This window comes from Micromonospora sp. NPDC005257, assembly GCF_042872445.1.
Lineage (GTDB): Bacteria > Actinomycetota > Actinomycetes > Mycobacteriales > Micromonosporaceae > Micromonospora.
In genome coordinates this window covers 1-56,560 of sequence record NZ_JBIAKL010000017.1, presented here as the reverse complement: position 1 = coordinate 56,560, position 56,560 = coordinate 1, and the positions used below count along the sequence as shown (strand labels likewise).

Sequence of the window (56,560 nt, the reverse complement as noted above, 5' to 3'; positions counted from 1 at the left end):
CATGAGCGATCTTGGGGCCCGCCGGTCGGCCGAGGCCCGCGCCGGCGGAGGGGACGTACGCTTGTCGGACTGTCGGGACAGGGGGTGCGGGTGCGGACGCGAGGGGCGATCGTGGCGGCCGGTGTGGCGGTGTGCGTGCTGGCACTGCTCGCGGTCTATGTCGTGACCAAGCAGTTCGGTGAGCACCTGCGGCTGCCGCTGGCCAGCCGGACCTGCACCGTGAGGGCGGACGGCGAGGTGGTGCTCGGCGCCGACCAGATGGCGAACGCGGCGACGATCGCGGCCATCGGGATGCAGCGCCGGATGCCCGAGCGGGCGGTGGTGGTGGCGCTGGCGACGGCGTACCAGGAGTCGCACCTGCGCAACATCGCGCACGGCGACCGCGACTCGCTCGGCCTGTTCCAGCAGCGCCCGAGCCAGGGCTGGGGCACCCCGGAGGAGATCCAGGACCCGCGGTACGCGGCGAACAAGTTCTACGCCGCGCTGAAGAAGGTCAAGGGCTGGGAGCGGATGCGGGTCACCGACGCCGCCCAGCGGGTGCAGCGGTCGGCGTTCCCCGAGGCGTACGAGAAGTGGTCGGACGAGTCGGAGGTCCTCACCCGGGCGCTGCTCGGCCACGCGACCGGCGCGGTGGCCTGCACCGTCTCCTCACCGCCGACGATGCGCGGCCCGGCCGCCGCCAGCGCCGTGCTGGAGAGCCTGTCACTGGACTGGGGGCTGCCACAGCTGCCCACGGCGACGGACCTGACCGCGCTCACCGTGCCGGCCGGTGACGATCGCAACGGCTGGCGGTACGCGCACTGGCTGGTCTCGCACGCCGACGACCACGGCGTGAAGAAGGTCCGCTTCGGCAACCTGGAATGGACCGCCGAGCAGGGCTCCTGGGCCCGGGTGAAGGGCGACCCCGCCACCGAGGTGCGCGCCGAGGTGTTCGCCGCCTGACCGGCGCCGGATCGCCCGGCGCTCAGCCCTTTACCGCTCCGGCGACCAGGCCGGAGACCATCCGGCGCTGCACCAGCAGGAAGAACACGATCACCGGCAGGGTGAACAGCGTGGACGCGGCCATCACCGAGCCCCAGGCGGTGTCGTCGCGGCCGAAGAAGAACGTCATGGCCACCGGCAGCGTGTACTTCTGCTGGTCGTTGATGAAGGTCAACGCGAAGATCAGCTCGTTCCAGGCGGTGATGAACGAGAAGATGCTGGTGGCGACCAGGCCGGGCGCGACGAGCGGGAACAGCACCTTGCGGAACGTCTGGGCCCGGCTGGCCCCGTCGATGGCGGCGGCCTCCTCCAGTTCCTTCGGCACCGCCGCGACGAAGCCGCGCAGCATCCAGACCGCGAACGGCAGCGAGAAGCCGAGGTACGTGAGGATCAGGCTGGGCAGCGTGTTGTAGAGGCCGAGCCGCTGGATCATCAGGAACAGCGGGATGACAAGCGCCTCCAGCGGGATCATCTGCACCACCAGCAGCATGATCAGGAACGTGGTGCGCAGCTTGAACCGGAACCGGGCCACGGCGGTCGCGGCGAGCAGCGCGACCAGCCCGCTCAGCAGCACCGTCGCCAGCGCGACGAGCGCGCTGTTGAGGAAGAAGTCGGCGAACGTCACGCCCGGGATCAGGTTGCCGGTGAGGATCTCCCGGTAGTGCTCCAGCGTCGGCTCCGCCGGCACCGGGCGGGGGGTGGACGAGAAGATCTCCCGGTTGGGCTTCAGCGAGGTCGCCACCATCCAGTAGACCGGGAACGCGGCGAAGAGCGCGACCAGCAGGCCGGCGCCGTTGAGGGCGATCTTCTTCATCATTCGTCCTCCTGCCGCAGCACCATGCGGACGTACAGGGCGGTCACCACGAGCAGGATCACGGTGAGGATGACCGCGATGGCCGAGCCGAGGCCGTACTTGGGCGGTGGCGAGAACGCCTCCGCGTACGAGTAGATCGACAGCATGAACGTCGACCGGTCCTGGGTGCCGCCGGCCAGCACGAACTGCTGGGTGAAGACCTTGAAGTCCCAGATCGTGGAGAGCACCACGAGGATGCCGAAGACCGGCCGCAGGACCGGGAACGTCACCGACCAGAACACCTTCCACGGCCCGGCGCCGTCGACCCGGGCCGCCTCCTGCAACTCCGTCGGCACGCTCTTGAGCCCGGCCAGCACGCTCACCGAGATGAACGGGAACGAGTGCCAGACCACCACGAGCGTCAGGATGGCGAAGAACAGCAGCGGGTCGTTGAACCAGCCGTACCCGGTCCAGTCACTGCGCCCGAACAGGGCGGTGGAGAGCCCGTCGGGGAGCTTGTTGAACAGCCAGGTGACCAGCCCGCTGGTGTCGTCGAAGATCCACTTCCAGACGATCGTGCCGGTCAGCGCCGGGGTGGCCCAGGCGAGCATCACGCAGCTCGCCACGAACGTGGCCATCTTCTTGCCCAGGCGGTTGAGCAGCAGCCCGACCAGGGTGCCGAGGATCATCGTGAGCGCCACGTTGGCGAGCGCGAACAGCACTGTGTTGCGCAGCACCGTACGGAAGAACGGGTCGCCGAGGATCTGCGCGTAGTTGGCCAGGCCGACCCACGGCCACTCGCGGTCGCCGCGCAACTGCCGGACGCTGTCCAGCTTGTGGAAGGACATCCACACGACCTGGCCGAGCGGCCAGAGCAGCAGCACGGCGATGATCGCCAGGCAGGGCAGGAGCAGCAGGTACGGAAGGTGGTCCACCCGGCGGCGGCGCCGCCGCGCGGGGGTCTCCCGCGCGGCGGCCTCACCGGTGACCTCGGTCAGCGTGGTCACTTGGCGTTGAGGATGCTTTCCATCTCGGTGGCCGCGTCGGCGGTGGCCTTCTCGACCGTCTTCTGCCCCTTGATGACCGAGCTGTTCATCGCCTGGGTCACCGTCTTGGTCCGGCTGACCTCGACCCACTTCGGGGTGAGCGGGGTCAGCTTGGTGTTCTGGATGGCGGTGGCGAACGCGGCCATCACCTTGTCGTTGGCGTAGTCGCCGCTGCTGACCAGGTCCTGGTAGACCGGGAAGAAGCCGAGGCTGCTCGCGAACTCCTTGTCCTTCTGCTTGCTCAGCAGCACGGTCATGTAGTCCCAGGCCAGCGCCGCCCGCTTGCTGTCCTTCCAGATGGCGATGTCGGAGCCGCCGGCGAACGCCGGGGCGGCCTTGCCGTCCGGGCCGGGGATCGGGAACGTGCCCCACACCTTCTCGATGTCGGGGTTGTCCTTCTTCATCGCGCCGCCCTGCCAGCTACCGGCGAACGCCATGGCGGCCTTGCCGGTGGCGAACTGGGTACGGGCGTCGACCTCGTTCCACCCGGCGGCGGCCGGCGGGGCGACCTTGTGCACGGTCACCAGGTCGGTCCAGAACTTGACCGCCTTCTGCGCCTCGGGGGTGTTGTAGCCGGACTTCCAGGTGTCGCCCTCCTTGGTGGCGATCTCCCCGCCGGCACCCCAGAGGAAGGAGTAGAACGGCAGCTCGGAGTTGCCGGGCAGGGCGATGCCGTAGGTGCCGGGCTTCTTGGCCTGGACCGCCTTCGCGGCCGCGACCATCTCCTCCCAGTTCGTCGGCGGCTTGACGCCGGCCTCGGCGAACCAGTCGGTGCGGTAGTAGACGGCACGTACGCCGGCGTACCACGGCACGCCGTACTGCTTGCCGTCGAGCTGGGCGTTCTTGACCAGGTCGGGCAGGATGTCCTTGCCCTCGGACCAATCGCCGAACTTGTCCGAGACGTCGGCCAGGGCCTCCTGCGCGGCCCAGCCCTGGGTCTCGGTGTTGCCCAGCTCGGTGACGTCCGGGCCCTCACCACCGGCGAGCGCGGCCTGGAACTTCTTCGGCGCCTCGAGCCAGGGAATGTACTGCACCACGACGTCGGTCTCGGGGTGCTTCTTCTTGAATTCCGCCTCGACGCCGTCGAGGAACGTGGTCTGGGCGTCGCCGCCCTCACCCATCATCCACACAGTGAGCTTGCTGTTGTCGGCGGCGCTGTCGTCGTCGCCGGAGCCACCGCACGCGGTCAGCACCAACGCGGCCGACGCCACGATGGCGGTGACCGGAGCCAGCCGCTTCCACCTGTTCACGCCATATCTCCCTCAGGGCCGTTTGGCACTAACCTTCTCCGCCGCACCTTAGTAGGAAAATTTCCTTTACAACAGGGGGTGTGCGTGACGGAGGGCACAGGGACCGTATCGCAGCCGGAGCCCGGTCGGCATCGATGCCGGCCGGGCTGTTCGGAGCCCACACATGCCGACGGGCGCCCGGCCGGTGAGGCCGGGCGCCCGTCGAGGCGCGTGGTGCGGGGTCAGTAGCGCGAGACGCTGCGGCGACGGCCGACGCCGGCCACCAGGGCCACGCCGATCGCGGCGAAGAGCACCTGCAGCATCAGCTCGCGCCAGTCGATGCCGGCGGTGTTGGCGAAGCCGGAGGCCCGGGCGACGATCGTGCCCAGAAGCGCGGCGCCGACGCCGATCAGCATGTGCAGCCAGATGGGCATGTTCTGCCGGCCCGGCACGACCAGCCGGCCCAGCGCGCCGACGATCAGACCCACGACCAGCGCGGTGATGATGCCCCAAACGGTGAGCTCCATGGTCGCCCTCCTCCTTAAGATCCGGTCACACGTTCTCGTGTGTTTACTGTCGTGATCGCTAAGTTCCCGACCGCCCCGAAATCCAAACCGGCTCCGATGACGAATTGTTCAGACGCACCCTGACCTGCTGCTTCTCCCCGAAACCCGGCGCGGTGGGCGCACCCGGCGCACCGACAGGGTTCAATGCGCCGAATACGCCGACGGGCGCCCGGCCGATACGGCCGGGCGCCCGTCGAGGCGCGTGGTGCGTGGATCAGTGATGCGAGACGCTGCGGCGGCGGCCGACGCCGGCCACCAGCGCCACACCGATGGCGGCGAGCACGACCTGCACGGCCAGCTCGGCCCAGTCGATGCCGCTGGTCTGCGTGGCGATGCCGAGCGCGCGGGCCAGGACGGTGCCCAGCAGCGCCGCGCCGACGCCGATCACCATGTGCAGCCACATCGGCATGTTCTGCCGGCCCGGCACGACCAGCCGGCCCAGCGCGCCGACGATCAGACCCACGACCAGCGCGGTGATGATGCCCCAGACGGTCAACTCCACGGTCGGTCCTCCTAAAGCGATTTCGCACGTTCTGTGCGTTTGCTGTCGTGCCCCGGTTAGTGCCCGACGCATCGAAAACCGAAACCGACGGCATCGACCGCCGCTCCCCCCGCCGGGCCGAAACCGCAGGTGGGAGCGCTGCCACAAGCTGAAAAACTCCTGGGTACGCGACCGGCCGGCGCCTCCGAGGAGGACGCCGGCCGGGGACGTGGAGTCTGGCTGCTACTTCTTGCCGGCGGGCTTGCCGTCGCCGGAGTCGGACGACAGCGCCGCGATGAACGCCTCCTGGGGAACCTCCACCCGGCCCACCATCTTCATCCGCTTCTTGCCCTCCTTCTGCTTCTCCAGCAGCTTGCGCTTGCGGCTGATGTCACCGCCGTAGCACTTGGCGAGCACGTCCTTGCGGATCGCGCGGATGGTCTCCCGGGCGATCACCCGGCTGCCGATGGCGGCCTGGATCGGCACCTCGAACTGCTGGCGCGGGATCAGCGTGCGCAGCTTCGCCGCGATCGTCGTCCCGTACGTGTACGCCTTGTCCTTGTGCACGATCGCGCTGAACGCGTCGACCGGCTCGCCGTGCAGCAGGATGTCCACCTTCACCAGGTCGGACGCCTGCTCGCCGGAGGGCTCGTAGTCGAGCGAGGCGTAGCCCTTGGTGCGGCTCTTGAGCTGGTCGAAGAAGTCGAAGATGATCTCGGCCAGCGGCAGCGTGTAGCGCAGCTCCACCCGGTCGGCGGAGAGGTAGTCCATGCCGAGCAGGCTGCCCCGGCGGCCCTGGCACAGCTCCATCACCGCGCCGACGTAGTCGTTCGGGGTCAGCACCGTGGCCCGCACCGTCGGCTCGTACACCTCGGCGATCTTGCCGGTCGGGTACTCGCTCGGGTTGGTGACCACGATCTCCTCGCCGTCCTCCTGGATGGCCCGGTAGACCACGTTCGGCGCGGTGGAGATGAGGTCGAGGTTGAACTCCCGCTCCAGCCGCTCCCGGATGATCTCCAGGTGCAGCAGGCCGAGGAAACCGCAGCGGAAGCCGAAGCCCAGCGCTCCGGAGGTCTCCGGCTCGTAGACGAGCGCCGCGTCGTTGAGCTTGAGCTTGTCCAGCGCCTCGCGCAGGTTCGGGTAGTCCGAGCCGTCGATCGGATAGAGGCCCGAGTAGACCATCGGCTTCGGGTCCTTGTAGCCGCCCAACGCCTCCTTGGCCGGGTTGTTGTTGATGGTGACGGTGTCACCGACCCGGGACTGGCGCACGTCCTTCACGCCGGTGATCAGGTAGCCCACCTCGCCGACGCCGAGCGCGTCGGCCTTCACCATCTCCGGCGAGATGACGCCGATCTCCAGCAGCTCGTGGACCGCACCGGTGGACATCATCTTGATCCGGTCCCGGGCGGAGATCCGGCCGTCGATCACCCGGACGTAGGTGACGACGCCCCGGTAGACGTCGTACACCGAGTCGAAGATCATCGCGCGGGCCGGGGCCTCGGCGTCGCCCACCGGCGGCACGAACTGCCGGACGATCTCGTCGAGCAGGTAGGACACACCGTCACCGGTCTTGCCGGAGACCCGGATGCAGTCCGCCGGGTCCCCGCCGATCAGGTGGGCCAGCTCCTCGGCGTACTTCTCCGGCTGGGCGGCCGGCAGGTCGATCTTGTTGAGCACCGGGATGATGCGCAGGTCGTTCTCGAGCGCCAGGTAGAGGTTGGCAAGCGTCTGCGCCTCGATGCCCTGCGCGGCGTCGACGAGCAGGAGCGCGCCCTCGCAGGCGGCCAGCGAACGGGACACCTCGTAGGTGAAGTCCACGTGGCCCGGGGTGTCGATCATGTTGAGCACGGCGGCCTCGCCGGCCCGGTCACCTTCACGGATCGTCCACGGCATCCGCACGGCCTGGCTCTTGATGGTGATGCCGCGCTCGCGCTCGATGTCCATCCGGTCCAGGTACTGCGCGCGCATCTGCCGGGGGTCGACCACACCGGTGAGCTGCAACATCCGGTCGGCCAGGGTCGACTTCCCGTGGTCGATGTGGGCGATGATGCAGAAGTTCCGGATGCGCGCCGGGTCGGTGGCACCAGGAGCGTTCGCGCCGGGATCGAGCGTCGGTGGCACAGCGGTCCGTTCTGGTCGGCTGACGTGAGCGGGCCGGCGCGCCGCCGGCCCGCTCCATGGTCCCACGTCGTCCGGGACGCGCCCGGACTCCCCCTTCACTCCGCGGCTATTCCACCGGTGGCTCGACGAACAGGGCGGCCAGCCTCGGCAGCCGGCGGCGGGCCTCCTCCTCGTCGTCGAAGTCCCAGAAGTCGTTCAGGTCGGGCACCGGGACCGGGTCACGCTCGGCCGGCAGGTCGGACGCGGTGGCCTTCCGGTACGCGTCCCACGGCACCGCCAGCATCTGCTCGCACTCGAACTCCTCGCCGCTGAGCGCGGCGGCCCGCACCTGCGGCAGCTCGGCCAGCGAGTCCGGGTCGCCGACCGTCCCCGCGAACACCGCCCGCCCCTGCGTCATGAGCCAGCCCCGGAAATACTCGAAGCCGTCGTCCGAGGCGCCCCCGTTGATCAGGTAGGCCGCGCCCCAGAGGTCGACCTTGTAGGAGGCCGCGAGCACCCGCCGCTGGTGGTGGGCGTATCCGACGATCTCCTCCGGGTCACGCTCGGCCAGCAGCGCGACCGCCCGGGCGGCCACCGCGTCGGGCTCTCCCCCGGCACCGGCACGGGCCTCGTCGATCAACTGCCAGAACTCGTCGGTCCTCATGGCAGGCAGTCTGGCAGAGCCCACCGACGCGTCGGTTCGCCGCGCGCCGCCGGTGCGGCAGCATGGTGCGGTGCGCGCGATCTCCCTACCGCCGGTCCCGTACGGGTCGACAGCCGTCCGGCCAAGCTGGGCCGACCTGCCGGCCGGGCTGCGCGACGCGCTGGCCGCCCGGATCGGCGGTCCACCGGCGGCGGTACGGGTGGCGGCCGGCGGGTTCACCAGCGGCTTCACCGCCGTGCTGACCGGCCCCGCCGGGGAGCGCGTGTTCGTCAAGGCGGCGGCGCTGCACGGGCAGCGGCACCTGGTCGACTGGTACGCCCACGAGGCGGCGATCCTGGCCCGGCTCCCGGCCGGGCTGCCGGTGCCCCGGCCGCGCTGGGCGCTCACCGAGTCCGGCTGGTACGCGCTCGCGCTCGAGGCGATCGACGGGCACACCCCCCGGCTGCCCTGGGCGCCGGCCGAGCTGGACGCCGCCCTCGCCACGTACGCCGAAGTGGCCGCCGCGCTCGGCGACCCGCCCGCGGAGCTGGCCGCGCTCCGGCTCCCCCGCCTCGCGGACCTGGCCCGCGACGACATCCTCTGGTGGGGCGAGGTGGCCGCCGGGCGCGAGCCGCTGCCCGAGGCGGCCGCCGGCGCGCCGCTGGCCGAGCTGGTCGCCCTGGAATCGCGCCTGCCCCTGTACGCCGACGCGGCCCCTGGGCTGGCCCACGGCGACCTGCGGGTGGACAACCTGCTGATCGACGCCGACGGGCGGGCCTGGCTGTGCGACTGGCCCTGGCTCTGCCACGGGCCCGCCTGGTTCGACCTGGCCGGGCTGCTACTCACCGCGTACGCCAGCGGCCTGGACGCGGACGCCGCGTTCGCCGGCCACCCGGCGGCGGCGGGAGCGCCCGGCGACGCGCTGGACGTGACGCTCGCCGCGCTGGCCGGCTACTACCTGACCGGCGCCGCGGCCGGGCCGTCGAACGGCTCCCCGCACCTGCGCGCCCACCAACGCTGGAGTGGGGAGCAGGCGCTCGGCTGGCTGACCGGGCGCCGGGGCTGGTGATCACGCCCGACGCCCTGCTCGCGGCGGGCGTCGCCGGGCTCGTGACCAGGCCCGGGCCGGGGCCGGGGTGGAGGCGTTTTGGCTCGCCCGGGGGCGACCTGGTAGCCTGGCTTTTCGCGCGGCGATGACGCATGCTCGTCGTGCGCGAAAGCAGACCAACCCGAGCTATCAAGACGAGGCTGTCGCGTGGCGAACATCAAGTCCCAGATCAAGCGCAACCGGCAGAACGAGAAGCGCCGGCTGCGTAACAAGTCGGTCAAGTCGTCGCTGAAGACCGCCATCCGGAAGTTCAACGAGGCTGCCGAGGCGGGCGACACCGAGAAGGCCACCGTGCTCATGCGTGAGGCCACCCGCAAGCTGGACAAGGCTGCCAGCAAGGGTGTCATTCACTCCAACCAGGCGGCCAACCGGAAGTCGGCGATCGCCAAGCGCGTCGCCTCGTTCTCCGCCTGACCAGCGCTACATATCCCACCGGAAGCCCCGGGGCCACCGCGCCCACGGGGCTTCCGGCTGTCCGCAATCCCCACCGATCACGCGCCGCCGTCTTCGGCGGAGGTGCTGCCTGCGGGCTGCTACCGCTCGCCTGGGTGGTTGAACGTCGACCGTTGCGGATGGTGGTAGCGGACGCCCCGGGAGTCGGCGACCGGCGTCGTGCTCCCCGGCGTCGTGCTCGCCGGCACTGGCCGGGCGCTCGCCGTGGCACCCGGTAGCGCGCGGGCGCTGGTGGGCACCCGGGCCCGCCCGATCACCGGCTCCATCTGCCGACGGAAGCGGTCCCGCTCCTGCTCGGGCACCTGCGCCGCGGTGCGGACGACCACCTCGGCCACCACGTCGTTGAGCTTGACCATGGCCGCCACCGCGATCGGCAGCACCACCACCGCCCACCAGCTCACCAGCTCGGCGAGCGCGAGCAGGACGGCCAGCGCCATAGCGCCCTCGAAGAAGAGGAAACAGAGCACCCCGCCCGGGTTGATGAAGCGCAGGCCGAGCGCCCGGGCGTAGAGCGGACGGTACCGCTCCTCGTCCGTGGCCACCGTCGACCACGCTCGGGTCACCGGGCGCCGCCCTGCCGGGCCGCCGCCACCGAGAACACGGCCCGCTCCAGCGCGTACGCGCGGTCGTCGGCGCCGCCCTTCACCGCCGCGTTGCACTCGGCGGCCACCCGCATCGCCTCCACCAGACCCTCCGGCGTCCAGCCCCGGGCGCGTACCTGAGCCTTCTCGATCTTCCAGGCCGGCATGCCGAGCGTCTTGGCCAGTTGGAACGCGTTGCCCCGGCCGGCGGCGGCGATCCGGGCCACGGTCCGTACGCCGTCGGCCAGCGCGTCGGCGATCGGCACCGGGTCGACGCCGACGTGCAGCGCCCACCGCAGCGCTTCCAGCGCGCCGGGCACGTCACCGATCATCGTCGCGTCGGCGACGGTGAAGCCGGTCACCTCGGCCCGGCCCCGGTAGTACCGGGCGACCGTGTCGGCGCCGATCCGCCCGTCGGTGTCGGCGACCAGTTGCGAGCAGGCGGCGGCCAGCTCGCGCATGTCGTTGCCGACGGCCGCGACCAGGGCGTCGGCCGCGTCGGGCGAGCACTTGCCGCCGATGCGGCGGATCTCGTCGCGCACGAAGGCGGCCCGCTCCCGGTCACCCTTGAGCTTGACCGCCGGCACCACAGTGGCGCCCGCCGCACGCAGGCCGTCGGCGAACGCCTTGCCCTTGGCCGCGCCCAGGTGCAGCACCACGAGCTGCACGTCCGGGTCGGGATTCTTCGCGTACGCCAGCAGCGCGGTGGACAGGTCCTTGCGGGCGTCCTGGCCGGAGCGGAGCACGAGCACCCGGCGACCGCCGAACAGCGACGGGCTGAGCATCTCGGCGATCTCGCCGACCGTGAGGGCGCCGGCCTGGTATTCCCGCACGTCCACGTCGGGGTCGACCTCGCGGGCCCGGGCGACGGTTTCGGTGACCGCTCGCGTGGCGAGCAGCTCCTCGTCGCCGAGGACGAGCACAATAGGAGGCAGGTCGGCGGGGGTCACGCCGCCCATACTCGCACGCCCTCCGACCCTGCTGGGCCTGCTCATCGGGGACTGTGACGGCGCAGCCCGCACACAGCGCAAATCAAGACATTTGCCTTGATCTACCGCCTACCACCACAAGACCCCCGTTCACCGTGACGGTCCGGACTCGGCGCCGCGCCTCACCACCACGAGACCGCCACCCGCCCGGACCGCGGCGACGTCCCCATCGGTGTCGGTACGCAGCACCCGGGCGCCACCCCGGGTCAGCCGGTCCAGCAGCCCGGCGTTGGGATGCCCGTAGTCGTTGTCGACGCCCACGCACACCAGCGCCACCGCCGGACGCACCGCGGCCAGGAATTCCGGCGCCTGGTACGCCGACCCGTGGTGGGCGACCTTCAGCACGTCGGCCCGGATCCCGGTGGCCGGCATCGTCTCCAGCATCGCCCGCTGTTCCTCCGTCTCGGCGTCACCGGTGAGCAGGATCCGTACCCTGCCCACGGTGGCGGCCAGCACCAGCGAGTTGTTGTTCGGATCGGACCGGCTGCCCCGCAGCGGATACGGCGGACCGACCGCGAGCAGGTCCACCGCACCCGCCCGCCACCGCCAGCCCGCCTGCACCGCAGCGAGCGGCGCACCGGCCCGGCGGGCCGCCTCGCGTACCTGGGCGGCGCCGTAGGGCGGCTCGGACCAGGACGGACCCACCACCGCACCCACCCGCCGGCCCCGGAACACCCCGGCCACGCCGCCGACATGGTCGACGTGGAAGTGACTGACCACCAGCAGCGGCACCTCGCGTACGCCAAGGCGGCGCAGGCAGGTGTCCACGCCTGACGGCTCCGGGCCGGCGTCGACCACGACGGCCCGGCCGGCGGCGACCGGCAGCACCACGGCGTCCCCCTGCCCCACCGCGCACGCCACCACCACCCAGCCGCGCGGCGGCCAGCCGGAGGCGAGCAGCCGGACCGGCACCGCGCCCAGCACCACCGCCACCGCGACGACAGCGATCAGTCGCCGCGCCCGGCGTCGCCGCAAGGCGTGCAGCAGTGCCACGCTCACCGCCGCGAGCAGCAGTGCCCCGGCCACCCCGCCCGCCCACGGCAGGTTCCCGGCGGGCAGGTCCGCCCCATGTGCGGCGACCGCCACCAGCCAGCGCGCCGGCCAGCTCGCCAGCCAGGCCAGGAACTCCGCGCCGCCCGGCCACCCCGGCGACAACACCGCCGCCAGGACGCCGAGCACGGTGGCCGGCGCGACGGCCGGCACCGCCAGCAGGTTCGCCGGCACCGCCACCAGGCTCACCGTCGCGGACAGCCCGGCGATCACCGGGCCGCAGGCCAGTTGCGCGGCGGCCGGCACCGCGAGCGCCTCGGCCAGCCCAGCCGGTACGCCCCGGCGCCGCAGCGCGTCCCGCCACCCCGGCGCGAGCAGCAGCAGTCCCCCGGTGGCACAGACCGACAACGCGAAACCCGGGTCGCCCGCGAGGTCCGGGTCGTACAGGATCAGCCCGGTGACGGCGGTGGCGAGCGCCGGCAGCGCCGATCGGGACCGTCCGGCGGCGAGCGCGGCGAGACCGATCGCGCCCATCGCGGCGGCACGCACCACGCTCGCCGAGGGCCGCACCAGGATGACGAACCCGACGAGCGCGAGCACGCAGAGCGTGGCGGCGGTACGCGGGCCCGCGCGGGCCCAGCGGGCCAGCAGCAGCACCGCCCCGACGACGATCGCCACGTTGGAGCCGGACACGGCGTTGAGGTGGGTCATCCCGGTGGCCCGGAAGTCCTCCTCCACCTCCGGCGGCAACCGGCTGGTGTCGCCCACCACCAGGCCGGGCAGCAGCCCGCCCGGCGCGTCGGGCAGCGGCTCGCAGGCCCGTTGCAGCCCGGTCCGCAGCACGCCCGCGGCCCGTTGCGGCCAGGACGCCTCGCCGCGCAGCGTGGGCGGGCCGGTGGTGGAGAGCACGGCGGCGGTCAGGTCGCCACCGCGCGGGGCGGACAGCCGTCCCCGGCTGGTGACCCGCTGCCCCGGCAGCAGTGGCCGCCAGGCCGGGTCGGTGGCGAGCACGAGGGCGCGTACCGGGCCGGTGACGCGCGCGCCGTCGGGTCCGGTGAGCCGGATCAGGTCCACGCGGACCAGCAGCATCAGTTGCCGGCCGGGCGCACCGCGTACCGGGCGGGGATCGTCGCGCAGCACCAGCTCGGCGGTGACCTGGGCACGTTCGGTGATGAGGGCACGGACCGGAGCGGCGTCACGGACCGCGACGCGAGCGCCGGTGGCCGCCGCCCCGCAGAGCACGCCGAGCAGCACGGCGACCACGATCCAGCCGTAGCGGCGGGCCGGCGCACCCGGCCGGCCCAGCACGCCGCACAGGTGCAGGCCCGCGAGCAGGGCGAGCGCCGCGGCGACGGCGGCCACCCACACGGTCGCGCTGACGCTGAGGTGCAGCCCGGCCAGCGCGGCGAGCCAGGCCGCCACCGCCAACCCGGCCAGCCGCAGGTCGGGCGCGTCGCGGCCCGCCGCCTCCCCGTCGGTGGCGCCCGGGGCCGGGCGCGGCCCACGTCGGCCTGTCACACCGTCACCAGTTCCTTGAGCTGCTCGTACCGGGCGTCGCCGATGCCGTCGACCTGGCGCAGGTCGGACACGGACCGGAACCCGCCGTTGCGGTCCCGGTGGTCGAGGATCCGCTGGGCGAGCACCGGACCGACGCCCGGCAGCGCGTCGAGCTGGGCCAGGGTGGCGGTGTTCAGGTTGACCGGTCCGGCCGGCGCCGCCGGGCCGCCCGGCGCTCCACCGCCGCCCACCGCAGGGCCGGGCGCGGCCTGGCCGGGCGGGGCGGTGACGCCGACCAGGATCAGCTCTCCGTCGGTGACCTTGCGGGCGGGATTGAGCAGCGCCACGTCGACGCCGGGCAGCGCACCGCCCGCCGCCTCGATCGCGTCGGCCACTCGCGCGCCGGCCGGGAGACGGACGAGGCCGGGCCGCCGGACCTTCCCGGCCAGCGCCACCACCACCTGACCGGATGAGCCAGCCGGCGCGGGCATCCCGGAAACCGCTTCGCTCACCGGCGCCTCGGCGGACGCCGCGACCGGCTGGACGGGTTCGGCGCTGGGACGCGAGCGCCATGCCCAGACGGCTGCCGCCATGACCACCACTGCCGCCACCGCCGCGAGCGCGCGCACGCCCCGGCGACCGGGATCGAACGCCCCGGGGCCAGGCAGCCGTGACGACAGGCCGCGCCCGGCTGCCGGGGCGTCATGGATGTCGTCGGCGTCCGGCTCGCCGGCGGTCGACTCCGTCCCGGACGGATGCTCCCGCCCGCTGTCGTGCCCCGGGAAGCCGCGGCGCAGGCCGAAGCCCGGCTCGATCTCGTCCGGCGCACGCCCGAGCCGAGCTCGGACATCGGGCCGGGTGCCGCCGAGGGCGGACCCGGAGCCGGCCCCGCCCTCGAAGACCGGTCCGGCTTCCGCGTCCGCGAACCCGAACAGCCGGGCGAGCCGCCGCCGTACCGTCGTCTCCTCGTCGTCTGGCACGGCTCGGGACGCTACGGCGATCACCCGTCCCGCATCGGCCGGTGAACGCTCGTCTGTGGACGACGGAGGCGCTGTGGACAGGCACCCGATCAAGCAGTGGCCGTGCTAGGGGCGGCGCCTCGGGGGATCAGCGGGTCACGTCAGCGCGCCTCCGGGTCCAGCCCGAGCGCGGCCCGTCCGCCGTCGACCGGCACCGTCGCGCCGTTGACGAACGACGCGCGTTCGGAGAGCAGGAACGCGACCACCTCGGCCACCTCGTCGGTACGCCCGATCCGGCCGAGCGGGTGCAGCCGGGCCATCTCCGCGTCGACGTGCGCGACCTCCGTCGGATCGAGTCCGGCGCGGTAGGCGGCGTGCCGTTCGGTGTGGACGGAGCCGAGCGCTACCGCGTTGGCGCGGATCCCCCGGGGGCCGTAGTCGACGGCGAGCGCCCGGGTCAGCCCCTCCAACGCGGCCTTGGCCGTCGCGTACGGCAGCGCGCCCGGCACCGCCCGGCGGGCCTGGTGGGAGGAGACGTTGACGATCGCGCCGCCGGTGCGGGCGGCCAGGAACCGGCGAACCGCGGTGCCGGCCCCGGCCACGGCGGGCCGCAGGTTGAGCGCGATCAGGTCCACGACCTCGCGCGCGGGCGCGCGGTGCAGGTCGGCGTCGCGGAAGACGGCCGCGTTGTTGACCCAGCCGCCGAGCGGCGCATGCGCCTCGGCGCGGTCGGCGGCCCGATCGGTGACCGCCTCGTCACCGGCGTCCCCGGTCACCGCGTGCAGGCGGTCGGCGAGCGGATGCCGGGCCAGCCAGTCCAGCGCGCTGGTCTCCCGCTCGACCACGACAACGGTTCCCCCGTCGGCGGCGAGCCGTTCCACGATGGCCTGTCCGACGCCGCGTCCGCCGCCGGTGACGACGTACGACAGTGGGCTCATCCGGCCACCCTAGGGCGTGCGGCGGTGGATCACCACGCAGGCCAGCCCCGGCCCGGCGTGGGCGGCGACCACCGCTCCGGCCTCGGTCACGTACGTGTCGTGCAGGCGGTCGCCCAGCCGCTCGGTCAGCGCCGTCAGCAACTGCTCGGCCCGCTGCGGTGCGGCGAGGTGGTGCACCGCGAGGTCCACCTGCGCGTCGCCGGCCACCTCGACGGCCAGGTCGGCCAGGCGTGCCACGCCCCGGCTGGCGGTACGGACCTTGTCCTTGACCACGATCGCGCCGTCCGGCATGTGCATGATCGGCTTGACCGAGAGGGCGGTGCCGAGCAGTGCCTCGGCCGCGTTGATCCGGCCGCCCCGGCGCAGGAACTCCAGCGTGTCGACGTAGAAGTAGATGGTGGTCCGGGCGACCGCGTCCAGCGCCGCGTCGCGTACCCCGGTCAGGTCGGCGCCCTGCGCGGCGGCCGCGGCGGCCGCGAGCGCCGGGAAGCCGAGGCCCATGCCCGTGGATCGGCTGTCCACGACGGTGACCCGGTCGTCGCCGACCTCGGCGGCGGCCAGCCGGGCGGCCTCGACCGTGCCGGACAGCTCGGCGGACAGGTGCACCGACACCACGCCGTCGGCGCCCTCGGCGAGCAGCGTGCGGTAGACCTGCGCGAACTGTTCCGGCGCGGGCCGGGACGTGCTCACCGAGACCCGCCGGCCGCTCAGCGCGCGGGTGGCGTCGGCCGGGGAGGTCTCGACACCCTCCAGCCCTTCCGCGCCGTTGAGCACGACTGTCAGCGGGACGACTGTGAGCCCGCGTGCGCGGACCAGGTCGGGGGGCAGGTAGGCGGTGGAGTCGGTGACGACCGCGACGGACATGACCGGCACGCTAGCCGATGGCGCTGTGACGTGCCGGGGCCGGAGGTGTCAGACCGCGTCGGTGAGCGCCGGCTGGGTGATCAGACCGACGTTGTGCGCGCGCAGGTGCCAGCCCCGGACGTCGTCGTGACGCAGTTCGGTCCAGTGGCAGTTCGCCAGCGCGCCGAGGCTGCGCAGCACCGTGTGGTCCCAGCCGAGCAGGTGACCGACGCCCTGCCGGGCGCCGCCGCCGTGGGTGGTCACCACGACCGTGCCGCCGGTGGCCAGGTCGGCCGCGTCCTGGAACCCGGCACCGAGCCGGGCACCCAGGTCGCCCAGGGGCTCGATGCCGGCGCCGGGGTCGGGATCGCCGGCCCGCCAGCGGGCGTACTCGTCGGGGAAGCGCTCGGCCACCTCGGTCAGGGTGAGACCCTGCCACTGGCCGAACTGCCGTTCGCGCAGCCGGGCGTCGGAGCGGACCGGCAGCCCGGTCAGCGCCGACAGCGCGGCGGCGGTGTCGGCGGCCCGGCGCAGATCGCTGGCGACGATCGCGTCCGGGCGCAGCGCGGCCAGCACCGGCGCGGCGGCGCGGGCCTGCTCGCGGCCGAGGTCGTTGAGCGGCACGTCGGTCTGACCCTGGACCCGGTTGGCGGCGTTCCAGTCGGTGTTGCCGTGCCGCCAGACGATCAGGCGGGTCATTCGGCGGTGGCGGTGCCGGCGGCCGAGTCGGCCAGGTCGCGATCGGTGAACGGGATCTGCGGGCAGTCCTTCCAGAGCCGGTCGAGCGCGTAGAACTCGCGCTCCTCGGTGTGCTGGACGTGGATCACGATGTCGACGTAGTCGAGCAGCACCCAGCGGCCACCCCGCTCGCCCTCGCGGCGCAGCGGCTTGGCCTTCTCCGGCAGCTCCAGCAGGCGCTCCTCGATGGCGTCGACGATGGCGAGCACCTGACGCTCGTTCGGAGCGGCGGCCAGCAGGAACGCGTCAGTGATCGCGAGCTGGTCGCCCACGTCGATGATGACGATGTCCTGTGCCTTCTTGTCGGCCGCGGCCTGGGCGGCGGCCATCGCCAGCTCGTGCGCGCGTTCGGAAACTGTCACCGTACTCCTTCGATCAACAGTGCGACCCTCCAAGCGTCTCACACCCGGCGGTGTGGCGACTTGTCAGTTCTGGTCGGTTTCAGGCATGAAACGGGACGGGGCGGGTCGAATCACCGCTGGTAAAGACGCCGTTTCGCGATGTACTGCACCACACCGTCGGGCACGAGATACCACACCGGCTCGCCCCGGGCGACCCGCGCGCGGCAGTCGGTCGACGAGATCGCCATCGCGGGCACCTGCACCAGGCTGACCGAGTCGGCCGGCAGGTGCTTGTCGGTGAGTTCGAAGCCGGGCCGGGTCACGCCGATGAAGTGGGCCAGTTCGAGGACCTCGTCCAGGTCCTTCCAGGAGAGGATGCGCTCCAGGGCGTCCGCGCCGGTGATGAAGAACAGTTGCGCCTTCGGGCCGTACTCGGCGTGCAGGTCGCGCAGCGTGTCGACGGTGTAGGTGGGACCACCCCGGTCGATGTCGACCCGGCTCACCTGGAAGCGGGGGTTGGAGGCGGTGGCGATCACCGTCATGAGGTAGCGGTCCTCGGCCGGGGTGACCGCTTCCTCCGCCTTCTGCCACGGTTGCCCGGTCGGCACGAAGACGACCTCGTCGAGGCCGAACCGGTCGGCCACCTCGCTCGCCGCCACCAGGTGCCCGTGGTGGATCGGGTCGAACGTGCCACCCATGATGCCGACCCGCCGGATGTCTTCCTCCACTCAGCGATCGTAGGCCGCGTCTCGGACGGGCCCGGGCGGGGTCGGCCATGCCGGGGCAGGCCCCGCCCGGTGTGCCCGGTCAGGCCGACGCGACGGCCACCGCCGTCCGGGCCACGAGCGCCCGGCGCATGTCGTCGTCCAGGTCGGTCACCCACCGCCGCAGGCCGGGCGTGAGGTCGTCGCGGGCCAGCAGCGCCGCGGCCAGCTCCCGGGTGGGCTGCGCCACGGCGTAGCGGGGATACGCGGCCACTGTGACCGCGTCGGCCACCCACGCGGTACGCAGACGCGCCGCTGCCGGCATGTCGGTGAAGTAGCGCTCGACGTACCCGGCGGTCAGCTCGGCCTGCTCGGGCTGCCAGAAGCCCTGGGCGGTCGCCTCGACCAGCCGGTTCGACAGCTCGGTGCTGCGGGTGACGATCTCCCAGGTGGCCCGCTTCGCGTCGGCGTCGGGCAGCGCGGCCCGGCACGCGGCGGCCCGCTCGGCGCCGGTGGCGCTGCGGTCGGCGTCGGCCTCGGCGTCGATCTCCGGTGCGCCGGCCGCGCCGAGCACCACCAGGCGACGCAGCACCGCCCAGCGCAGGTCGGCGTCGATCGCCAGCCCCGGCGGGACGCCCTTGCCGGCCAGCCAGCCGGTGAGCATCGCGGTGTCGGTGGTGGCGGCGATCAGGCCCCGCGCGGCGGCGAGCTGCAACGAGCCGCCCGCCGGCGCCGAGTCGAGCAGCGCCGCGCAGGCGGTCGCCACGCGCAGCAGCGCCGCGTCGCGGGCGAGCGGGTCGAGGTAGCTGTCGATCAGCCGGCGGCTGAGCAACAGCACGTCCTCGACGATCGTCACCTCGGTCTCGGCGGGCAGCGCCGCCGCGATCAGGCCGGAGAGCGCGGCGGCCGGCCGTTCCCCGTCGGTGACCGCGTCCAGCGTCTCGCCCCAGAGCAGCGCCCGGGCCAGCGGGTCGGCGAGGCCGGGCAGCAGCAGCGGCACCGCGTCCGCCGAGGCCGGGTCGAGCCGGATCTTGGCGAACGTCAGGTCACCGGCGTTCGGCAGCAGCAGCCCGGTGGCGGGCTGCCCGATCAGCTGCGGCAGCGGGGTACGGCCGCCGTCGGCGTCCGGGTCGAGGTCGGCCTCGAACCGGTGTGCCGGCCCGTCAGCGGTGAGATGGGCCACGCCGATGCGGTGCGGCCGCAGCACCGGGTGGCCGGCCGGGGCGGTCTGCACGATCGCCACGTCCGTCCACCGGCCGTCGGCGTCCACAGCGGTCTCCACCCGCAGCGTGTTCACCTGCGCGCGGCGCAGCCAGCGCTCGGCCCAGCCGTCCAGGTCGCGGCCGCTCGCCGCGCTCAGGGCGGCCAGCAGGTCGGTGAGCGTGGCGTTGCCGAACCGATGCGCGGCGAAGTGCGCGTTCAGCCCAGGCAGGAACGCGTCGTCACCGAGCCAGGCGACGAGCTGGCGCAGCACGCTGGCGCCCTTGGCGTACGAGATGCCGTCGAAGTTGAGCAACGCCTGCGCGGCGTCGGCGACCTCCTCCGGGGCGACGGGATGGGTGGAGGGGCGCTGGTCGGCGGTGTAGCCCCAGGCCTTGCGGCGGCTCGCGAACGTGGTCCACGCCTGGTCGAACCGGGTCGCCTCGGCGGTGACCCGGGTGCCCAGGTAGTCGGCGAAGGACTCGTTGAGCCACAGGTCGTCCCACCAGCTCATGGTGACCAGGTCGCCGAACCACATGTGCGCCATCTCGTGGGCGATGGTGGTGGCGCGCAACTCCCGCTGGGTGTCGGTGACAGCGGAACGGAAGACGTAGTCGTCGCGGATCGTGACCAGGCCCGGGTTCTCCATCGCGCCGGCGTTGAACTCGGGCACGAACGCCTGGTCGTACTTGCCGAACGGGTAGCGCTCGGCGAAGAGCTGGTGGAAACGGTCGAGGCACTGCCGGGTGACTGTGAAGATCTCGTCGGCGTCGGCGTCCAGGTGGGCGGCGAGCGAACGCCGGCAGTAGAGGCCGAGCGGGATGCCGTCGTGCTCGGCGCGCAACACGTGCCAGGGCCCGGCGATCAGCGAGACGAAATAGGTGGCCAGCGGCTCGGTTGCGGCGAACTCCCAGCGTCCGGGCTCGGGCCGGGCGGCCAGCGGCCCGTTCGCGGCCACCGTCCACTCCGGCGGCGCGGTGACGGTCAGCGTCACCGGTGCCTTCAGGTCGGGCTGGTCGAACGCGGCGAAGACGCGCGGCCCGTCGTCCAGGAAGGACATCGCGTAGAGGTAGGTCTCGCCGTCGGCCGGGTCGACGAAGCGGTGCAGCCCTTCGCCCGTGTTGGAGTAGGCCATCTCGGCCTCGACGGTGAGCGTGTTCGTCGCGGCCAGGCCGGTCAGCGGCAGCCGGTCGCCGGCGAGCAGGGCCGGGTCGAGGTCGCTGTCGTTGAGGCGGACGGCGAGGAGTCGGCGGGGCTTGACGTCGACGAAGGTCTCGGCGCCGGGGGTCGCCCGGAACCGGATGGTGACGGCGGAGCGGAACCGCTCGGCGTCGCCGGTCAGGTCGAGGTCCACATCGTAGGACTCGACGGTGATCGACGCGCGACGCGCGGTCGCCTCTGCGCGGGTGAGGCTTGGCATCCGCTTATCCTGCCCGATGAGGTCCGCTCGGGCCCTCTCGTTACGCGTGGCGATGGAGGAGCAGCGATGGGTCAGCACCCCAAGGGCGATTTCGACCTCTCCCGGGCGGTTTGGCAGCGGGCAGAGGGCGACACTTCCGAGGGAGCGGTCGAGGTGGCCTTCGTCGACGACCTGATCGGTATGCGCAACTCCGCCGAGCCGGACGGGCCGGTGCTGGTCTTCACGCAGGCCGAGTGGGACGCGTTCGTCGCGGGCGCCCAGGACGGCGAGTTCGACCTGGACTGAGCGCGCCTCAGTCACCGTCACCCCAGCCGAGGCCGCCCGGACCGGGCGCGTGGTGGAAGCCGGGGTGACCGGCCACGTCGGCACAGCGTTCGCCGTCGGGCCCGACGACGTCGCAGAACAGCCGCTCGGCCCGGTGCCAGGCGTCCGCCGGGGACAACGCCGCCGCGCCGAGTGCCAGCTCCGGGCGGAGCAGGCCGAGGGCTTCGGCGTACGCCACGGCGTGCTCCCGCGCGACGGCGGGATCGGCGGCGGCGAAGCCCAGGTGCACTGTGAAGTGGCGCGGTGGGCGGGGTGCGGAGCGCCGGGGCCCGCCGATCAGCGGCCCGTCGCCGCGGTCGCCGCGCAGCCGAGCCGTTGCCTCGCGGTGCCGTCGTGCCGCCCTGTCGTCACGCATCGGTGCCCTCCCCCGTCGCCGGTGACCGCGCCGCCGGACGTCGTGCCGGCGGCGGCGGACCGGTCGCCGCCGGTCCGCGAAACCGAGCAAACCAGCTTTTCCGCGCCCGGGGAGGGGCCAGCACGCGCCCGCGTCGCCGGCCCCTCCCTCGAAGGGCCGGAACTGCTGGAATGGAGGGTTCGGCCGCGCCGCCCCGGGTAGGTAGCCAACGCCGCCGAACCGCGTCAGGAGCAGCCGAGATGCGCACCATGTCGAGCGACCGGAGCCCGGACAGCACGCTTGCGTTCCTGAGGGAGGGCTACCGCTTCGTCGGCGCCCGCTGCGACCGACTCGGCACGGACGTCTTCCAGACCCGGCTGCTGCTGGAGCCGACGATCTGCCTGCGCGGCCGGGAGGCCGCCGAGCTGTTCTACGACGAGGAGCGGTTCGTCCGGCGCGGCGCGATGCCGATGCGCGGGCAGCGCACGCTCACCGGCGTCGGTGGTGTGCAGGGCCTCGACGGCGAGGCGCACCGGGTCCGCAAGGCGATGTTCATGTCGATCATGACACCGGCCACGATCCGCCGGCTCGGGGAGATCTTCGACGAGCAGTGGCGGGCCCGGATCCCGGTCTGGGCGCGGAGCGGACCGGTGGTGCTCTACGACGAGGTGGGCCGGATCCTGACGCGTACGGTCTGGGCCTGGGCCGGGGTCCCGCTGGCCGACGCCGACGTGCCGCGCCGGACCGCCGAGATGCACGCCATGATCGAGTCACCGGCCGCGCTGGGCCCCCGGCACTGGCGCGGGCGGCTCGGCCGCCGCCACGCGCAACGCTGGGCCGGCGAGCTGATCGAGCGGGTACGCGCGGGCACGGCACCCGCCCCGGAGGGCAGCGCGCTCGCGGTCGTGGCCGGGCACCGGGACGAGCGAGGGCGGCCGCTGCCGCGCCGGATCGCCGCTGTGGAGCTGCTGAACGTGCTGCGCCCCACCGTCGCGGTGGACCGGTACGTGGTCTTCGCCGCGCTGGCGCTGCACGATCACCCGCACTGGCGGGACCGGCTACCAGGCGACGACGCCGCGACCGAGCAGTTCGTGCAGGAGGTACGCCGCTACTATCCGTTCTTCCCGGTCGCCGCGGCCCGGGTGCGCCGCTCGTTCCAGTGGCGGGGATACGCGTTCCCGCAGGGCCGCCGGGTTCTGCTCGACCTGTACGGCACGAACCACCATCCCGACGTGTGGCCGGAGCCGGAGCGGTTCCGGCCGGAGCGCTTCGCGGGCTGGCGCGACGACCCGTTCGGCCTGGTCCCGCAGGGCGGCGGCGACCACTTCACCGGCCACCGCTGCGCCGGTGAGTGGATCACGATCGAGCTGATGAAGCGGGCCGTGACGAACCTGACCGGCGCGATGAGCTACCGCGTACCGCCGCAGGATCTGGCGCTCGACCTCGGCTCCATGCCGGCGTTGCCGCCCGGCGGGCTGGTGCTCGACGGGGTACGCCCGGCCGACGGCGCGCACCCGGCCGACGGGGTACGCCCGCTGCGGTGAACGGGCGCACCCCGTCGCGCGGTCAGGCGGCCTGCGGGTGCAGCACGCTGCGCAGGCAGCCGTCCTCCTTCTTCTCGAAGATCTCGTAGCCCCGCGCGCCCTGTTCCAACGACATCGGGTGGGTGGCCAGGTAGCCGGGGTCGATCTCGCCGGCCGCGATCCGGTCCAGCAGCATCGGGATGTAACGCTGGGCGTGCATCTGCCCCATCCGCAGCACCAGGGCCTTGTTCATGGCCGCGCCGAGCGGGAACTTGTCCACCAGGCCGCCGTACACGCCGACGATGCTGACCGTGCCGCCCTTGCGAGCCGCCATGATCGCCTGCCGGACCGAGGTGGGCCGGTCGGTCTGCGCGCGCACCGTCTGCTTGGCCTTGTCGTACGCGTACGCCGGGCCGACGTCGTGCGACTCCATGCCGACCGCCTCGATGCAGGCGTCCGGGCCCCGACCGGCGGTCATCTCCCGCAGCGCCTCCAGCACGTCGGTCTCGGCGTAGTTGATGGTCTCCACGCCGAGACGCTGCGCCGCGGTGTCGAGCCGTTCCGGCAGCCGGTCGATGACCACGACCCGCTCGGCGCCGAGGATCTGCGCGGACCGGGCCGCCATCTGACCGACGCCGCCAGCACCCCAGACGGCGACCACCTCGCCGCCCTTGAGGCCGCAGAAGTCGGCCGCCATCCAGCCGGTCGGCATCGCGTCGGAGGCGAAGACCACCGAGTCGTCCGGCACACCCTCCGGCACGGTGAACGCGCCGACGTCGCCGAACGGCACCCGGATGTACTCGGCGTGGCTGCCCGCGTAGCCTCCGGCCGCGTGCGAGTAGCCGAGGATGCCGGCGGGCGAGTGGCCCCACAGCTTCTCGGTGAAGACCGGCTGCGGGTTGGAGTTGTCGCAGAGGGAGAACTGCTCGGTGCGGCAGTACCAGCACGAGCCGCAGGCCACCACGGATCCGACCACGACCCGGTCGCCGACGGAGATCCGTCGGACGTCCGGGCCGGTCTCGACCACCTCGCCCATGAACTCGTGACCGAGGATGTCACCCTCGCGCATGGCCGGCAGGTAGCCGTTGATCAGGTGCAGGTCGGAGCCGCAGACACTGCTCGCGCGCACCTTGACGATGATGTCACCGCCGGACCTGATGGTCGGCTCCGGCACGTCCCGCACGGCCAGCTTGCCGACGCCCTCCCAGCACAACGCCCTCACGGTCGTCCTCCCGCCATCAACTTCTCGCGTACCTTGTCCGTCGCCCGTTCCTGCCGCGGGCTGCGCCCGGACGGGTCGTGCCGGGTGTCGAGCACCTGCCCGGTCTCGATCAGCGACTTGATCCGGCGCAGTGCGGTGCGCAGCCCCAGGTCCGGGTCGCTGCCGCCGGCCAGGCCGGCCATCCGCCGGATCGGCCCGGAGCGCCACCGCAGCTCGGCCCGAATCTCGGTGCCCCGGTCCTGGGGGGCGGCGACCAGCTCGACCCGGCCGCGCTGAGCGACCGGCCCGTCGGTGACCTGCCAGCTCAGCCGGCCCGGCCCGTCGACGGTGATCTCGGCCCGCCATTCGGTGCCGCCGCCGGCCGGGTCGGCCGCCACGCAGCGCCATCGGTTCGCGTCGAGCTGTTCCAGCGTGGCCCACTCGGCCAGACCCCGGTCGAGCCGTTCCCGATCGGTCCAGAACCCGATCACCTCGTCGACCGGCCGGTCCACGGTGATCCCGCGATGCACCACGTACCAGCCGTCCTCCCGGTCGGGCTGGTGCCGGTGCCGCCGCCGCGCCACCGTCCGGGTGACTCCGAGCGCTGTCACGGCAGCGGCGCCGGCCAGCGCCCATCTCGTCGCGTTGCTGGGCATCACGTCTCCTTCCGACTCGGTCCGTCGTATCCGGCTGCGCTACCCGACGCAGGGCGCCCGAAACGGTTTCAGCGACCGCATTGCGGGCAAGTCGCGTCACCCGACACGAGGGAGGCGACGTGACCCGAAAGACCGCCGCGCATCCGCGCGACGAGGGCGCCGCGTCCGCGCCAGTCCGGCTTCCGATGGCGTACGTCCTGCCGCTGCGCGCCCACGACGACAGCGGCCTGGACGAGCTGACCGGGTACCTGCGCGAGTTGAGCCGGTGGGTCGACGTGGTGGTGGTCGACGGATCGACGCCGGAGCTGTTCGCCCGGCACGCCGCCGCCTGGCGCGGGCTGGTGCGGCACGTGCCGCCGGACCCGGCGCTGCGCGGGCGCAACGGCAAGGTGCTCGGCGTGCTCACCGGCGTCGCGCTGGCCCGGCACGAGCACGTGGTCGTCGCCGACGACGATGTGCGGTACGACCGGCCGGCGCTGTGCGCCGTGCACCAGATGCTGGACGGGGTGGACCTGGTCCGGCCGCAGAACCACTTCGACCCGCTGCCCTGGCACGCCTGGTGGGACACCGGCCGGACGCTGCTCGCCCGCGTGTTCGGCGGCGACTGGCCGGGCACGCTCGCGGTGCGGCGGAGCACGTTCCTGGCGATGGGCGGCTACGACCCGGACGTGCTCTTCGAGAACCTGGAGCTGGTCCGGACCGTGCGCGCGTACGGCGGCAGCACCGCCACCCCGGCATGGCTGTACGTGCGGCGGCGCCCGCCCACCGCCGCGCACTTCCTCGGGCAGCGCGTGCGCCAGGCGTACGACGAGACGGCCCGGCCGGGCTGGCTGCTGGCCGCGCTGGCGGTGCTGCCGGCGGCGGCGGTCGCGCTCGCCGCCCGCCGGCCCGGGCTGCTGCTGCGGGCCGGGCTGGCGACGGTCGCGGTGGCGGAGCTGGGCCGGCGACGGGCCGGCGGCACCCGGGTCTTCCCGGCGCACACCAGCCTCGCCGCGCCCGCCTGGGTGCTGGAGCGCGGCCTGTGCGCGTGGCTGGCGGTGGGCCGGCGGCTGCGCGGCGGGGTGCCCTACGCCGGCGCCCGGCTGCGGACCGCGGCCAACCCCACGCGTGCCCTGCGCCGGCGGATGACGCGGCGCCGCCCCGACGACCTGGTCCTCTGGGTGGAGACCGGGACGGCGCCCGCGCCGCTGCGCGCCGAGGCGTAAGGAAGGGCCCCTTTCATCGCCTGGGCGATGAGAGGGGCCCTTCCTTACCCGAGGGCGCGGACCTTCAGGACCGCGCCTGCTCGGCGCTGTGCCGGACGTCCTGGGCGGCGGCGCGGCCATCGTCCTTGACCGTGTGCGCGGCGTCCTGCGCGGTGGCCCTCACCGACTCGGCGGCGTGCTGCGCCGGCTCGCGCAGCTCCTCCTTCAGCTCGGTGGCCACCTCGCCCAGCTTCTCCTTCACCACCCCGCCGTGCTCGGCGGCCTTCTCCTTGACCTGCGCGGCGACCTGCTGCTCGCGGCGGGTGGCCGGAATCAGCGAGGAGACCAGCATGCCGACGCCGAAGGCGATCACACCGGCGGCGATCGGGTTGCCCTCGGACTTGCGCCGCACCACCTGCGGCGCCCGGTGGGCGGCGTCGCTCACCGTGGCGGCGGCGGACTGCGCCTTGTCGCCCACGGTGGATGCCATCGAGGAGGCGTGGTCGCCCACCGAGTGGGCGGCGTGGCCGGTGCTGTGGCCGAGGTCCGATGCGGTTCCCATCACCTTGTCCTTCACGTTCGTCAGCGCACTGCGTACGCGCTGCTTGCGGTCGTCGACGATGCGGCTCGGGCTGACCTTGTACGCCAGGGCGTCCACGTCCGAGCTGAGGTTGTTGCGGGTGGCTTCGATCTCGCGGCGGATCTGCTCGGGATCGGTGCTCATCGGGCGACTCCCTCCGGGTGCGGCTTGAGCGCATCGGGGATGCGCTGCACGCTGTCGTTTGTCTGCTTCAGGCCGCGGATCCGCTCGGCGTTCTTCTTGCCCATCGAGTACAGGACCGCCGCGACAGCGGCCCAGACGACGGCCACGATCAGCGCGGCCAGCCCGGAGTCCATGACGTTGTCGAGGAACTGCCAGATCGCGATCGAGACGAAGAGCGCCACCATGTAGCCGCCGAAGCCGGCGCCGCCGAAGAGGCCGGCGGCCTTGCCCGCCTTCTTGCCCTCCTGGCGGATCTCGGCCTTGGCGAGCTCGACCTCCTGGCGCATCAGCGTGGACAGGTCGGTGGTGACCTGGCGCATCAGGTCGCCGAGCGAGCTGCCGCGCACCTCGTCGGCGTGGGGCGGGGCGCCCGCCGCCTGATAGCCGGGGTCCTGCGTGGGTACGGTCATGCCGTCGCCTCCCTTCTGCCGGTGCGGCCGGTCACGGGCGGGGAGCGCCGGTGGACGGGACACCCGGCAGCGGGTCGGTGCGCTCCGGCGGCGGCAGCGGCTGACCGGTGCCACCCGCCGGGTCGGCCCAGGTGTTCGGGGCGCCACCGGCCGGGTAGGTCGCGCCCGGCGCGGAGTAACCCGGGTCCGGCTCGGCGTAGCTGCCCGGCGTCGGGTCGAGGTAGCCGCCCGGCGGCACCTGGCCCGGCACCTCGCGCGCGGTCGGGATGACGGCCGTGCGGTCCGGGTCGTACGCCGGCCGCACGCCGCTGTCGTCGCCGAGCGCGGTGATGTTGCGGGTGAGCCGCCCGGCGACCACGCCGAGCAGCGCCGCGCCGACGAGGAACGTGCCGGGGTTGCGGCGGGCGTAGCTCTTCACCTCGTTGAGCAGGTCGCCCGGCTCGCGCTGCTCCAGCCAGCCGGCCACGCCGTGCACGCGCTCGGCCGCCTGGTGGGCCAGCTCGGTGACCGGCCCGGAGCCGCCACCCTGCTGCGCCATGGTGCGCATCTCGTCGGCGAGCGACCGCAGACCGGTGGCGGCGCGCTGCTGCTGCTGGCCGGCCTGCGCGGTGACCTGGCTGCGGGTCTCGCCGTAGAGGCCGCGGGCCTGCCGCTTGGCCTCGCCCACCACCTCCCGGCCCTGCTCATTGGCGGTCTGCGCGACCGCGCCGCCCGCGTTCGCGGCGTCGGCGCCGACCTGGCGGGCCTGGTCACGCACGCCGCCACCACCGTTCGTCGACTGGTACGTGGAAGAACTGGGGGAAAGATCCTGAGTCATGGTGTCCCTTCCGCTCGTGTGTTCCCAGCGGTTTGTCTTCGGGGGGGGGGTACGCGGATCGTTTCCGCGTAGCAACTGCCCTACCCCAGGTCGGCGGCTCCATGCCTAATTCGTGAATTCTCTGCGGGACCGGACCGCCCCGGTCGGACAATGAGGTGCTGCCCGCCCGGGCGGCGGCGAGTTCCACGGGGGTGACAGGGATGGCACGTGACGTGCGCGAACACGCGCCCGCCCGGCCTGCGGTGCAGAAGGTCGCCCTCGCGGCGGCGGCCCTCTTCGCGCTCATCGGCGTACTCGGCTTCGTGCCCGGCATCACCACGCACTACGGCGAGTTGACGTTCGCCGGGCACCACTCCGAGGCGAAGCTGCTCGGGGTGTTCCAGGTGTCCGTGCTGCACAACCTGCTGCACCTGTCGTTCGGGCTGGTCGGGCTGGTGATGGCCCGGCGGCTGGCCGGGGCGCGGGTGTTCCTGGCCGGTGGCGGCGCGCTCTACCTGGTGCTGTGGCTGTACGGCTTCGCCATCGACCGGGACACCGCGGTGAACTTCGTGCCGGTCAACGACGCCGACAACTGGCTGCACCTGTTCCTCGGTTTCGGGATGCTCGCCGCCGGCCTGCTGCTGAACGACGACCTCGGCACCGGCAGCCCGGTGGAGGCCCCGTTCGACCGCCCCTGACCAGGCACGACACGCCGGGCCGGCGTTTGCCCGGGCACGGCCGGGGGCAGGAGGGCCGCGACGAGGAGGTTCGGCGATGCCACGGTGGTTACGCGACAACATGCTCTCGGTGGCCATGCTCGGCGCGTTCCTGGTCTTCCTGCTGCTGCAGAGCGTCTTCGGCTGGCAGGTGCACAACGAGGAGCTGACCCGGTACGGCGCCGCGCCGCTGAGCTGGTGGGCCTATCTCGGCACCGGGCACTTCGCCGAGGCGGTGTTCGAGAACTGGGAGTCGGAGTTCCTCCAGATGGGCGGCTACGTGTTGCTCACCGCGTACCTGGTGCAGAAGGGCTCGGCCGAGTCGAAGCCGGTGGACCAGACGGACCGGCCGGAGGACAACCGCGACCACGCCGGCCCGAACGCGCCGTGGCCGGTACGCGTCGGCGGGCTGCCGCTCGTGGTCTACCGCAACAGCCTCGCCGTCGCCCTCCTGATGATCTTCGGGGGCGCGTTCCTGGGGCACCTGTTCGGCGGCGTGGCCGCCTACAACCAGGAGCAGGCGCTGGAGAACGGCGGCGCCCCGATCAGCGCCTGGCAGTTCCTCGGCACCAGCGACTTCTGGTTCCAGTCGATGCAGAACTGGCAGAGCGAGTTCCTCGCCGTCGGCGCGCTGATCCTGCTCAGCATCGTGCTGCGCCAACACGCCAGCCCGGAGTCCAAGCCGGTCACCGCGCCGCACGCGCAGACCAGCGCCTGAACGTCAGGCCGCTACCGGCAGCCGCTTGGCGAAGCAGACGCTGTACGGGTTGTCCACGTACTCGCCGTAGACCGGGATCGGCTCGTAACCGCTGGACCGGTAGAGCCCGATCGCGGCCGGCAGGTAGGTGCCCGTCTCCAGGCGCACGGTGCGGTGCCCCTCCCGGAACGCCAGTTCCTCCAGCGCCACGAGCAACTGCCGGGCGATGCCCCGCCCCCGGTACGCCGGCCGCACGTACATCCGCTTCAGCTCGCCGGTGTCGGCGTCGAGCGCCTGGAGCCCGCCACAGCCGACCGCCCGGCCGCCGATCACAGCGGCCAGGTAGTGGATGTCGGTGTGCACGACGGTCACCTGCCCGTCCAGCCCGCCGTCGGAGTCGCGCAGCTCACGCTGCTGGGCGACGACGAGCGCGGCGATCTCCGGATCGGTGGCGGGACGGGACTCGACCAACATGCCCGTACGCTAGAGCGGCCGGATTTCGCGCCGGTTTCCCGCCACCGCCCCGGAAACGGCTACTCGGCGTCCGCTTCCGCCGCGGGCGCAGCCTCGATCTCGTCCTCCGGCCGCACCCGGCGGGCCTTGCGGGCCGCCAGCCGGTCGGACGCCGACGGGCGGTTCGACTTCTCCTCCAGCCGCACGTCGGTGCCCCGGTTACCCGGCACGAAGTCGGCACCGGCGTAGAGCGTCGGCCGCCAGTCGAACTCCCGGTCGCCGATGCGCACCAGGTCACCGGCCTGCGCGCCGGCCTTGGCGAGCTTCTCCTCGACGCCGAGGCGGGCCAGCCGGTCGGCCAGGTAACCCACTGCCTCGTCGTTGTCGAAGTTGGTCTGCTTCACCCAGCGCTCCGGCCGGCTGCCGCGCACCGTGTACGAGCCGTCGTCCTCGGTCTCGATGGTGAAACCGGCGTCGTCGACCGCCTTCGGGCGGATCACGATCCGGGTCGGCTCGGCCGGCGGGGCGGCCCGGCGGCCCTGGTCGACCAGCTCCGCCATCGCGTACATCAGTTCGCGCAGGCCCTCGCGGGTGGCGGTCGAGACGTCGAACACGCGCAGGCCGCGCGCCTCCAGGTCGGGGCGGACGATGTCGGCGAGGTCCTTGCCGTCCGGCACGTCGACCTTGTTGAGCGCGACCAGCCGGGGCCGGTCGGCGAGCCCGCCATACTGCGACAGCTCCGACTCGAGGGCGTCGATGTCGGCGAGCGGGTCGCGGCCGGGCTCCAGCGTCGCGGTGTCGATCACGTGGACCAGCACGGCGCAGCGCTCGATGTGGCGGAGGAACTCCAGACCCAGGCCCTTGCCGCTGGCCGCGCCCGGGATCAGGCCGGGTACGTCGGCGACGGTGAAGGTGTGATTGTCCACCCGGACCACGCCCAGGTTCGGCACCAGCGTGGTGAACGGGTAGTCGGCGATCTTCGGCTTGGCCGCGGAGATCACCGAGATCAGCGACGACTTGCCGGCCGAGGGGAAGCCGACCAGGCCCACGTCGGCGACGCTCTTGAGCTCCAGCACCACGTCCAGCCGGTCGCCGGGCTCACCCAGCTCGGCGAAGCCCGGCGCCTTGCGGCGGGCGTTGGCCAGCGAGGCGTTTCCGCGCCCACCCCGGCCGCCCCGGGCCGCCTCGAAGGTGGTGCCGACGCCGACCAGGTCGGCCAGCACCTCGCCGTCGAGGCTCTGCACGACGGTGCCGTTCGGCACCTTGATGATCAGGTCGCGGCCGTTGGCGCCGTCCCGGTTCGAACCGGCGCCGCCCTTGCCGTTCTCGGCCTTGAGGTGCGGCCGGAAGTGGAAGTCGAGCAGCGTGGTGATCTGCGGGTCGACCACCAGCGACACGCTGCCGCCGTGGCCGCCGTTGCCGCCGTCCGGCCCGCCGAACGGCTTGAACTTCTCCCGGTGGATCGAGACACAGCCGTGCCCGCCGTCGCCGGCCTGCATGTGCAGGACGACCCGGTCAACGAACGTCGTCACGACGCCAATCCTTCCAGCGGGGTCCGCCCCGCACGGGGAAAAGCGAAGCGGGCCGGGACTCGAGGTCCGCGGCCCGCAACGCTTTCAGAACTACTGCTGCGGAACGATGCTGACGGTCTTGCGACCGCGCTTGGTGCCGAACTGCACCGAACCGGCGGCCAGCGCGAACAGCGTGTCGTCGCCGCCACGGCCGACCAGGTCACCGGGGTGGAACTTGGTGCCACGCTGACGGATGAGGATCTCACCCGCGCTGACGACCTGACCACCGAAGCGCTTCACGCCGAGTCGCTGGGCCGCGGAGTCACGGCCGTTACGCGAGCTGGACGCACCCTTTTTGTGAGCCATTGGAGGACGACCTACTTCCCGCTGTTGGAGATGCCGGTCACCTTGATCTGGGTCAGCGGCTGGCGGTGACCCTGACGCTTGTGGTAGCCGGTCTTGTTCTTGAACTTGTGGATCCGGATCTTCGGGCCCTTGGTGTGCGCGGCGATCTCGCCGGACACCGCGACCTTGGCGAGCTTCGCCGCGTCGGTCACCAGGTCGTCACCGTCGACGAGGAGCACCGCGGTGAGCTTCACCGCGTCGCCGGGGGCACCGGCGAGCTTCTCGACCTCGATCACGTCGCCCTCGGCGACCTTGTACTGCTTGCCGCCGGTCTTGACGATCGCGTACATCGGAGGCGGACTCCCTGTCGTTGAGGCTGCTGGCGTCTATTCCACCGTTGTCGGCTGTCACACCGTCGACGGTCGTTCCCACGGCGTCTCGCCGGGAGCCGTGACACCGGCGGCGCGGGCACGCGGGAACTCGGCACACCAAAGTGCGCCGCAGGCAAGCCTACGCCATACCCGGCCCGCCCCCCAAACCGGGCTGCCGGTAGGTGCCTTTCGTCGGGCCCGGCGCGCACGACAGAGCCCCCGCTCCGCCTTTCCCGGCGGAACGGGGGCCCTGTTCGCGCAGGTCAGCGCCGTAGCCTCACGGCCGGGTACGCCGCCGAGTACCGCCGCGCCGCGCCCGCCGACGCGGGGCGCCGCTGTCGTCGTCGTTGTCGCCGTTGTCGCCGTCACCGATCGCGTCCGGGTCGTCGGCGGCGGCCAGCCGGGCCGAGTCGCCCTCCTGGCTGTCGAACACCGCCGGAGCGGCAGGCGTGTCCGTCTCGAACCGGGACAGGTCGTAGCCCTGGGTGTCGTAGTAGTCGTCGTCGGTCTCGACCACCTCGGCAGCGGTCCGCTCCGGCGTGACCGGCGGCGCGACGGCGGCCGGCGGCACGGCGGCGGCCGGCGGCACGGCGGCGGCCGGCGGCACGGCGGCGGCCTGCTGCTGTGCGGCGGGTGGCTCCGGCGCCGTCTCCACGGCCGGCTTCTCCGCGGCGGCCTTGCGGCCCCGGCGGCGGCCCTTCTCCTCGGCCGGGGCGACGACCGCCGAGGCGACCGCCTTGACCTTCTCCCCCGCCCCGCCGCGCGGCTTCTCCGGCACGGGCTCGGTGTGAATGATCACGCCCCGGCCCTTGCAGCACTCGCAGGTCTCGCTGAACGCCTCCAGCAAGCCCGCGCCGATGCGCTTACGGGTCATCTGCACCAGGCCGAGCGAGGTGATCTCGGTGACCTGGTGCTTGGTACGGTCCCGGCCCAGGCACTCGGTGAGCCGGCGCAGCACCAGCTCCCGGTTCGACTCCAGCACCATGTCGATGAAGTCGATCACCAGGATGCCACCGATGTCGCGCAGCCGGAGCTGGCGCACGATCTCCTCGGCCGCCTCCAGGTTGTTGCGGGTGACCGTCTCCTCCAGGTTGCCGCCGGAGCCGGTGTACTTGCCGGTGTTGACGTCGATGACCGTCATCGCCTCGGTCCGGTCGATCACCAGCGAGCCGCCCGAGGGCAGGAAGACCTTCCGGTCCAGCCCCTTGAGGATCTGCTCGTCGATCCGGTACTCGGCGAACACGTCCGCCACCCCGGCGTGCCGGCGCAGCCGCGCCACCAGGTCCGGGGACACGTGCGACAGGTACGACTCGACCAGGTCGTACTCGGACTCGCCCTCGATGACCAGTTCCCGGAAGTCCTCGTTGAACAGGTCCCGGACCACGCGGATGACCAGGTCCGGCTCCTCGTAGAGCAGCACCGGGGCGCCGCCCTCGGTCGCCTTGGCCTGGATGTCCTCCCACTGCGCCTGGAGCCGCTTGACGTCGCGCGCCAGCTCGTCCTCGCTGGCGCCCTCGGCCGCGGTCCGGACGATAACCCCGGCGCCGTCCGGCACCAGCTTCTTCAGCACGTCGCGCAGCCGCTTGCGCTCGGTGTCCGGCAGCTTGCGGCTGATCCCGGAGGCGTTGCCGTTCGGCACGTAGACCAGGTGCCGACCGGAGAGCGCGATGTGGCTGGTCAGCCGCGCGCCCTTGTGCCCGATCGGGTCCTTCGTCACCTGCACCAGCACCGAGTCGCCGGAGCGCAGCGCCTGCTCGATCGAGCGGGCCCGGCCCTCCAGGCCGGTGGTGTCCCAGTTGACCTCACCGGCGTACAGGACCGCGTTACGCCCGCGCCCGATGTCGACGAAGGCCGCCTCCATGCTCGGCAGGACGTTCTGGACCTTGCCCAGGTAGACGTTGCCGGCCATGGTGCCGGACGAGTTGCGCGTGACGTAGTGCTCGACGAGCACGCCGTCCTCGAGCACGGCGATCTGGGTGCGGTCACCGCGCTGGCGGACCACCATCACCCGGTCCACCGCCTCGCGACGGGCCAGGAACTCCGACTCGCTCAGGATCGGCGGCCGCGTACGCCGCTGCTCGCGGCCGTCCCGGCGGCGCTGCCGCTTGGCCTCCAGCCGGGTCGAGCCGGAGACACCCTGCACCTCGTCGACCGGCTTGCGCGGCTCACGGATCTTGACGACGGTCGGCACGCCGTCCTCGGCGGCGGTGTCCGCCTCCCCGGCGCCCCGGCGGCGGCGACGGCGACGGCGGCGGGTCATCCCGTCACCCTCGGCCTCCTCGTCCTCCGCGGGCTCCTCGGCCTCACCCTCGACGGTCTCGGCCGCGCCGGACTCGTCGACATCCTCGTCGTCGGCCTCGTCCGCGCCGCCCTTGCCCCGGCCGCGACCACGGCGGCCCCGGCGGCGGCGACGCCGGCCCGCGGCTGTCTCGTCGTCCTCGTCGTCCTCGTCCGCGTCGTCCGCGTCGGCCTCGGTGACCGGCTCCTCCTCGACGACCTCCGGCTCGACCTCGGCCTCGACCGGCTCGACCTCACGGCGGCCACGACGGCGGCGCCGGGTGGTCTCGACCGCTTCCTCGATCGGCTCCTCGGCGGCCGGGTAGGTCACCTGGACGGCCGGCGCCTCGTCGGGCTGCGGCGCCATGAACAGGACGGTCGGCGCGGAGAGCGCGGCACGACGCCAGCGGCCGGTGGCGGGCGGCGTCTCGGCCGGCTCCTCGTCCGCACGCGGCACGGCGGCGCCCGTCGACACCACGCCCGTCGCGTCCGCCGGGCCGCCACCGCGGGCCAGGTCGATCTCCCGGGTACGCGTGGACGCGGCGCTCGTGGCCTCGCCGGCCTCGCTCTCGGCGTCCTCGTCCTCGACGCCCTCGCTGATGCCGGCGGTGCTCGCCGTGGCCCCGGTGCTCGCCGTGCCGCGGGTGCTCGCCTTGCGGGTGCGGGCGGTGCGCCGGCCGGTGGTGCTCTCGCCGGTAGCGGACTGCCCGGCGGTCCCGGCGGCGGCCTCGTCCGTGGCGGGCCGGTCGACGCTGGCCTCGCCGCCGTCGATGTCGGCGCGTCCCTCGGCGATCAGGTCGCCACCGGGCGCGGAGACCGGCCCGTCGATCACCGCGTCCGCGCGCGTCTGCCCAGCGGCGGTCTCGTCCGGCGCGACGGTCTCGGCGGCCGGCGGCGTGGCCTTGCGACGGCGGGTCCGGGTCACCTTGACCGGCGGCACGACCTCCTCCGAGGCGGCCTCCACCCCGGCCGCGGCCACCGGCTCCTCGACCGCCTTCGCCGGTGTCGCCTTGCGACGCCGGCGGGTGGTCTTCGGCGCGGTGTCCAACTCGCCGGCCACCGGTGCGAACACCTCGGCCTGCGGCGACTCGCCGCTGCCGGTCACTGTCGTGGACGCCTCGACCGGCGCGTCGGTCTGCTCCGGCTGGTTCAGCGGGGCGGCCTTGCGGCGGCTGACCCGCTTGCGGGCCGGCGGCTTGGTCTCGGCCACGCCCTCCGCGACAGTGCCGTCGGCACTGCCGGAGGCGGCACCCTCGGCGCCGGCGGAGGTCGCGCTCCCGGCGCTGCCGGAGGCGGTGGTGGCACTGTCGGCGGTCGTCCCGGTCGGCTCTGCGCCGGTCCGTTCGCCGCCCTCGGGCTCGTTCTCGAGCATGGACGTTCTCCAGTTCTGGCCGCCCCGGGCGCGGGTGAGCGCTGCCACGCAGGGTTGCCGCAAAGGTGTTTCCGCCGGACGCGCAAACGCACGACCGCCGAAGTCTGCCTGCCAGAGCGTTGACCGACGGTCAGCGCTCTCCGATGATTGCCCCGTCGCGATCCGCGTCCAACGGATCGACGATCTCGCCCTGCGCGGTCAACGTGCCCTGCGCCAGCCGGATCACCTTCGGGGTGACCGGCGGCTCCAGGGCGGCCACCGCGCGGAGGCCGGACAGGACGTCATCGGGCCGAACGGACGGGGTGACCTGCCGCACGACCAGTTCGAGTATCGCACACGGTACGGCCGCCGCCCCGGAAGGCATCTCAGCCGGAGCCACGACATCGATCGACGCCACTGCCGCGCGGGCGTCGAACGTACGCCGCCCCTGCTTGGTCATCCGCTCGACCTGGATCTCCTCGGCTGCGGTGAAGGCCGCCACGGCCTCCGCCAGCACCTTCGGATCGACTTCGGGCAGTTCGATACGCCAGTACGACGCCTCGATCCGGTCGGCCAGGCTCCCACCGGTGGCCTCCACCGCGTCGAGCACGTCGAGACCGGGCGAGAGCGCGGCGTCCAGGGCCTCGCGCAGCCGCGCCGGGTCGACCGGCTCACGGAGCCCGATCTCCAGGTATTCGGCCTCGCTCGCCACGCCCGTCGGAGCGGCCGAGGCGTACGAGATCTTCGGGTGCGGGGTGAAGCCCTGGGAGAAGGCGATCGGCGCGCCGGCCCGGCGCAGCGCGCGCTCGAAGGCCCGAGCGAAGTCCCGGTGCGAGGTGAACCGCAGCGGCCCACGCTTGGCGTACCGGATACGGACCCGCTGGACGACGGGGGCCTGGCCGCCCTCGGGTTGAGGCTTTCTGGCGATCGTGAGCTCCTCGGCTGTGCCTGCGTATCGGTCTCATCCTGACGCAGCGCTCACCGCGCCCCACACCCGGGGCCACCCACCCACCCCAAACCCACCCAAACTCGCCCCGCACCGCCCTGCACCCCATCCCGTCGATCATGAAGCTGGCGGCGATTTGATCTCCGATTGCGTCGTCAACGTCATGATCGACCAGCTCAGGGGCCTCGGAGGGCTGCGCGGGGACGGTGAGGGTGGGTGTGCGGGATTGGTGCCGGGGACGCGGCGGGTCAGGAACGGTCGTCGTCGCCGGGTGGGGCGTACGGGCTCCGGCCGGGTGGAGTGTGCTGGGCCTGACCGTGGGGCGGGTAGGCGCCCACGCCGGGCGGCGGGTACGCACCGGGCTGGGAGTATCCGCCCTGCTGGGGGTGACCGGCGGGGACCGGCGGGCCCTGCCCGTTCATCCGGTCCAGTTCCTCGGCCGGGATCGAGCCGGCCCGGGCCAGTTCGCGCCGGTGACGACGGCGGTTCCAGATCAGGAACACCACGAGCGCCAGCAGCACGACGAGCGCCACGGCGATGCCGATGCCGATCACCATCACCTGCTGGTCGGTGGGGCCGCCCCGGTCGCCGTACTTCGTCACGTCGAAGTTGTCGTCCTCGGCGGCGGCCGGCGGCGCGGACGCGCTGGGCGCGGCGTCCCCGAGCAGCGGGTTCGCCGCCGCCGACGGCACGTCGGCGGTGAGCGCCGCCACCGGGTCGATCCGGCCGAAGCCGAACCGCGGGTCCCGGCCGGTCGGGCCGGCGTCCCGGGCGGTGCGGATGATCCGGTTGATCACGTCGGGCGCGGAGAGGTCTCGGTGCTTCGACCGGATCAGCGCCGCGACACCGGAGACGATGGCAGCGGCGTCGGAGGTGCCGTCCCCCCAGCCGTAGCCCCGGTCCGGGCCGATGTTGTAGACCTCGTCGCCGGGCGCGGCGATCACCGCTGCCGGGCCCTGGGCCGATCCGGACCAGAATCCTCCGCCCCGGACCGTGCCGGTCACCGCGATCACGCCGGGAATGTTGGCGGGTGAGGCGACGTCCGGGCCGGACTGCCGGGTGTTGCCGGCGGCGGCGACCACGACCACGTCGCGCTCCAGCGCGTACCGGATCGCGGCCTCCTCGCCCTCGTCCACGGCCCCGGCGCCGCCGTACGACAGGTTGAGCACCTTCGCCCCGCCGTCGACAGCCATCCGGATGCCGGTCGCGGAGTCGTCCGGAGTGGCCGCCGCGCCGGCGGGCTTGCGGATGGGCAGGATCCGGGCGTCGGGCGCGATGCCGACCACCCCGGCGCCGTTGGCCGCGATGATCCCGGCCATGTGGGTACCGTGGCCGTCCGGGTCGCGCCGGCCGTCGCCGGAGCCGCGGGTGCTGCCCCCGGCCAGTACCTGGCCCCGCATGTCGGGGTGCCCGGCGTCGACGCCGGTGTCCACCACCCCGACGACGACGCCCCGCCCGGTGGAGATCTGATGCGCCCGGTCGATCCGCAGCTCGTCCAGATACCACTGCTCGGCGCGGCGCGGAGCGGCGACCGCCGGCTGGGCGGCGCCCAGCAGCATCAGTCCGGCAAGCAGACCGGCCGCCACCGGCCGGAGCGCGCCGACGTGCACCTTCATCCGTCCGTCCTCATCGCAGGATGCCCGGGGACGCACCGTCACCGGTGCCCCACGGATCGTCGTCCTCAGTCAACCATGAGGAGTGCCCGGCCGCGTCGCCGCCGTGACCGGCGCCGCCGTGGCCGCCCATCATTCCGCCGCCCATCATCCCGGCCCCGGCCATCCCGCCACGCGCACCGGCCGCGCCGCCCGGTCCCGCACCGGCCGCGGCCTTCAGCGCGCTGGCCGCGCTGGTCAGCGGCGGGACCTTGCCGTTACCGCCACCGACCATGCCGGGCAGGCCGCCCATGGCCATTCCGCCGGCCGCCCCGATCCCGCCGCCGCCGATCCCGCCGGCCGAGCCCAGCCCGGCGCCGCCGCCACCGAAGCCGCCGCCACCGGCGCTCAGTCCACCCGCGCCACCACCGCCACCACCGAGACCGAGCGTGCCCGGTCCGCCGGCGGTGATCGTGCCCGGTCCGCCCGCGCCGGCCAGGCCGCTGCCGTACTCCGGGGTGCCCGAGCCGGGGGCGCCGCCGAGCTCGGGGATCCCGCCGGTGCCCGGCGGGGTGTAGGAACCGCCCTCAGGGATGCCGCCGCCGGGCACACCGGTGCTCGGCGGGGTGAACGAACCGCCACCGGGCATGCCACCACCGATGCCGGTGCTGCCCAGGGACGGCGTCGGGCCGCCGCCGGGCAGGCCGCCGCCGGGCCCACCCCCGCCGGGTGCGCCGCCGCCCGGCAGGCCGCCGCCGGGCACGCCCGCCGGGGGAACCCGCGGGTCGGGCCGGTAGCCGTCGCCCAGATCGTCCCCGGAGGGGCGGGGTACGGCCAGCTTGGGGCGCTCGGCCTCCACCGCGGCCGGCAACGGCGACATCGCCGTGTTTGCCGCCTTCTGGTTGTCGTTGTACCAGTTGTCGAGGTGCGACTTGGTGTCCCACCAGCCGCCACGCTTCTGGTCGTTGGCGTTGCCGTCGATCTTCATGGTGGCTTCGAGGTCGTCGGCCTTGTCGCGGAACGCGCCGTCGGCGTACAACGCCTGGTTGGCCTGGAAGTCGCTGCGCAGGGCGGCGAGGAATCCGGACTGGCTCTCACCGTCGCGGGCGTCGTCCAGCTCGGTGCCGCCGGGCAGGCTCCACTCGTTCCAGCCGAAGTTGTCCATCAGCGGGACCGGGATGCTGGCCACCGTCTTGCGGATGTCACCCTCGATCCGGGACAGCGCGCCGCTGACGTTGCTGGCGTGCGTGATGAGTTCCTCGATGTCCTTGCCGATCTCGGACAGGTGCTCGCGGTACGCGTCGCCGCCACTGCCCTTCCAGCCGGCGAGCATCCCGGGCAGGCCGCCGGTGTGCGGGCGCTCCTGGCCGGCCGCGATCGGGCCGACGAACGACCGGCCGACGAGGGAGTCGCGCAGGTGACCGAGCGCGGTGGAGAGGTTGCTCCACCCCGAGCCGACCAGGCCGACGGTGTACGGATCCGCCGACAGCGTCACCTCGCGGACACAACGTTCCCAGGTGGCTCCAGCCATGACCGTCTCCTCTCTCAGGCCGGGTACGGGTAGGTGGGCGGCTCTGCGCCGGTGGGCGGCGGAGCCGCCGACTCCAGCAGCCGTTCGATGTCCTTGCCGTTCGCGGCGTTGCGCTCCTCGGCGTCGCGGAACGCCTTGGCGATGTCCTGGGTGCCCTTCTTCAGGCCGTCCAGCTTCGCGGACAGGCCCTTGAGGTGAGCCTCCATGTTGGCCGTGGAGCGTTCCAGCTCCTGCCACTGGAGGCGGGCGTCGTCGAACGCGCCGAACGGGGTGCCGTTGGCCACGATCTGCGGGCTGTTGCTGTCGCCCTTCATGTTCAGCTTGATGCGCTCCATCTCCCAGGAGATGGTGTCCTCGACGTACTGCTTGAGGCGCTCGATGTACTCGGCCGTCGCATCCAGGTCCTCGACGCTGACGTGCAGATCGCCGGTGTCCGGCGGATTGATACCCATGCTGCCTGTCCTCCCCCGCTGCCGGCCCCGGCCGGTCCATTACGGACGCAGCGTATCGAGGAAGGACCAGTCGGGGCACCCCCACCCCGCGTATCGCGGCGACCGCCGGGAGAGACGGCGGAGCGCGGGCACCCGGTCGGGTGCCCGCGCTCGGTCGGAGTCCTGCGGCCTCAGCCCTGGGCCGCGGCGGGCAGCTTCAGCCCGTTGACCGGGGTGAGCGGCAGCAGCTTGCGGCCGGTCGGGCCGATCTGGATCTCGGTGTCCATGGACGGGCACACGCCGCAGTCGAAGCAGGGCGTCCAGCGGCAGTCGTCCTGCTCGTACTCCGACAGCGAGTCCTGCCAGTCCTGCCAGAGCCAGTCCTTGTCCAGGCCGGAGTCGAGGTGGTCCCAGGGCAGGACCTCCAGCTCCTCGCGCTCCCGGGTGGTGTACCAGTCGAGGTCGACGCCGTACGCCGGCAGCACCTCGGCGGCGGCGTCGACCCACCGCTGGTACGAGAAGTGCTCGCTCCAGCCGTCGAACCGGCCGCCGTTCTCCCAGACCTTGCGGATCACCGCGCCGACCCGGCGGTCGCCCCGGGACAGCAGGCCCTCGATCAGCGACGGCTCGCCGTCGTGGTAGCGGAAGCCGATCGCCCGGCCCAGCGAGCGCTCGCTGTTGATCGCCTGCTTGAGCAGCTTGAGCCGGGCGTCGATGACCTCCGGCGGCGCCATCGAGGCCCACTGGAACGGGGTGTGCGGTTTCGGCACGAACCCGCCGATGGAGACCGTGCAGCGGATGTCCTTGGACCCGGTGGCCGCGCGGCCGGCCCGGATCACCTCGTGCGCCATGTCGGCGATCTCCAGGACGTCCTCGTCGGTCTCGGTGGGCAGGCCGCACATGAAGTAGAGCTTCACCTGACGCCAGCCGTTGGAGTACGCGGTGACCACCGTGCGGATGAGGTCTTCCTTCGACACCATCTTGTTGATCACCTTGCGGATCCGCTCCGACCCGCCCTCCGGGGCGAAGGTCAGACCGGTCCGCCGCCCGTTGCGGGACAGCTCCTGGGCCAGGTCGATGTTGAACGCGTCCACCCGGGTCGACGGCAGCGACAGCGAGACGTTGGTGCCCGCGTACTGCTCGGCCAGGCCGGAGCACATGTCGCCGATCTCGGAGTGGTCGGCCGACGACAGCGACAGCAGGCCCACCTCGTGGAAGCCGGAGAACTCCAGCCCTTCCTTGACCATCTGGCCGACGGTGGTGATCGAACGCTCCCGCACCGGGCGGGTGATCATGCCGGCCTGGCAGAACCGGCAGCCCCGGGTGCAGCCCCGGAAGATCTCCACCGCGTACCGCTCGTGCACGGTCTCGGCGAGCGGGACCAGGGGCTTCTTCGGGTACGGCCAGGCGTCCAGATCCATGGTCGTGCGCTTGTGCACACGGAACGGCACGTCCGGGCGGTTCGGCACGACCCGCTGGATCCGGCCGTCCGGCAGGTAGTCGACGTCGTAGAAGCGCGGCACGTAGACGCTCTCGGTGCGGGCCAGCCGCAGCAGCAGCTCGTCCCGGCCGCCCGGGGAGCCCTCCGCCTTCCACTCCCGGACGATGGCGGTGATCTCCAGCACCGCCTCCTCGCCGTCGCCCAGCACCGCGGCGTCGACGAAGTCGGCGATCGGCTCCGGGTTGAAGGCGGCGTGCCCGCCGGCCACGATCACCGGGTCGGCGTCGGTACGGTCGGCGGCGAGCAGCGGGATGCCGGCCAGGTCGATCGCGGTGAGCAGGTTGGTGTAGCCCAGCTCGGTGGAGAACGAGACGCCGAACACGTCGAAGTCACGCACCGGACGGTGGGCGTCGACGGTGAACTGCGGCACGCCGTGGGCGCGCATCAGCTTCTCCAGGTCGGGCCAGACGGCGTAGGTGCGCTCGGCCAGCACGTCGGGCAGCTCGTTGAGCACCTCGTACAGGATCTGCACGCCCTGGTTGGGCAGGCCCACCTCGTACGCGTCCGGGTACATGAGCGCCCAGCGGACGGTGGCCGCGTCCCAGTCCTTGACCACCGCTCCCAGCTCTCCACCCACGTACTGGATGGGCTTTGTCACCTGCGGCAGCAACGGCTCCAGCCGGGGCCAGACCGAGTTGGCGGCGGCGGGACGCGGGGTCGTGGACGGGGCACTCATGATGCCCAAGCGTACGCGGTGCCCCCCGCCCTCCCTCGCCCTCCGCCCCGCCGCCACCCGCCCGCGCCCACCTCCGCCGCGTTGATCAAGGAGTTTGCGTGCTGTCCCGCGCTCCTGACGGACACGAACTCCTTGATCACCGGGCGTGGGGACCGGGCCACCGGTGCGGGGCGGAGGGTGGGCGGGGGCGGGCGGGATTCGTGCCGGGTGGCGGGACGGTACTAACCTCGCAACGGGCGCGAGAGGAGATAGCCGCGATGCCGCAGCCGCAGCCGGCGGCGCGCCGACCGGCGGACGGGGCCGAGATGCCGTCCGTCACCGAGCCGCCGACCGCCGTCGACACCGAGGACGCCACCGGCGCCTCGGCTCCGGCCGGCACGGAGACCGTCGACGACCGGACCCCCGACAGGGCGCCGGCCGACCGACCGTCTGACGCCGCCGCCGACCAGACCCCCGCCGGGGCGCCCGTCGAACGCCCGTCCGACGCCGACGGCCGGCCGCACGACGGTGCGCCCGACCGCCAGCCGTCCGCCGCGTCCGACGAGCAGCCGCCCGGCGCCCGGCCGCCGGGCGATCACTCCCACGACTCGCCGCCCGAGGTCCCGACCGCGCAGAGCCCGGCGACCTCGACCCTCGGCCCTCAGTCCACGCCCGTACCGACCGAACCGGCACCGCAGGCCGAACCGGCGGGGAGCCACGCGGGCCCTGCCGACACCGCCCTACTCGACGACGCCAACCCGCACCCGCCCGCCGGCACGGCGGCCGGCGACGCCGGGACACCCGGTGACACGGCCGACGCGCCGACCGCCGAGACAGGATCGCCCGCACCGGTCACCCGGGCTCGGGGATCGGCTCCGGTTCCGGGCCGCACCACGCCCGTACCCACTCCCCGGACCGATCGCCGGCCGGATCCGACCCGCGTCGACCTCGCGCCGCAGCCGCCCCGGGCCACGACCGCCCCGGACCCCACGAAGGTCGAGAACGCCGCCGGCTCCGCCCGGGCCGCGAGCACGCCGGATCCCACACGTGTGGAGACGACCCCCGACCCGACCCGGGTCGAGGCGCCTGCGCCCCGCTGGAGTGGTTCCGCCGCCGTCCCGCCACCGCCGCCACGCCGGCCCGCCTGGGGGGAGTCCGCCGAGCCCACGCCGGTGCCGCCGCTCGCAGCGCCGGAACACGCCACACCGGTCGACCCGTGGGCGGGGGTGGACACCACCGGCTGGGAGCTGCACTCGCCGGAGCTGCCGCCGCTGACGCCGACGCTGCCGTACACCGCGCCCTGGGCCGCGGCGAACCCGCACCCGGCCCACCCGGCGCCGCCGGCGCAGTCCGCCCCGCAGCCGGCACCGCCCGCGGCCCATCCCGCGCCGCCCGCCGCCCGCCCGGTGTCGCCGCCCGGCGCGCCGTACCCCGGAGCGGCCCGGCCGGTCTCGCCGCCGCGCCACCCCGCGCCGCCGGCCGCCCGGCCGATGCCGCCGGCCGCGCCCGTCGCGCCGCCGGCGAAGCGCGGACGGCCGCCGAAGCAACGCCGGGGCAAGGCCGGTCCGCCGGTCGCGCCGCCGCCCGGCTGGCAGCAGCCGCCCAAGCGGAACCGCCGCCGGCGCCGCTGGCCCTGGGTGCTGCTGCTCTCCGTCGCCTGCTGCTGCGGCCTCCCGCTCTGGTGGTTCCAGCCGATCTCCAGCCAGTACCCGGCCAGCGCCGGCCTCCCGGACCAGATCGACTCGCTGCAGCTGCGCCAGGACGAGAGCAGCCGGGCCGCCGCCGAGAAGCTGAAAGCCCGGGTACGTGCGTCGGACCTGCTCGCCGATGACACGTTCGCCGGCATCTACACCACGAGCGACGACAAGCAGGTGACGTTGTTCGGCAGCACCGGTCTGCGGTTCAGTCCGGAGTCGGACGCCAAGTCGGAACTCGACCGCCTCGCCGGGGACTACGCCCTGCAGGGGTCGGTGAGCGTGGACACCGGCGTCCGGGGCCGGTACGCGCGATGCGCGGTCGGCCTGGCGGACGGCGACTCGGTGGTGGTCTGCGTCTCGGTGGACCACGGCAGTCTCGCCGCCGGCGTGTTCACCCGGCTGTCGGTGGACGACAGCGGGCGGCTGCTGAACGACCTGCGCCAGCGTGTGGTGGTGCCGAAGTCCTGACCGCTCAGGCGGTCTGCTCGCCGCCGGCCTGGTCGGCGCGCTTCGGCGCGTAGCGCGGGACGTACTCCTGGCCGCTGAGCCGCTGGATCTCGGCCATCATCTCGTCGGTCATCGCGCGCAGCGACGTGCGGTCGTCGGGGCGGCCGGTGAAGTCCAGCGGCTTGCCGAACTTCATGGTGATCTTGGCGCGGCCGGGACGCGGGATCCGCGTACCGATCGGCTGGGCCTTGTCGGTTCCGGTCACGCCGACCGGGATGATCGGCACGCCCGCGGCGATCGCGAGCCGGACGGTGCCGGTACGCCCGCGGTAGAGCCGCCCGTCCGGGGAGCGGGTGCCCTCCGGGTAGACGGCGACCAGGTCACCGGCCTTGAGCACCGGGATCGCCGCGTCGAACGCGGTGAGCGCGGCCCGCCCACCGGCCCGCTCGACCGGGATCGCACCCAGCCCGGTGAGCACGAACTTGGAGAAGCCGCCCTTGAGCCCGGTGCCCGTGAAGTACTCCGACTTGGCCCAGAACGCCAGGTGGCGGGGCACCACGGTGCCGAGGAGCAGTTCGTCGGCGACGGAGAGGTGGTTGCTGGCGAAGATCGCGCCACCGGTCGCCGGGATGTGCTCCAAACCCTCCACGTGCGGACGGAAGGCCAACCGGAGCGCGGGCGCCACGGTGAGCTTGCCGATGGTGTAGAGCAGGGGCACGGGTCCTCCGGCGGTCGTACGTGAAACAGGCGCTGTCACGGTAGCGGACGCTGCCGTCCGCCACCGAGCGGGTCGCCCGTGGTCCACTCCTGGGGCGGGTGTCGAGCGGGGACCCTTCCTGTACCTCAGGCGTCGGGAAGGGCCCCCGCCTTACATCAGACCTTGCGTACCACCACTGTCACGCGCTCGCCCTCGCCCGCCTCGCCGTCGAAGCCGTCGAGGCCGTCGGCGAAGTCGACGCTGTCGGCGAGCACCTCCCGGGCCACGAACCCGGTGTACGCGGCGACCGCCGCGCGTACCTCCTCCGAGGCGGAGACGGCCACCGTGATCCGGTCCGAGACGTCCAGGTCGGCGTCGCGGCGGGCCTGCTGCACGACGCGCACCACGTCCCGGGCCAGCCCTTCGGCGGCCAGTTCCGGCGTGACCTCGGTGTCCAGCACGACCACGCCCTCACCGCCGGGCAGCGGCGCGGAGTGCTCGGCGTCGGCGGCCACGAGGCGCAGCTCGTACTCGCCCTCGGCCAGCGTGACCCCGGCGGCGACCGGGGCGCCGTCGCGCAGCTCCCACTCCCCCGCCTTGACCGCCTTGATCACCTGCTGGACGGCCTTGCCGACGCGCGGGCCGAGCGCCCGCGGCACCACTGTGAGCACCTGCTGGCAGTACGCGGACACCTCGTCGGTGAGCACGACCTCCTTGACGTTCACCTCGTCGGCGACCAGCTCGGCGAAGGGCCGCAGCTGGTCGGCGACCGGCGACGCCACTGTGAGCTTCGCCAGCGGCAGCCGCACCCGCAGGCCCTTGGCCTTGCGCAGCGACAGCGCCGCCGAGGCGACCGCCCGCACGTTGTCCATCGCGGAGACCAGCTCGTGGTCGGCCGGGAACTGCGCCGCCTGCGGCCAGTCGGTCAGGTGCACCGACCGCTCGCCGGTCAGCCCGCGCCAGATCTCCTCGGCGGTCAGCGGCGCCAGCGGCGCGACCACCCGGCACAGCGTCTCCAGCACGGTCCAGAGCGTGTCGAACGCGTCCGCGTCGCCGGCCCAGAACCGGTCCCGGGACCGGCGCACGTACCAGTTGGTGAGCGCGTCGAGGTAGGACCGCACGGTCGTGCAGGCGCCGGAGATGTCGTACGCGTCCATCTGCGCGCCGACGGTCGCCACCAGCTCGTTCGTCTTCGCCAGCACGTACCGGTCGAGCACGTTCGTGGAATCGGTACGACGCCGCGCGGTGTGGCCGTCGGCGTTGGCGTAGAGCGAGAAGAAGTACCAGACGTTCCACAACGGCAGCAGCACCTGGCGCACCGCGTCCCGGATGCCCGACTCGGTGACCGCCATGTCTCCGCCGCGCAGCACCGGCGAGGACATCAGCATCCACCGCATCGCGTCCGACCCGTAGGAGTCGAACACGTGGTAGACGTCCGGGTAGTTGCGCAGGCTCTTGGACATCTTGCGCCCGTCCGAGCCGAGCAGGATGCCGTGGCTGAGGCAGTTGCGGAACGCCGGCCTGTCGAACAGTGCGGTGGCCAGCACGTGCATGGTGTAGAACCAGCCGCGGGTCTGCCCGATGTACTCGACGATGAAGTCACCCGGGTAGTGGTGCTCGAACCACTCGCGGTTGGAGAACGGGTAGTGCACCTGGGCGAACGGCATCGAGCCGGACTCGAACCAGCAGTCCAGCACCTCCGGCACCCGGCGCATCATCGACTTCCCCGTCGGGTCGTCCGGGTTGGGACGGACCAGGTCGTCCACCGCCGGCCGGTGCAGGTCGGTCAGGCGTACGCCGAAGTCACGCTCGATGTCGGCCAGCGACCCGTACACGTCGACGCGCGGGTAGTTCGGGTCGTCGGAGCGCCACACCGGGATCGGGGAGCCCCAGAACCGGTTCCGGCTGATCGACCAGTCCCGGGCGTTCGCCAGCCACTTGCCGAACGAGCCGTCCTTGATGTGCCCGGGGGTCCAGTTGATCTGCTGGTTCAGCTCGACCATCCGGTCCTTGAACGTCGTCACCGCGACGAACCACGACGACACCGCCTTGTAGACGAGCGGGGTGTCGCAGCGCCAGCAGTGCGGGTAGGAGTGGGTGTAGGTGTCCTGCCGCAGCACCACCCCCCGCTCCTTCAGCTCCCGGATCACCGGCTTGTTGACGTCGAAGACCTGCTCGCCCTGGTACGGCGGGACCAACGCGGTGAACCGGGTGTGGTCGTCCACGGTCACGACGGTGGGGATGCCGGCGGCGTTGCAGGTGTTCTGGTCGTCCTCGCCGAAGGCGGGGGCCAGGTGGACGATCCCGGTGCCGTCCTCGGTGGTGACGAAGTCCGCGCCGAGCACCTGGTAGGCGTTCGGGCCGGCCGGCTCGACGAGGAAGTCGTAGAGCGGCGTGTAGCGGCGTCCGACCAGGTCGCGACCGTACACGGTGCCGACCTGCTCGTACCCCTCGAGTTCCTTGGCGTACGCGCCGAGGCGCGCGGCGCCGACCGCGTACCGCTCGCCGTCGCGCTCGAGCAGCGCGTACTCGATGTCGGGGCCGACGGCGAGCGCCAGGTTCGACGGCAGCGTCCACGGCGTGGTCGTCCAGACGCCGAGCTTGACCGGCCCGCGCAGCGGCTCCGGCGCGTTCTCGTCGGCGGTCAGCTCGAACCAGACGGTGAGCGTCGGGTCGTGCCGGTCCCGGTAGACGTCGTCCATCCGGGTCTCGGTGTTCGACAGCGGCGTCTCGCACCGCCAGCAGTACGCGAGCACCCGGAAGCCCTCGTAGACCAGACCCTTGTCGTGCAGGGTCTTGAAGGCCCACATGACGCTTTCCATGTAGTCCAGGTCGAGCGTCTTGTAGTCGTTCGCGAAGTCGACCCAGCGGGCCTGCCGGGTGACGTACCGCTCCCAGTCGTGGGTGAACTCCAGCACCGAGGCGCGGCAGGCGTCGTTGAACCGGGCCACGCCGAGGTCGAGGATCTCCGCCTTGGTGGTGATGCCGAGCTGCTTCTCGGCCACCACCTCGGCGGGCAGGCCGTGACAGTCCCAGCCGAACCGGCGCTCGACGCGCCGCCCGCGCATGGTCTGGTAGCGCGGCACCACGTCCTTGACGTAGCCGGTGAACAGGTGGCCGTAGTGCGGCAGGCCGTTGGCGAACGGCGGGCCGTCGTAGAAGACGTACTCGTTCTCGCCGTCAGGGCCGGCGTCGCGGGCCTCGACGGACGCCTCGAAGGTCTTGTCGGCCGTCCAGTGCTCCAGCACCCGGCGCTCGACCGCGGGCAGGTCCGGGCTCGCCGGGACACCGGCGCCGGTCGGGTCGTGCAACGGATAGGCCATCGCCTGTCGCTCTCCCTCAGCAGCTCACTCGTCAGTGGTCTGCGAGGACGAGCCGAATCCGGTACGCCGTGACCGGCGCCCGGGCTTGGCCCGCGGTACCACCCCGCTTGGCGGCCGAGGTGCGACCGCCCGCTCGTTGGCCGGCTGTGACGGGCCGGTCCCGTCCGGGTCTACTGAGCCGGTGACCCGGCCGTTCTTCCGGAGGCTCGCCGGTGATGGCCGGGTCGTCGCCTGTGCCCGTCAAGCGTACTCGACCCCCCGCCCGCCGCGCCGCCGAGTATCGCCCGCCCGGCCCTCCCCCCGTTGATCATGAGGTTGACGGCGACGTCCGATCATGACCACCGTCACACCGCGGTCCCGTCACACCGCGCCCGCGCAGCCTCGTCCTGTCCACGTACCCGAATCTCGGAGGAGGCGGCGATGAGCCGGATGGACATGGCGGCGGTGGCGCCGGAGGCGTACCAGGCCGTGCTGGGCCTGGAGAAGTACGTCCGGGCGAACGTGGACCACACCGTGCTGGAGCTGGTGAAGCTGCGGGCGTCGATGCGCAACGGCTGCGCGTTCTGCGTCGACATGCACAGCCGGGACGCCCTGGCGGCCGGGGAGGACAGCCGCCGGCTGTTCGCGGTCGCGGCGTGGCGCGAGGCGCCGTTCTTCGACGAGCGGGAGCGGGCCGCGCTGGCCCTCACCGACGCGGTGACCCGGCTCGGCGAGCACGGCGTGCCGGACGACGTCTGGGACGCCGCGGCGAAGGTGTGGTCGGCGAAGGAGCTGGCCGACCTGGTGATGGCGATCGCCACCATCAACGTGTGGAACCGGATCGCGGTGACCTGCCAGACCCAGCCGCCGGCCCGGGTCTGACGGCGGCCCTGGTCCGACGGCGGCCCTAGTCTGAGGGCGGCCCTGGTCCGACCGCGGACACACGACGGCCCCGGTCCCGCGCGGCGCGGGACCGGGGCCGTCGGCGGGTCGGTCAGGCCAGCTCGGGGAACCAGAGCGCGATCTCGCGCTTGGCGCTGTCCGCCGAGTCGGAGGCGTGCACCAGGTTCTCCCGGTTCGACAGCGACAGGTCGCCGCGGATGGTGCCGGCGGCGGCCTTGCGGCCGTCGGTGCTGCCGATCATCGCGCGCACCACCTCGATCACCTGGTCGCCGGAGAGCACGAGCGCCACCAGCGGCCCGCTGGTCATGAACGTCTTCAGCGGCGGGTAGAACGGCTTGTCGACGTGCTCGGCGTAGTGCTGGTCGGCGAAGTCGCCGTCCATGCTCCGGCTCACCAGCGCGTCGATCCGCAGCCCCTTGCGCTCGAAGCGGGACAGGACCTCGCCCACCAGACCTCGGCGCACCGCGTCGGGCTTGATCAGTACGAGCGTCCGCTCGTCCGGGCTGCTGCTGGACACGCTGGTTGCCTCCTGTGCGCTCAACGGGGTTCGGCTGGGTACGGTCAGCGTAGCGACCCGGTCCCGGCGCCGGCGCGGCGGCTGCGTCTTCCCTGGCCCGCCGCGGCGGCCTAGCCTGGCCCTGGAACCCCTGGGAGGTCCACTGTGGCGAATGGCGGGAACCGCACGATCGCGCCGGTACGCAAACTGATCGGCGTGGTGCTGGGCACCGTTGCCACCTTCGTGACGGTGTTCGGGCTCGGCATGACGAGCTGGGCCATCGTCGCCCTCGGCGTCGCCCTGCTGGTGCTGGCGATCGCCCTGGCCACGGTGCGCGGCGGCGGTCGCACGTGGGTGATCGGCCTGGGGCACGTGCACAGCGCCTCCGAGCCGCCCACCCAGTACGCGTTCGGCCGGTGCGAGCTGCAACTGGTCATCGACGCGCCGGGGCTGCCGCCCCGCTCCAAGAAGATCATCGAGCCTCGGGTGCCGGTCGCCAAGTGGCCCTCGCTGGGCCAGGCGCTGCCGGTCCGGGTGGCGCTGGACGACCAGCGGCACGTACGCGTGCTCTGGGACGAGGTGCCCACGCACACGGAGAGCGCCGCCTCCCTCGCCGACCTGCCACCCGAGTACGCCCCCGAGCCGGACCCGCTGGACGAGCCGCTGATCGCGCAGGAGGCGCCGCCGTGGGCCGGGCGCGCGCCGGAGGAGGACTTCCGCGACGACTACCCGCCCGCGCCGGACCCGTACCTGGACGACGTCCCGCCCCGGGCCGAACAACGCGAGCCGGTGGTGCTGCACCAGAGCCCCGGCGGCCCGGTGGTGCTGGAGGGGCAACTCGTCGAACGGGCCGACCGCACGGCCGGCCCCGGCCCCGGTGCCGGCCCGCTCCCGCGCCGCGCCCCGGCGCCCCGCTCGCCTGCCGAGGAGCCGGTCGACACGGTGCCGGTCGAGACCCTGCTCGTCGACCCCGGGCCGGCAGCCGCCGACACCGTGCCCGACCCGATCGACGTGCCGCTGGACGACCCCTCGGACGCGCCTCGACGCTCCGACGTGCCGCCGACCGCCGAGGAACTGGACGAGGCCATCTTCGGCTCGTCCGGCACGGCCGAGCCGGCCGAACCGGAGGAGCTGGCCAGCCCGATCAGCGGCGTCGGCATCACGCTGCTGGTCGCCGACCTGGACCGGTCCCTCGACTTCTACCGCGAACTCGGCTTCGACGAGCTGGACCGGGGCGAGGGCAACGCCGTGCTCGCCTCCGGGCCGACCCGGCTGGTGCTGCGCCGGGTGACCGGCGCCGCCCCGATCAGCCGCCGGCTGGTGCACGTCAACCTGGAGGTGGACGACATCCAGGGCGCGTACGAGCGGCTGCGCGACTCCGGCGTCCGGTTCACGTACGCCCCGCGGGTGGTCAACCGGGGCACCAAGCTGGAGGTGTGGGCGGCGGCCTTCCGCGACCCCGACGGCCACGGCGTCGCGCTGACCCAGTGGCGCACGCTCGCCGACGCCTGAGCCGTACGCGGCGGGCCGTCCTCAGCCGAGGATGACCCGCCGCACGTGCAGCGCGTACGCCCACACCAGCGCGAACATCACCCCGAGCGCGAAGAGCGACCAGTGCAGCAGCCCGGAGAGCAGCAGCAGGCCCTGGATCACGGTGCCGGCGTGCCACGCCCAGGGGCGGCGCATCATGCCGGCGAGCACCACGCAGGCGACCGCCAGCGCCACGATCGCGCCGATCGCCGCGCCGCTCAGGTCCCCGCCGACCACCCGGATCGGCTGGATGGCCAGCAGCAGCACCAGCGCCTCCAGGGACATGGTGCCGGCGCCGAGCCCGCGTACCGCCTTGTCCGGGTTCCGCAGCCCGGACCGCCGCTCGCCGCCCACCTGCTCCGGACCGGCCGACTGGTCCGCGCCCGCACCCTGCTGCGAGCCGGTCATCGCTTGAGCAGCCGGCGGGCGTCGGCCACTGTCACCACCGATCCGGTGACCAGCACGCCCACCCCGGACAGCTCGCCCGGCACGTCGGACTCGGCCTCCGCCACCGCCGCCTCGATGGCGTCGGGCATCTCCCGGGTGGCCTGCACCCGCTCCGGCCCGAATACCTCCCGCGCCAGCTCGGCCAGCTCGTCCACCGGCATCGCCCGGGGCGAGCTGTTCTCCGCGACCACGATCGAGTCGAGCACGGGTTCGAGAAGTTCGAGCAGGCTCGCCGCGTCCTTGTCGCCGAGCACCGCCAGCACGCCGACGAGCTTGCTGAACGCGAACTCCTCCTGCACCGCGGCCACGGTCGCGGCCATCCCGTGCGGGTTGTGCGCGCCGTCGAGCAGCACCGTCGGCGCGGTACGCACCCGCTCCAGCCGGCCCGGCGAGCTGGTCGCGGCGAAGCCCTCACGGACCGCCTCGATGTCGAGCTGCCGTCGCGCCCCGGCGCCGAGGAACGCCTCCACCGCGGCGAGCGCCACCGCCGCGTTCTGCGCCTGGTGCGCGCCGTGCAGCGGGACGAAGATCTCCTCGTACACCCCGCCCAGGCCCTGGATGGTCAGCACCTGGCCGCCGACCGCGACCGCGCGGCGCAGCACGCCGAACTCGGCGCCCTCGCGCGCCACGGTGGCGTTTACCTCGGCGCAGCGTTCCAGGAGCGGGCGGGCCGCCTCCTCCTCCTGCGCCGCCGCGATGACGGTGGCGCCGGGGTGGATGATGCCCGCCTTGTGCAGCGCGATGTCCTCGATCGTGTCGCCGAGCCACTCGGTGTGGTCCAACCCGATCGGGGTGATCACGGCGACGCCGGCCTGGATCACGTTCGTCGCGTCCTCCACGCCGCCGAGCCCGACCTCCACCACCGCTACGTCGACGGGCGCGTCGGCGAACGTGGCGAAGGCCAGCGCCGTGGTCATGTCGAAATACGTCAGCGGCTCGGTGGACCGCTGGTCGACCAGCTCGGCCAGCGGCGCGATGTCCTGGTACATCGCCACGAACCGCTCCTCGCTCACCGCCTCGCCGTCCAGGCTGATCCGCTCCCGGACCGTGTCCAGGTGCGGGCTGGTGTAGCGGCCGGTGTGCAGCCCGAACGCCCGCAGCAGCGAGTCGATCATGCGGGCCGTCGAGGTCTTGCCGTTGGTGCCGGTCAGGTGGATCGACGGGTACGCCCGCTGCGGGCTGCCGAGCAGGTCGAGCAGCGTCTCGATCTTCTCCAGCTCGAAGCGCATCCGGGTGAAGCCGCGCGCGTTGAGCGCGGCCTCCACCTCGGCGAATTCGGTGCGGTCACTCATGCGGAGCCATCCTTCGTTCGCGACTGCGGGGCTCGCGACCCCGGCTCACTCCTCGCGCTCACGAGGGAAGCGCCTCCAGTGCGGCGTCGATCCGGACCAGGTCCGCCTCGGCCACCGCCAGCCGTTCCCGGATCTTCGCCACCACCGGTTCGGGCGCCTTGCCGACGAACGCCGGATTGTCCAGCTTCGCCCGCGCCTGGGTGGCTTCCTTCTCGGCCGCCGCCCGGTCCTTGGTGAGCCGGGCCCGCTCGGCGGCCACGTCGATCGAGCCGCGGGTGTCGAGCGCGACGCTGACCGCGCCGGGCATGGCGAGCGTGGCGCTGGCCTGGAAGTCGTCGCCCGGCGCGTCGAGCCGGGCCAGCGAGCGCACCAGCGGCTCGTGCGCCGCGATGCCCGCGCCGGCCAGGCCGTCGAGCCGCGCCGCGACCCGCTGGGTCGGTCGCAGCCCTTGGTCCGACCGGAACCGCCGGACCTCGGTCACCACCCGCTGGAGGGTGCCGACTTCGCCCTCCGCGGCGTCGTCGACGAGGGTACGGTCGGCGACCGGCCAGGACGCCGTCAGCACGGTCTCGCCGCCGCTGAGCGCGGCCCACAGCTCGTCGGTGACGAACGGGATGACCGGGTGCAGCAGCCGCAGGAGCTGGTCCAGCACGTGGCCGAGCACGCGGCGGGTGGCGTCGGCGGCGGGGCCGCCCTCGGCCAGCACCGGCTTGCTCAGCTCCACGTACCAGTCGCAGACGTCGTCCCACGCGAAGTGGTAGAGCAGGTCGCAGACCTTCGCGAACTCGTACGCCTCGAACTGCTCGTCCACCTCGGCGGTGACGTGCGCCAGCCGGGACAGGATCCACCTGTCGACGGTGGAGAGGCCGGCGGCGTCCGGCAGCGGGCCGTCGGTGTGCGCGCCGTTGAGGAGCGCGAAGCGGGTGGCGTTCCAGAGCTTGTTGCAGAAGTTCCGGGAGCCCTGGCACCACTCCTCGCTGACCGGCACGTCCTGGCCGGGGTTGGCGCCCCGGGCCAGCGTGAACCGGGTGGCGTCGGCGCCGAACCGGTCGATCCAGTCCAGCGGGTCGACCACGTTGCCGAACGACTTCGACATCTTCTTGCCGTGCTCGTCGCGGACCATGCCGTGCAGCGCCACCACGTCGAACGGTTGCACGCCGTCCATCGCGTAGAGGCCGAACATCATCATCCGGGCGACCCAGAAGAACAGGATGTCGTAGCCGGTGACGAGCACGCTTGTCGGATAGAACTTCGCCAGGTCCGGGGTGCGCTCCGGCCAGCCGAGCGTGGAGAACGGCCACAGCCCGCTGGAGAACCAGGTGTCCAGCACGTCCTCGTCCTGCCGCCAGCCCTCGCCGGACGGCGGCTCCTCGTCCGGGCCGACGCAGACGATCTCCCCGTCCGGGCCGTACCAGACGGGGATGCGGTGGCCCCACCACAGCTGGCGGGAGATGCACCAGTCGTGCATGTTGTCGACCCAGGCGAAGTAACGCTTGGCCAGCTCGGCCGGCTCGATCTTCACCCGGCCGTCGCGCACCGCGTCACCGGCCGCCTTCGCCAGCGGCGCGGTGTTGACGAACCACTGCAACGACAGCCGCGGCTCGACAGTCGTCTTGCACCGCGAGCAGTGCCCCACCGCGTGCAGGTACGGACGCTTCTCGGCCACGATCCGGCCCTGCTCGCGCAGCGCGGCGACGATCGCCGGGCGGGCCTCGTACCGGTCCAGGCCCTCGAACGGGCCGGGCGCGGTGATGACGCCGCGCTCGTCCATGATCGTCAGCGAGGGCAGGTCGTGCCGCTGGCCGATCTCGAAGTCGTTCGGGTCGTGCGCCGGGGTCACCTTGACCATGCCGGTGCCGAAGCTCGGGTCGACGTGCTCGTCGGCCACGATGGGGATGCGCCGGTCGGTGAGCGGCACCTCCACCTCGGTGCCGATCAGGTGCCGGTAGCGCTCGTCGTCGGGGTGCACCGCCACCGCGGTGTCGCCGAGCATCGTCTCCGCGCGGGTGGTCGCCACCACGACCTCGTCGCCGTAGCGGATCGAGACTAGCTCGCCCTCGTCGTCGGTGTGCTCCACCTCGATGTCGGACAGCGCGGTGAGGCAACGCGGACACCAGTTGATGATCCGGTTGGCCCGGTAGATGAGCCCGTCGTCGAAGAGCTTCTTGAACATGGTCTGCACGGCCCGGGACAGGCCCTCGTCCATGGTGAAGCGCTCACGGTCCCAGTCGACCGCGTCGCCGAGCCGGCGCATCTGGCCGAGGATCGCGCCGCCGGACTCGGCCTTCCACTGCCAGACCCGCTCGACGAACTTCTCCCGCCCGAGGTCGTGGCGGGACAGCCCTTCCCCGGCGAGCTGCCGCTCGACCAGGTTCTGGGTGGCGATGCCGGCGTGGTCCATGCCCGGCAGCCAGAGCGCCTCGTACCCCTGCATCTTCTTGCGCCGGGTGAGCGCGTCCATGAGCGTGTGCTCGAACGCGTGACCCATGTGCAGCGAGCCGGTGACGTTCGGCGGCGGGATGACGATGGTGAACGGCGGCTTCTCGCTGTCCGCCGACGCCCGGAAGTGGCCGCCGGATACCCACTGCTCGTACCGTCGCTGCTCTACCTCGCCGGGCTGGTACTGGCCGGCGAGGGTCGGGGCGTCGGGGCGTCGGGCATCCAGTCTCTCGGTCACCCTGAAAGTCTACGGAGCGCTTTCGGGGACCCGACGTGCACCACCTGTGATTCGCGTACGGTGGCGGTCATGTCCGACGCGCATCTCACCGAGCGCGCGGTCGACGGGGGTTCCGATCCGGTCGAGCTGACCGAAGAGCCGATCGAGCTGAGCCGCCGCGATCCCGCGCAGGAGCCCGAACGCCGTCCCTTCTCGCGACGCCGGAAGATCATCCTGACCGCCCTCGTCGCGGCCGGCCTGGCCGGCGCCGGCGCCCTCGGGCTGGGCGGCTGGCGCGTGCTCCAGCAGAAGGACACCACCCTCGGCCAGCCCGCCGAGGTGGCCGGCCTGGTACGGGACGACAGCGAGCGGGCCCGCAGCACCGCCGAATACCTGCGCGACGGCCTGGCCGCCGACATCGAGCTGGATCGCGGCTTCGGGGCTGTCTACTCCGACCAGGGGGACGTCAAGCGCTCGGTGCTCCTGTTCGGCGGCACGACGCTGCTGTGGCAGCCCGAACGCGACCTGGACACCCTGTTCCGGCTGATGGCCGACGAGACCGGCCGGGTGGCCGGGCTGCGCGAGGTGGACGCCGGCCGCCTGGGTGGCGTGATGAAGTGCGGCACGACCAGCGGCGACGGCGGCGACTTCGCGGTCTGCGGCTGGGCCGACCACGGCAGCGTGGTGATGGGTATGTTCCCGGGCCGCCGCGTCGACGACGCCGCGACGCTGTTCCGCGACATCCGCGAGTCCGTCCAGCGCCGCTGACCTCGCTCATCCGAGGGCCGGGCTCCGGCCGGCTCTCGGGGGCATGACGCGATTCAGGGCCACCCCGGTTGGGGGTGGCCCTGAATTCGAATGTTTGTCCGGCGGTGTCCTACTCTCCCACACCCTCCCGAGTGCAGTACCATCGGCGCTGGAGGGC

The 56,560-nt window shown here is 73.1% G+C and carries 51 protein-coding genes; 12 read left to right on the top strand and 39 right to left on the bottom strand.

Translation table 11 applies throughout. From position 1 onward, the window contains the following. Positions 1-84: 84 nt before the first annotated feature. Positions 85-942 carry a hypothetical protein gene (locus ACFYO8_RS27695; RefSeq protein ID WP_354873844.1) on the top strand — a complete coding sequence of 286 codons (858 nt, stop codon included), beginning with the start codon at positions 85-87 and terminating at the stop codon, positions 940-942. Between the two features lie 22 nt (positions 943-964). Here ACFYO8_RS27695 and ACFYO8_RS27690 read toward each other — a convergent pair whose 3' ends face one another. From ACFYO8_RS27690 to ACFYO8_RS27660, 7 genes are all read right to left on the bottom strand, one after another. Continuing rightward, complete coding sequence (locus ACFYO8_RS27690; protein WP_013287980.1) at positions 965-1,798, bottom strand: carbohydrate ABC transporter permease; 834 nt, start codon at positions 1,796-1,798, stop codon at positions 965-967. After that, positions 1,795-2,781 carry a sugar ABC transporter permease gene (locus ACFYO8_RS27685; RefSeq protein WP_357711191.1) on the bottom strand — a complete coding sequence of 329 codons (987 nt, stop codon included), beginning with the start codon at positions 2,779-2,781 and terminating at the stop codon, positions 1,795-1,797. Before ACFYO8_RS27685 ends, ACFYO8_RS27690 begins: the two co-directional genes overlap by 4 nt. Next, complete coding sequence (locus ACFYO8_RS27680; protein WP_357711189.1) at positions 2,778-4,070, bottom strand: sugar ABC transporter substrate-binding protein; 1,293 nt, start codon at positions 4,068-4,070, stop codon at positions 2,778-2,780. The genes ACFYO8_RS27685 and ACFYO8_RS27680 overlap by 4 nt, the downstream gene beginning before the upstream one ends. 221 nt (positions 4,071-4,291) lie before the next feature. Further along, entirely contained in the window at positions 4,292-4,576 is a 285-nt protein-coding gene (locus ACFYO8_RS27675) for a GlsB/YeaQ/YmgE family stress response membrane protein (protein WP_354873850.1), read from the bottom strand. A gap of 253 nt (positions 4,577-4,829) precedes the next feature. After that, the gene (locus ACFYO8_RS27670) at positions 4,830-5,117 is read right to left on the bottom strand and encodes a GlsB/YeaQ/YmgE family stress response membrane protein (protein ID WP_354873852.1); all 288 of its coding nucleotides are present in this window, start codon (positions 5,115-5,117) and stop codon (positions 4,830-4,832) included. Between the two features lie 222 nt (positions 5,118-5,339). After that, positions 5,340-7,217, bottom strand: a complete 1,878-nt coding sequence (lepA, locus tag ACFYO8_RS27665; protein WP_354873854.1) for a translation elongation factor 4 — start codon at positions 7,215-7,217, stop codon at positions 5,340-5,342. 106 nt (positions 7,218-7,323) lie between these two features. Then, a complete protein-coding gene (locus ACFYO8_RS27660) occupies positions 7,324-7,860 on the bottom strand; it encodes a DUF4240 domain-containing protein (protein WP_387257740.1) in 537 nt (178 codons plus the stop codon). Between the two features lie 70 nt (positions 7,861-7,930). Here ACFYO8_RS27660 and ACFYO8_RS27655 point away from each other — a divergent pair, with 70 nt between their 5' ends. After that, positions 7,931-8,908, top strand: a complete 978-nt coding sequence (locus ACFYO8_RS27655) for a phosphotransferase family protein (RefSeq protein WP_387257738.1) — start codon at positions 7,931-7,933, stop codon at positions 8,906-8,908. A gap of 186 nt (positions 8,909-9,094) precedes the next feature. After that, positions 9,095-9,361: a 30S ribosomal protein S20 gene (rpsT, locus tag ACFYO8_RS27650; protein WP_354873860.1), complete on the top strand. Its 267-nt coding sequence runs from the start codon at positions 9,095-9,097 to the stop codon at positions 9,359-9,361. A gap of 119 nt (positions 9,362-9,480) precedes the next feature. Here rpsT and ACFYO8_RS27645 read toward each other — a convergent pair whose 3' ends face one another. The 10 genes from ACFYO8_RS27645 to pepN all read right to left on the bottom strand — a co-directional run bounded on the left by ACFYO8_RS27645 (position 9,481) and on the right by pepN (position 20,600). Continuing rightward, positions 9,481-9,963, bottom strand: a complete 483-nt coding sequence (locus ACFYO8_RS27645) for a hypothetical protein (RefSeq protein WP_354873862.1) — start codon at positions 9,961-9,963, stop codon at positions 9,481-9,483. After that, the gene (gene holA / locus ACFYO8_RS27640) at positions 9,960-10,940 is read right to left on the bottom strand and encodes a DNA polymerase III subunit delta (protein WP_387257736.1); all 981 of its coding nucleotides are present in this window, start codon (positions 10,938-10,940) and stop codon (positions 9,960-9,962) included. The genes ACFYO8_RS27645 and holA overlap by 4 nt, the downstream gene beginning before the upstream one ends. Before the next feature lie 120 nt (positions 10,941-11,060). Next, positions 11,061-13,478, bottom strand: a complete 2,418-nt coding sequence (locus ACFYO8_RS27635; protein ID WP_387257734.1) for a ComEC/Rec2 family competence protein — start codon at positions 13,476-13,478, stop codon at positions 11,061-11,063. Then, positions 13,475-14,437: a ComEA family DNA-binding protein gene (locus tag ACFYO8_RS27630; RefSeq protein ID WP_354873865.1), complete on the bottom strand. Its 963-nt coding sequence runs from the start codon at positions 14,435-14,437 to the stop codon at positions 13,475-13,477. Before ACFYO8_RS27630 ends, ACFYO8_RS27635 begins: the two co-directional genes overlap by 4 nt. Positions 14,438-14,577: 140 nt before the next feature. Beyond that, positions 14,578-15,354: an SDR family NAD(P)-dependent oxidoreductase gene (locus tag ACFYO8_RS27625; RefSeq protein ID WP_387190256.1), complete on the bottom strand. Its 777-nt coding sequence runs from the start codon at positions 15,352-15,354 to the stop codon at positions 14,578-14,580. Between the two features lie 9 nt (positions 15,355-15,363). Next, the gene (locus ACFYO8_RS27620; RefSeq protein ID WP_354873869.1) at positions 15,364-16,218 is read right to left on the bottom strand and encodes a DegV family protein; all 855 of its coding nucleotides are present in this window, start codon (positions 16,216-16,218) and stop codon (positions 15,364-15,366) included. A gap of 48 nt (positions 16,219-16,266) precedes the next feature. After that, the gene (locus ACFYO8_RS27615; RefSeq protein WP_354873871.1) at positions 16,267-16,896 is read right to left on the bottom strand and encodes a histidine phosphatase family protein; all 630 of its coding nucleotides are present in this window, start codon (positions 16,894-16,896) and stop codon (positions 16,267-16,269) included. Continuing rightward, entirely contained in the window at positions 16,893-17,297 is a 405-nt protein-coding gene (gene rsfS / locus ACFYO8_RS27610; protein WP_091421810.1) for a ribosome silencing factor, read from the bottom strand. Before rsfS ends, ACFYO8_RS27615 begins: the two co-directional genes overlap by 4 nt. Positions 17,298-17,407: 110 nt before the next feature. Continuing rightward, positions 17,408-18,004 (bottom strand): nicotinate-nucleotide adenylyltransferase, encoded by a 597-nt coding sequence (nadD, locus tag ACFYO8_RS27605; RefSeq protein ID WP_354873874.1) that lies wholly within the window; start codon positions 18,002-18,004, stop codon positions 17,408-17,410. Positions 18,005-18,083: 79 nt separating this feature from the next. After that, a complete protein-coding gene (gene pepN / locus ACFYO8_RS27600; RefSeq protein WP_387188885.1) occupies positions 18,084-20,600 on the bottom strand; it encodes an aminopeptidase N in 2,517 nt (838 codons plus the stop codon). Positions 20,601-20,666: 66 nt separating this feature from the next. Between pepN and ACFYO8_RS27595 the strand changes: the two genes are divergently transcribed. Next, positions 20,667-20,885, top strand: a complete 219-nt coding sequence (locus ACFYO8_RS27595) for a DUF397 domain-containing protein (protein WP_013287999.1) — start codon at positions 20,667-20,669, stop codon at positions 20,883-20,885. A gap of 7 nt (positions 20,886-20,892) precedes the next feature. Here ACFYO8_RS27595 and ACFYO8_RS27590 read toward each other — a convergent pair whose 3' ends face one another. Continuing rightward, positions 20,893-21,279: a hypothetical protein gene (locus ACFYO8_RS27590; RefSeq protein ID WP_354873878.1), complete on the bottom strand. Its 387-nt coding sequence runs from the start codon at positions 21,277-21,279 to the stop codon at positions 20,893-20,895. Positions 21,280-21,518: 239 nt separating this feature from the next. Between ACFYO8_RS27590 and ACFYO8_RS27585 the strand changes: the two genes are divergently transcribed. Continuing rightward, positions 21,519-22,802, top strand: a complete 1,284-nt coding sequence (locus ACFYO8_RS27585) for a cytochrome P450 (protein WP_354873880.1) — start codon at positions 21,519-21,521, stop codon at positions 22,800-22,802. 22 nt (positions 22,803-22,824) lie between these two features. On the opposite strand, the gene ACFYO8_RS27580 is transcribed toward ACFYO8_RS27585, so the two are convergent. Both ACFYO8_RS27580 and ACFYO8_RS27575 read right to left on the bottom strand, forming a co-directional pair. Next, entirely contained in the window at positions 22,825-24,003 is a 1,179-nt protein-coding gene (locus ACFYO8_RS27580; protein WP_354873882.1) for a zinc-dependent alcohol dehydrogenase, read from the bottom strand. Further along, the gene (locus tag ACFYO8_RS27575; protein ID WP_354873884.1) at positions 24,000-24,638 is read right to left on the bottom strand and encodes a cyclase; all 639 of its coding nucleotides are present in this window, start codon (positions 24,636-24,638) and stop codon (positions 24,000-24,002) included. Before ACFYO8_RS27575 ends, ACFYO8_RS27580 begins: the two co-directional genes overlap by 4 nt. 119 nt (positions 24,639-24,757) lie before the next feature. Between ACFYO8_RS27575 and ACFYO8_RS27570 the strand changes: the two genes are divergently transcribed. Further along, entirely contained in the window at positions 24,758-25,843 is a 1,086-nt protein-coding gene (locus tag ACFYO8_RS27570) for a glycosyltransferase family A protein (protein WP_354873886.1), read from the top strand. Between the two features lie 64 nt (positions 25,844-25,907). Here ACFYO8_RS27570 and ACFYO8_RS27565 read toward each other — a convergent pair whose 3' ends face one another. From ACFYO8_RS27565 to ACFYO8_RS27555, 3 genes are read right to left on the bottom strand one after another with little or no spacing between them, the layout of a single operon-like run. Continuing rightward, a complete protein-coding gene (locus ACFYO8_RS27565) occupies positions 25,908-26,546 on the bottom strand; it encodes a DUF3618 domain-containing protein (protein WP_354873888.1) in 639 nt (212 codons plus the stop codon). After that, entirely contained in the window at positions 26,543-26,995 is a 453-nt protein-coding gene (locus tag ACFYO8_RS27560) for a phage holin family protein (protein WP_354873890.1), read from the bottom strand. The genes ACFYO8_RS27565 and ACFYO8_RS27560 overlap by 4 nt, the downstream gene beginning before the upstream one ends. 31 nt (positions 26,996-27,026) lie before the next feature. Next, entirely contained in the window at positions 27,027-27,812 is a 786-nt protein-coding gene (locus ACFYO8_RS27555; protein ID WP_357711168.1) for a hypothetical protein, read from the bottom strand. Between the two features lie 212 nt (positions 27,813-28,024). Here ACFYO8_RS27555 and ACFYO8_RS27550 point away from each other — a divergent pair, with 212 nt between their 5' ends. Continuing rightward, on the top strand, positions 28,025-28,489 hold the full coding sequence (locus ACFYO8_RS27550; protein WP_354873938.1) for a DUF4383 domain-containing protein: 465 nt from the start codon (positions 28,025-28,027) through the stop codon (positions 28,487-28,489). A 76-nt stretch (positions 28,490-28,565) separates the two neighbouring features. After that, the gene (locus ACFYO8_RS27545) at positions 28,566-29,225 is read left to right on the top strand and encodes a DUF6766 family protein (protein WP_354873894.1); all 660 of its coding nucleotides are present in this window, start codon (positions 28,566-28,568) and stop codon (positions 29,223-29,225) included. Positions 29,226-29,228: 3 nt separating this feature from the next. Here the strand turns inward: ACFYO8_RS27545 and ACFYO8_RS27540 are convergent, their stop codons facing one another. From ACFYO8_RS27540 to ACFYO8_RS27495, 10 genes are all read right to left on the bottom strand, one after another. Next, on the bottom strand, positions 29,229-29,678 hold the full coding sequence (locus ACFYO8_RS27540; protein WP_354873896.1) for a GNAT family N-acetyltransferase: 450 nt from the start codon (positions 29,676-29,678) through the stop codon (positions 29,229-29,231). Positions 29,679-29,737: 59 nt separating this feature from the next. After that, positions 29,738-31,189, bottom strand: coding sequence for a GTPase ObgE (gene obgE, locus ACFYO8_RS27535; RefSeq protein WP_354873898.1), 1,452 nt, complete (start codon positions 31,187-31,189; stop codon positions 29,738-29,740). 90 nt (positions 31,190-31,279) lie between these two features. Further along, positions 31,280-31,534, bottom strand: a complete 255-nt coding sequence (rpmA, locus tag ACFYO8_RS27530) for a 50S ribosomal protein L27 (RefSeq protein ID WP_013288010.1) — start codon at positions 31,532-31,534, stop codon at positions 31,280-31,282. Positions 31,535-31,545: 11 nt separating this feature from the next. Then, on the bottom strand, positions 31,546-31,863 hold the full coding sequence (gene rplU, locus ACFYO8_RS27525) for a 50S ribosomal protein L21 (protein ID WP_099164006.1): 318 nt from the start codon (positions 31,861-31,863) through the stop codon (positions 31,546-31,548). A gap of 298 nt (positions 31,864-32,161) precedes the next feature. Continuing rightward, the gene (locus tag ACFYO8_RS27520; protein WP_355047428.1) at positions 32,162-35,533 is read right to left on the bottom strand and encodes an Rne/Rng family ribonuclease; all 3,372 of its coding nucleotides are present in this window, start codon (positions 35,531-35,533) and stop codon (positions 32,162-32,164) included. A 130-nt stretch (positions 35,534-35,663) separates the two neighbouring features. After that, the gene (locus ACFYO8_RS27515) at positions 35,664-36,383 is read right to left on the bottom strand and encodes a TIGR03936 family radical SAM-associated protein (RefSeq protein WP_354873940.1); all 720 of its coding nucleotides are present in this window, start codon (positions 36,381-36,383) and stop codon (positions 35,664-35,666) included. Between the two features lie 323 nt (positions 36,384-36,706). Continuing rightward, on the bottom strand, positions 36,707-38,074 hold the full coding sequence (gene mycP / locus ACFYO8_RS27510; protein ID WP_354873903.1) for a type VII secretion-associated serine protease mycosin: 1,368 nt from the start codon (positions 38,072-38,074) through the stop codon (positions 36,707-36,709). Positions 38,075-38,084: 10 nt separating this feature from the next. Beyond that, positions 38,085-39,581: a hypothetical protein gene (locus ACFYO8_RS27505; RefSeq protein WP_354873905.1), complete on the bottom strand. Its 1,497-nt coding sequence runs from the start codon at positions 39,579-39,581 to the stop codon at positions 38,085-38,087. Between the two features lie 14 nt (positions 39,582-39,595). Then, positions 39,596-40,033 carry a hypothetical protein gene (locus ACFYO8_RS27500; protein WP_354873907.1) on the bottom strand — a complete coding sequence of 146 codons (438 nt, stop codon included), beginning with the start codon at positions 40,031-40,033 and terminating at the stop codon, positions 39,596-39,598. 170 nt (positions 40,034-40,203) lie between these two features. Continuing rightward, a complete protein-coding gene (locus tag ACFYO8_RS27495; protein ID WP_354873909.1) occupies positions 40,204-42,189 on the bottom strand; it encodes a TIGR03960 family B12-binding radical SAM protein in 1,986 nt (661 codons plus the stop codon). A gap of 257 nt (positions 42,190-42,446) precedes the next feature. On the opposite strand from ACFYO8_RS27495, the gene ACFYO8_RS27490 reads away from it, so the two are divergent. Next, complete coding sequence (locus tag ACFYO8_RS27490) at positions 42,447-44,333, top strand: hypothetical protein (RefSeq protein WP_354873911.1); 1,887 nt, start codon at positions 42,447-42,449, stop codon at positions 44,331-44,333. A 4-nt stretch (positions 44,334-44,337) separates the two neighbouring features. Here ACFYO8_RS27490 and ACFYO8_RS27485 read toward each other — a convergent pair whose 3' ends face one another. Then, the gene (locus ACFYO8_RS27485; protein ID WP_354873913.1) at positions 44,338-45,030 is read right to left on the bottom strand and encodes a lysophospholipid acyltransferase family protein; all 693 of its coding nucleotides are present in this window, start codon (positions 45,028-45,030) and stop codon (positions 44,338-44,340) included. 155 nt (positions 45,031-45,185) lie between these two features. After that, positions 45,186-48,332: an isoleucine--tRNA ligase gene (gene ileS / locus ACFYO8_RS27480; RefSeq protein ID WP_357711149.1), complete on the bottom strand. Its 3,147-nt coding sequence runs from the start codon at positions 48,330-48,332 to the stop codon at positions 45,186-45,188. Between the two features lie 420 nt (positions 48,333-48,752). Between ileS and ACFYO8_RS27475 the strand changes: the two genes are divergently transcribed. Further along, entirely contained in the window at positions 48,753-49,193 is a 441-nt protein-coding gene (locus tag ACFYO8_RS27475; protein WP_357711146.1) for a carboxymuconolactone decarboxylase family protein, read from the top strand. Positions 49,194-49,305: 112 nt separating this feature from the next. Here the strand turns inward: ACFYO8_RS27475 and ndk are convergent, their stop codons facing one another. Continuing rightward, positions 49,306-49,731, bottom strand: coding sequence for a nucleoside-diphosphate kinase (gene ndk, locus ACFYO8_RS27470; RefSeq protein ID WP_354873918.1), 426 nt, complete (start codon positions 49,729-49,731; stop codon positions 49,306-49,308). Positions 49,732-49,875: 144 nt separating this feature from the next. Here ndk and ACFYO8_RS27465 point away from each other — a divergent pair, with 144 nt between their 5' ends. Continuing rightward, positions 49,876-51,222, top strand: coding sequence for a VOC family protein (locus ACFYO8_RS27465; protein WP_354873920.1), 1,347 nt, complete (start codon positions 49,876-49,878; stop codon positions 51,220-51,222). Between the two features lie 21 nt (positions 51,223-51,243). On the opposite strand, the gene ACFYO8_RS27460 is transcribed toward ACFYO8_RS27465, so the two are convergent. Genes ACFYO8_RS27460 through ACFYO8_RS27450 form a run of 3 tightly spaced genes read right to left on the bottom strand, consistent with a single transcriptional unit; the run spans position 51,244 to position 55,656 of the window. Beyond that, positions 51,244-51,648, bottom strand: coding sequence for a DUF4233 domain-containing protein (locus ACFYO8_RS27460; protein ID WP_354873922.1), 405 nt, complete (start codon positions 51,646-51,648; stop codon positions 51,244-51,246). Next, positions 51,645-52,979, bottom strand: coding sequence for a folylpolyglutamate synthase/dihydrofolate synthase family protein (locus ACFYO8_RS27455; RefSeq protein ID WP_354873924.1), 1,335 nt, complete (start codon positions 52,977-52,979; stop codon positions 51,645-51,647). Before ACFYO8_RS27455 ends, ACFYO8_RS27460 begins: the two co-directional genes overlap by 4 nt. A gap of 58 nt (positions 52,980-53,037) precedes the next feature. Then, the gene (locus ACFYO8_RS27450) at positions 53,038-55,656 is read right to left on the bottom strand and encodes a valine--tRNA ligase (protein WP_354873926.1); all 2,619 of its coding nucleotides are present in this window, start codon (positions 55,654-55,656) and stop codon (positions 53,038-53,040) included. Positions 55,657-55,725: 69 nt separating this feature from the next. Here ACFYO8_RS27450 and ACFYO8_RS27445 point away from each other — a divergent pair, with 69 nt between their 5' ends. Next, on the top strand, positions 55,726-56,403 hold the full coding sequence (locus ACFYO8_RS27445; protein WP_354873928.1) for a hypothetical protein: 678 nt from the start codon (positions 55,726-55,728) through the stop codon (positions 56,401-56,403). Positions 56,404-56,560 lie beyond the last annotated feature (157 nt).

Bases quoted from the DNA above. Each gene is read 5' to 3' on its own strand.
- pepN (WP_387188885.1), bottom strand. From the start codon at position 20,600: ATGCCAAGCCTCACCCGCGCAGAGGCGACCGCGCGTCGCGCGTCGATC.
- ACFYO8_RS27660 (WP_387257740.1), bottom strand. From the start codon at position 7,860: ATGAGGACCGACGAGTTCTGGCAGTTGATCGACGAGGCCCGTGCCGGT.
- ACFYO8_RS27675 (WP_354873850.1), bottom strand. From the start codon at position 4,576: ATGGAGCTCACCGTTTGGGGCATCATCACCGCGCTGGTCGTGGGTCTG.
- ACFYO8_RS27500 (WP_354873907.1), bottom strand. From the start codon at position 40,033: ATGGGTATCAATCCGCCGGACACCGGCGATCTGCACGTCAGCGTCGAG.
- ACFYO8_RS27565 (WP_354873888.1), bottom strand. From the start codon at position 26,546: ATGAGCACCGATCCCGAGCAGATCCGCCGCGAGATCGAAGCCACCCGC.
- rpmA (WP_013288010.1), bottom strand. From the start codon at position 31,534: ATGGCTCACAAAAAGGGTGCGTCCAGCTCGCGTAACGGCCGTGACTCC.
- ACFYO8_RS27455 (WP_354873924.1), bottom strand. From the start codon at position 52,979: ATGAGTGACCGCACCGAATTCGCCGAGGTGGAGGCCGCGCTCAACGCG.
- ACFYO8_RS27625 (WP_387190256.1), bottom strand. From the start codon at position 15,354: ATGAGCCCACTGTCGTACGTCGTCACCGGCGGCGGACGCGGCGTCGGA.
- ACFYO8_RS27540 (WP_354873896.1), bottom strand. From the start codon at position 29,678: ATGTTGGTCGAGTCCCGTCCCGCCACCGATCCGGAGATCGCCGCGCTC.
- ACFYO8_RS27620 (WP_354873869.1), bottom strand. From the start codon at position 16,218: ATGTCCGTCGCGGTCGTCACCGACTCCACCGCCTACCTGCCCCCCGAC.
- ACFYO8_RS27505 (WP_354873905.1), bottom strand. From the start codon at position 39,581: ATGGCTGGAGCCACCTGGGAACGTTGTGTCCGCGAGGTGACGCTGTCG.
- ACFYO8_RS27555 (WP_357711168.1), bottom strand. From the start codon at position 27,812: ATGACTCAGGATCTTTCCCCCAGTTCTTCCACGTACCAGTCGACGAAC.
- rplU (WP_099164006.1), bottom strand. From the start codon at position 31,863: ATGTACGCGATCGTCAAGACCGGCGGCAAGCAGTACAAGGTCGCCGAG.
- mycP (WP_354873903.1), bottom strand. From the start codon at position 38,074: ATGAAGGTGCACGTCGGCGCGCTCCGGCCGGTGGCGGCCGGTCTGCTT.
- ACFYO8_RS27545 (WP_354873894.1), top strand. From the start codon at position 28,566: ATGCCACGGTGGTTACGCGACAACATGCTCTCGGTGGCCATGCTCGGC.
- ACFYO8_RS27520 (WP_355047428.1), bottom strand. From the start codon at position 35,533: ATGCTCGAGAACGAGCCCGAGGGCGGCGAACGGACCGGCGCAGAGCCG.
- ACFYO8_RS27690 (WP_013287980.1), bottom strand. From the start codon at position 1,798: ATGATGAAGAAGATCGCCCTCAACGGCGCCGGCCTGCTGGTCGCGCTC.
- holA (WP_387257736.1), bottom strand. From the start codon at position 10,940: ATGGGCGGCGTGACCCCCGCCGACCTGCCTCCTATTGTGCTCGTCCTC.
- ACFYO8_RS27445 (WP_354873928.1), top strand. From the start codon at position 55,726: ATGTCCGACGCGCATCTCACCGAGCGCGCGGTCGACGGGGGTTCCGAT.
- ACFYO8_RS27490 (WP_354873911.1), top strand. From the start codon at position 42,447: ATGCCGCAGCCGCAGCCGGCGGCGCGCCGACCGGCGGACGGGGCCGAG.
- ACFYO8_RS27590 (WP_354873878.1), bottom strand. From the start codon at position 21,279: ATGCGTGACGACAGGGCGGCACGACGGCACCGCGAGGCAACGGCTCGG.
- ACFYO8_RS27495 (WP_354873909.1), bottom strand. From the start codon at position 42,189: ATGAGTGCCCCGTCCACGACCCCGCGTCCCGCCGCCGCCAACTCGGTC.
- ACFYO8_RS27585 (WP_354873880.1), top strand. From the start codon at position 21,519: ATGCGCACCATGTCGAGCGACCGGAGCCCGGACAGCACGCTTGCGTTC.
- ACFYO8_RS27475 (WP_357711146.1), top strand. From the start codon at position 48,753: ATGAGCCGGATGGACATGGCGGCGGTGGCGCCGGAGGCGTACCAGGCC.
- ileS (WP_357711149.1), bottom strand. From the start codon at position 48,332: ATGGCCTATCCGTTGCACGACCCGACCGGCGCCGGTGTCCCGGCGAGC.
- ACFYO8_RS27575 (WP_354873884.1), bottom strand. From the start codon at position 24,638: ATGCCCAGCAACGCGACGAGATGGGCGCTGGCCGGCGCCGCTGCCGTG.
- ACFYO8_RS27595 (WP_013287999.1), top strand. From the start codon at position 20,667: ATGGGTCAGCACCCCAAGGGCGATTTCGACCTCTCCCGGGCGGTTTGG.
- ACFYO8_RS27615 (WP_354873871.1), bottom strand. From the start codon at position 16,896: ATGACCCGCCTGATCGTCTGGCGGCACGGCAACACCGACTGGAACGCC.
- ACFYO8_RS27560 (WP_354873890.1), bottom strand. From the start codon at position 26,995: ATGACCGTACCCACGCAGGACCCCGGCTATCAGGCGGCGGGCGCCCCG.
- ACFYO8_RS27460 (WP_354873922.1), bottom strand. From the start codon at position 51,648: ATGACCGGCTCGCAGCAGGGTGCGGGCGCGGACCAGTCGGCCGGTCCG.